The sequence below is a fragment of the Virgibacillus kimchii genome (assembly GCF_055379185.1).
Genome location: NZ_AP043951.1, coordinates 4,146,200 through 4,203,870, shown reverse-complemented (window position 1 = coordinate 4,203,870; position 57,671 = coordinate 4,146,200). Strand labels below are relative to the sequence as shown.

Below are 57,671 nucleotides of genomic sequence, written 5' to 3'. Positions count from 1 at the left end.
CTGTTGCTTCAATATTATATGTTTTTAAATCAGAAGTGAATGCAAACATTATTTACCGCCTCCCTATAGACGTTTATATAATATACATACCCTCTGATTTTCGGGTGTAAACGACCACCCTTCAGATTCATTCCCGGGCATAATAATAATCAATCGGAACGAACAGCCCCACTCTGCCTTCCACATCATGCGTCAAAGTAGCAAAAATAACGCCAATCACTTTACCTTCATGATTGATTACCGGGCTCCCACTGTTCCCCCTGTAAACCGGGGCCTGGAGCATCACCACAGATTCATCCCAACTGCTTAAACCAGTATAGCCGGCAATCGTCCCTTCATTAGCGATCCCATTAAACATTAACGGATTTCCAATAAAGTAAATATGTTCACCTTCCTGAAATTCAGCTTCTTCTGCCAGTGTTAAATAAGGAAAAGCTTCTTCGCCCTCCACTTCTAAAACGGCCAGATCAATATCCGGGTATTTTTCAATTACTTCCGCTTGAAATAAACCAATCTCCGGAAAAGCAACAGTGACTTCCTCTTCTCCTTCAATAACATGATGGTTTGTCATAATCGTTCCATCCTCTGAAATAGAAAACCCTGTACCCCTGGAATCCATCGTTTCCACTACTACGACTGATTCTTTATACGTTTGGATATCATCCTGCGTGGAGAGTCTTGCAGAAGTCTGCAAAAAGTCAATAGCAGGGATGGAAAATGTCTGTGGAATTAATGCAAAAATATTAAACACCATGGCAATGGCGATGAGCCAAAATATCCATTTTGGAAATCGTCGTTTTGGCATCGGCTCTTCTTTTTCCCGTCTTGCCCTTTCAAGTGCTTTTTGTTTCTCCTCCTGGACCAGCTCATAAAGTTCTTCATCATCAAATTCCTCATACAAATCTTCATCTATAATATCATGGTCTTTCTGATCATCTTTATTTTGCATATGTCACCCCAGCTTCAGGCATTTAAACAGCAGACGCAGCCTCCCCTGCTGCAGACAATAATCCGTTTTGTTTGGTATTACCTTTCTCCCTGTATCATACCACGTATCAGTGCAAAAATAATACCAGCCTGCTGTCCTGCATATAGTCGTGAGCTTACGTGCAAATCACATACAATATAGAGACAAGTTTTATTTTTATAGAACTGGTATATAGAGAACCTCTGGCCTGCCTAATATAAAAAAGAATGACCTGTCACTAATGGTCATTCCTATCTATAATACGATCAGTCCTATAGTTTTCTTTAACATATTTTAAGTATATTTCTTATATCAGTTCTTTAATTCAACACCCAAATCAATCATCTTTTCCACTTTTCCAATAGGCACGTTTGTTGAATGGGATATATCTTCCATAGAAACGAGTGGATTTTTTCTGGTAAAAGTCTTGACTTTCTCAAAATCTGCAAGGCAAGTCATACACAACATAAACGGGCTGCGCTCCATTGGTTGTTTACACAAACGGCAATTGCGGATTAATTCTACCATATCTCCACTCCTCACCTATATTGTATAGCTATTATACAATATTCAACAAATACAAACAATGATTTTTTATGAATTTTTTGATAATAGTACTTTTGTCACAAAAAATGAGATTGCAATATGATAGTACAAGTTCACAATACATCAACCTGTATATAATTTATCCATTTACAAGCTGTTTCCTCGTCATATTGACAATTAAACAGCCAAGACTGAACAGAGCCAGGAGAATAAATCCGAGAAAATAGGCTCCGGTCATATCTCTCACAACCCCTAACACAATTGGTGGGAAGAATCCCCCCAAACCACCTGCTGCACCTACTATACCCGTAACCGCCCCAGTATTCGCGGGTGATACAAGTGGAACCAGCTTGAAAATAACACCGTTCCCCATTCCTGCAAAAGCTGCAAGAAGCAGACAAAATATAGTAAATAAGAGAATACTATTCGAGAAAAAAGCAATGAAGGTTGCACAAACAGCAATAACGGTAAAGACAATACTGATGAGCATTTTTGGATTGAGCCTGTCTGCAATCATACCGCCAAGCGGGCGTATGAACGTCGCCAGAACGATAAATCCTGCCGTCCGCTGTCCGGCATCAACTGCTGTCAGACCATATAAATCCTGGAGAAGTGTAGGCAAATAAATTCCCATAGCCACGAACACGCCGAAGGTTAAAAAATAGAATACGGATAACAGCCAAGTCTGCCCAAATTTCAGCACCTCCATAGAATCCTTAAAGGTTTTATTCCCTGCCTGCTCCCTTTCTTTTGTACCAAAATAAAATACAATGGCCATCACTGCTACACCGATAGCAACAATGCGAAATGCCCAGGGAACACTATATGTAGCCACGAGAACCGGCACGAGAAAGCTGGCCACAGCTGTACCTATATTACCGACCCCGGCTATCCCCAATACAAGCCCTTGTTTTTCTTTCGGATACCATCCTGAAACATACGTGATCGCTATGGCGAAAGTAGTACCACCCATACCAATAAAGAATGCAAAAAATATTAACATGGCATATGTTTCAGCAAAACTTGCTCCGATTAACGGTAAAACGGTAAACAGCATCGTAAGTGTGTAAACTTTACGCCCACTGTATTTATCGGATAAAATACCGAGCGGAATCCGCATAATCGAACCGAGAATCACCGGGACGGCCAGGAGTATACTAGTTTGCGTTGCACTTAGCCCAAACTGCGCTTCCACTTCCTGTGCCATTGGATTTAGTATCCCCCAGGCCGTGAATGCGAAAATCATTGCCAGTGTCGAAAATACAAGTGCTGCGGTTTGTCCTTGTCTCTTTTCCGTCATGTTTTTCGCCTCCTTATAAATCTGGACCTTTACTTTTCATTTCATATTCAATTATTATTCTTAGAAGAATGCTGTTTTATACGTATATAAATTTAGTTACCCCATATATTAAGTAAATATGCTACTTATTACCAGTTTTATTTATATTCAAATATTTCCGTGTAACTTTCTATTAACAAACCTGCTACCAATAGACTTAAGCAATCCTTACAATTTGATGTTAAACACATCTAAAAGTATAATCATGGAAAAGGATTAGAAAATATGTGCATGCTAAACACTAAACAGGAGTGTACATACTAACATGATTTGAATTTTCTGAAGAAAGGGTTGTAAAATAATGCACCTGGAAGAAATGCTTGCCTTTAATAAAAAATTTGTAGCAGAGAAAGGATATGAAGCCTACAAAACGGATAGCATACCGAACAAAAGAATGGTAATTTTCACCTGTATGGAATCAAGACTGATTGAATTGCTGCACCGAGCGTTAAATCTACAAAATGGTGATGCGAAAATAGTAAAGAATGCCGGGGCCATTATCCGAAAGCCTTTTGACAGTGTAATGAAGAGTATCCTGGTTGCTATTTATAAATTAAAGGCTGAAGAAGTAATTGTGATTGGTCATCATGACTGCGGTATGTCCCAAGTGGATGTTAATGCATTAACCGAAGAGATGGCCAGTCGAGGAATTTCGGATGACACCATAAAAACTCTCACACGCGCAGGAATTGATTTTGAAGATGAATTTCATGGATTTGAAACTGTGGAAAAATCTGTAGAGCAAAGTGTTGATATCATCCGAAACCATCCACTATTGCCATCCGAAGTAAAAGTACACGGGCTGGTAATTGACCCGGGTACAGGTAAAGTGGACGTGGTGACAAAGGATGAAAATAACGAAACCCATTAAGATTACCAGTATTCATAAACATTCTATGATGTACATTTTAGCAGATGTTTTCCGGTTGGTTTGGCCGTGAGAACACTTGTCAAGGACATTTCTGCACGATTTTACGACTGGTTTGGTCGCGAGATTGCTTCTCAGGGACATTTCTGCACGATTTTACGGCTGGTTTGTCCCTGAAACCACTTCTCAAGGACATTTCTGCACGATTTTACGGCTGGTTTGGCCGTGAGATCACTTGTCAAGGACATTTCTGCACGATTTTACGGCTGGTTTGGCCATGAGACCGCTTCTCACGGACACTTCACCCGAAAACGCCAGCTGGTTTGGCCGCGAGACCGCTTCTCAGAGACATTTCACGCTCGGTCTCCAGCCACTTGGCCCAGAAAAACTTAATAAAAAAATAAGACTGTTCCCCCTGATAGGAACAGTCTCAATAAATTATCCGTTATATTCTTCCGTCTCTTCTACTTCCTCGGAAACTAAGCCCGATAGTACGTGTACGCGCAGAATAATTCCCAGTAATTTTCTGTTATCATCAACGACTACTAATGGTAAACTGGATTCCAATGCTTTTGGGATCAAATCATTCACATATTCATCCGATTTTACTGAGGTAATCTCCTGGTGCATAGTTTCTTCCAATGTCTGTTTTTCTTTTATTCCTTTCACCGCATCATCTATCGTTGCAATCCCTTTCAGACGCCGGCCCCGATCAACAACGAACACACTGGACAAACCGTTTTCTTTCATTTCTTTGACAGCCACATTTAAACCGTCCTTTATGGAAACCAGGGCGTTTGGCTTAATCATAATGTGCTCGGCCTGAAAAACTTTTGATCTGTCAATGTCTTTAATAAACTCGGATATATAGTCATTTGCCGGTGCTTCGATAATCTCCTCCGGTGTTCCCACCTGCACTACCCGACCATCCTTCATCACTGCTACACGATCGCCAAGTTTAAAAGCCTCATTTACATCATGGGTAATAAAAATAATCGTTTTCTGCAAACGTTCCTGCAGGTCAAGAAGCTCCAATTGCATTTCACGGCGGATCAGCGGATCCAGAGCACTGAAAGGTTCATCCATTAACAAAATATCCGGGTCATTGGCAAGCGCCCTTGCCAAGCCAACACGTTGCTGCATTCCCCCTGATAATTCATCGGGAAATTTATCCTCATACCCCATTAACCCGACACTCTCAATATTTTTCCTGGCAATTTTCCGTCTTTCTTCCTTGGACACACCACGTATTTCAAGTCCATATTCCACATTTGCCAAAATCGTCCGATGGTTGAATAAACCAAAATGCTGGAAAACCATCGCTACTTTTTTCTGCCTGAATTCTTTTAGCTGAGTGGAGGAATATTTCACAATATCCTCGTCATCCACAAAAATAGAACCGTCTGTAGGCTTATTCAGCATATTAAAACAGCGGATTAATGTGGATTTCCCACTCCCGGAGAGACCCATAATGACAAATACTTCGCCCTTTTTTATTTCAAATGAGGCATCATACACGCCAACGGTATGGTTTGTCTCCTCTAAAATTTCAGCCTTGGTTTTACCTTCTTGAATCATTGGTATGACGGACTTTGGCCTTGGACCGAAAATTTTAGATACATGCTGTAACTTTACCTTTGTGGTCATGCATTAACCCCCTCTCTTCTTTTGCAGTTTCTCTACAATTCCGTTCGTAATCCTGTCAATAATTATCGCCAAAAATACGATACTGATTCCTGCTTCAAATCCCAGGGCAATATCAATTCGATTAATGGATACCAATACCTGCTCTCCCAGCCCTGAAGCACCTACCATGGATGCAATAACCACCATCGCCAGTGCCATCATGGTTGTCTGGTTTACACCCGCCATGATGGTCGGGACTGCCTGGGGAAGCTGAACTTTTTGAAGTATTTGCCATCTGGATGAACCAAATGATTGTGCTGATTCCACCACTTCTTTGTCAACACCCCGTATGGCCAATTCCGTCAGTCGTATCACGGGGGGCACTGCATAGATTAATGTTGCAAATATAGCAGATACATTACCTAAACCAAAGAAAAAGATAGCGGGTATCAAATATACAAAACTCGGCATCGTCTGCATCGCATCCAAAAGTGGCCGCATCACCGTGGAAAATCCTTTGCTCATAGCCATCCATACACCAAGAGGGATACCGATAATTAAACAAATAATCACTGCTGTGATAATAATCGCAATGGTAGTCATCATATCCAGCCACAGGCCAAATGTACCAATTAGAAAGATAAAAAAGCTGTAAAGCAATCCTGCAAACACCGATTTAAAGTACCATCCCAGTAAAAAGATAAAGACAATGAATAACCACCATGGGAGCCATACAAGGAAATCGTCAATCATGTTGATGGTACGTGAAGCAATAAAATAAATAAAGTCAAAAAACCGTGCAAATGTGGTATCAAGAAAACTGACAAAATCATCTACATAATTTCCTATTTGTGTCTGTATATCGGGAAATGTATTCATATACCGACCACATTTTTATATGGTCTTTTCACCTCCAAATTCAGAAAGCAGCTGGACTGCCAGCTGCTTTCTCGTTACTGTATAGCCTCTTTTACATCTTCAGCTACTTCTTCAGAAACCCAACCAGTCCAAATATCTTCATGTTCGTTCATCCACCAGATCGCTGCTTCTTCAGCGGAAGCATCATTTTCGTCCATATAGATGAGCGCTTCTTCCGTCAATTCAGTACTTGTTTCATAATTGCTGAGAAATTCCACCACATCCGGTGCTTGATCAGGCATATCTTTGTGAACTGCAACTACTACATCATTCGGTGGGAATTCAGTAGCTCTTGTTTCATTCCATACTTCTTCATCATACGGGTCTTCTTCCAGCAGTGTTAAGTCAAATTCCGCCGTCACCCAGGTTGGGGACCAATAGTAGCCAACCCATGCCTCACCATTGTCATAGGCTGATGCCAAGTCCGCAACAATGGCAGCATCAGAACCGGGCATAAAGTTATTTAATGTTTCATCAAGCCCGTATACGTCAAATTTATCATCTATATGATCGGCAACTGCCCAGCCGCTTGGCGCGTTGATTACTCTGCCGCGGTCTGGATCTTCCGGATCTTCAAATACTTCCGGATAATCTTTTAAATCCTCCACTGTTCTTAAATCCGGCGCCATTGGTTCAATACCTCGCTCAGGATCGCCTTCAATTACATATGTCGGAACATACAGCCCCTGATCATTATCATCAAAGTTGGTGGAAAGAACCTCAATATCCCCTGCTTCAACGGCTTCCTCATAAGCTTCTCTTATGTTATCAGTCCAGATTTCCGTATAAGCATTTATGTCACCATCCCGCAACCCTTGAATTGTAGCTGGTGTTGAACCGGCAGTTACATCTGTATCATATCCAAACCCTTCCTCAATAATGGTTTGCGCAATACTGTTATGGACTCTGATACTGTCCCATCCGGCATCAGCAAACACGATGGTATCTATGTCTCCTTCTGTTCCGGAATCACCACCGCATGCAGCTAGTACCATTAGAAGTACTGCAGAAAATGATAATAATATCTTTTTCATTTTTTTACTACTCCTTTTCCTTGAAATATCTACGTATTCATAAAATTACTGCCCTGTATAAAAATTTACATGATTGAAAATGTAACACGAGCGGAAGCAAAATTATAGAAGGCATGGGGAGAAAAACTTGTAATTTTTCTGTAACAAATTAATTCTAATAAAAAAATCCTATATAATCAATTTGGTTAAAGAGCAAAATAATCTTGTAACTATGCTAATACAACAGTCAATTCAATATAATCCCCGGTTATTAGCAATATAGTCTAAATAACTTCCGAATACGCCAAATGAATCGATAATCCCATAAAATTTAAATTTATTTTCATGACTTTATTCTCAAAAAAAATAACCCTCTGCATTTATACAGAAGGCTGATCTTCTATTTTCTCACTTCCCGAATGATTTCCATCACCCGTTCACGTGCCTTTTCACTTTTATATTCTTTCATTTTATCAATCATGACAGGCGCACGTTTTTGCAGTTGGTCCAACTCTGTCAAAAGTGTTTCTTCCGACAAATCCTCTTCCTGCAGAACGCGTGCATACTGTTTTTCTTTAAAAGATCTTGCATTCACAATCTGGTCGCCCCGGCTTGCTTTTAAGGATAAAGGAATAAGCAGCATGGGAATACGCAAAGCAAGAAACTCAAAGATAGCATTCGCACCTGCTCTGGAAACGACTAAATCTGTTGCAGCAAAAATGTGCTTAAGTTCCTCATTTATATATTCAAATTGGGAATACCCCTTTGTACGAATTGACTCATCCACGTTATCTTTACCGCAAATATGAATGATTTGAAATTTATTAAGTAATTCCTGCAGATTCTCTCTTATGATACTGTTCAGCTTTTGAGAGCCGGCGCTGCCGCCCATAATTAACAGAATCGGTTTATCTTTTGAAAGTCCGGCGAGCTCCAGGCCTATTTCCCTGCTTCCCTGAAAAAGCTCCTCCCGCATGACAGCACCGACATATTCTCTTTTCTTCTCAGGCAAATATTCCATCGTTTCAGAAAATGTCGCCAAAACTTTCCGGGCAAAAGGAATTGCAATTTTATTTGCCAATCCCGGTGTATAATCGGACTCATGAATGACAGCAGGTACCCTTTGCATCTTTGCTGCAAGCACTACCGGCACCGAAACAAAACCACCTTTTGAGAATACAATGGAAGGTTTTTTCTTTTTTAATATTTTTCTTGCCTGCATCGTCCCCTTTAGTACTTTAAAAGGATCCTTTAAGTTTTCTCTGGAAATATACCTTCGAAGCTTTCCCGTTGAAATGGGATGATACGTCACTCCCTCCAACTGCTCAATAAGATTTCTTTCAATACCATCTATAGAGCCAATATAATCAATTTCCCATCCTTTATCCAAATACTCAGGTATTAAAGCAAGATTAACCACGACGTGTCCGGCGGTTCCCCCACCTGTAAATATCATACTTTTTTTCTTCATCTAATACTTCCTTTCTTTCCTATACCGAACAAAACTGTTCCATCTCTATCCTATTAGAAAATAATAAAAAAAGGAAGTGCAGATGTAAAGCAAATTTGTTTATTATTGACTCCCATCTGCTTACATAAACGTATCCAGGAGAAATGAACTATGGACAAACTCCTTTATTCCTGTTTCGGTACACACCCACCTGGCTTTGTATCAGGTTGTCGTTACAAAGCCTGGTAGTGTAAGCAGTCAATTAATCATTTTCCCTTACAGAAAAAGTCCAACTATCGTCGCAGATAATATGGAAGCCAACGTAGCACCGACCAGCAACTTCATCCCAAACCCTGATACGCTGATTGCTTTTTCACTGTCAATCCCTTTTACGGTACCTGCAATGATCCCGATAGAGGAAAAGTTAGCAAAGCTTGTAAGAAAGACAGTAACGATACCTACCGTCTTTTCTGATACCTCATTCATCATAGGTTGGAAGTCCAGCATCGCGACAAACTCATTTGTAACTATTTTCGTTCCCATCACAGAACCTGCCCGGATGACTTCATCCGGAGCAATCCCCATTAATATACCAATCGGCGCCAGAATATAGCCCAATATCTCCTGAAGCGTAACGCCTGCAAAGATCAACTGAATTAAACCATTTACCAGTTCCAGAGAAGCAATAAACGCTATTAACATCGCAGCAACGATTAATGCAATTTTACCGCCTTCCAATGCGCCATTACCCATCGCTTCAAATACACTTCTGTCATTGGTTACATTTTTTATATCCACGACATCTTTCTCTTTTGGTACGCTTACCGGTGCAATGATGGAAGCGATAATAAGTGCACTGAACATGTTGAGTGGTAATGCCAGCAAAACATAGGATGCTGGCAGCATTTGAATATAAGCACCCACGATGGAAGCTGAGACGGAACTCATCGCAGACGCACTGACAATATATAGCCGGTTTCTGTTTAAGTGATGGAATTGGGTTCTAATGGCAATCAAAGCTTCAGATTGTCCAAAAAAGATACTATTTACAGCATTGAATGATTCAACCCTTGGCAGGCCGGTAATTTTCGAAATAATACCCCCGATATATTTAATGATTGTCGGAAGTATTCTTAAATAAGTAAGTACAGAAAGAATGGTAGCAAAAAAGATAATTAAGAGCAGCACATTAAAGAAAAACACGCCACCCTCATCGATGACAAAACCCCCAACTACAAATTCTATACCGACCGTGCCGTACTCAATCAATTGATTAAAACCTGCAGCTATACCATTGATAATATTTTGACCAATCTGGGTGGAGAACATAAACCACGTAATCAACAACTGCAAAATAATCATAATTCCAATACCTTTATAGTTTATGTTTTTTCTGTCATTGGAAAGTAAAAAAGCGATTCCTAACACAACAAGCACAGCTAAAATCCCGAGGAGGATTCCCATAACACAACGCTCCTTTACGTTTTTTCAGTAATTTTAAATAACCATGCATTTTTTATATACCCTAATTAGTTGTTCCCTTATAACGGATTTACTAACATAAAAAAAAGAAAGTCCCGTCATTTTTACAGGACTTTCTTTTTTCATATTAATGTGCAGGAAAGAAGATCATTTGCAGCACAAAGACTACACCAAAGAAGTAAATAATCCAATGAACATCTTTTCCTTTGCCACTTACCAGTTTAAGCAGCGGGTATGTGATAAACCCGATCGCTATACCAGTGGCAATACTGGATGTTAATGGCATGGTCAGAATGATGGCAAAGGCCGGAAATGCTTCATCAAAGGTTTTCCAATCAATCCTTGCCAGCCCCTCCATCATAAAACAACCGACAATAATCAGAACAGGAGCAGTGATGGCAGGCAAATCTGCAATCTTTCCAATAATCGGCGTAAAGAAAATGGATAAAGTAAATAATACGGCAACAATAAGCGATGTCAGCCCTGTTCTTCCACCTGCAGCCACCCCAGAGGATGATTCCACATAAGCTGAAGAAGGGCTTGTCCCGAACATCGCACCTACCGTGGTGGAGGTGGCATCTGCCATCAATGCTGATTTTGAGCGGGGCATGGTTCCATTTCTCATCAAACCAGCCTGCTCCGCAACTCCGATCATGGTTCCTGTTGTATCAAATATTGTAACGAGTAAAAAGGCCAGTACAACAGTATACAGACCGTGTGTAAAAACACCGGAAATATCCATATCAAAAAATACCGGAGCAGGCGGAGCAGAAACATAACCTTCATCAAAATACAGATATCCCGTCAGCATAGCTATCAGACCTGTGGCAATCATTCCTAAAAATAGCGCACCTTTTACTTTCCATGCAAATAATATGAGTGTAATGAACAGGCCGGCGATGGTAAGCTGTGTCATCGGATCATGCAAGTCACCAAAACCGACAATATTTTCCTCATTCGGCACCACGATCCCTGCCATCCTCAATCCAATAAAAGCTATAAAAAGGCCAATACCTGAAGTAATGCCAAACTTTATAGAAGAAGGGATAGCAGTAATTAAAGTCTCCCGCAAATTCGTTAAACTCAGTAAGATAAATATAACACCTGCCAAGAAAACTGTCCCCAGAACTACTTGATAAGAGACTCCATGAGCAGCAACTACTGTGGCAAAGTAAGCATTCATCCCCATCCCGGGGGCAATGGCAATTGGATAATTGGCAAATAACGCCATATATAATGTTCCCACTACAGCTGCAATAATTGTAGCCATAAACACTTGGTCAAATGGAACCCCTGCTGAAGACAATATGGCCGGGTTTACAATAATTATGTACACCATGGTGAGAAATGTGGTCATCCCTGCAACTACTTCTGTTCGGATATCCGTATTTTTTTCTTTAAGTTTAAAGAAGTCTCGCATGTTTACACCTTGCTTTCCGAATAAATTGAACAACATACAATATAGTATTTGTTTTCCATTCGTATTGCAATAGGTAAACAACATTTAACTAATTTTGTGGCAGCTAAAAATTAAAGACCTCGTATGGGAATTTACTCCCAAACGAGGTCTCTGCCATTTTCTATTCCTGTTTATCCTTCCAGCAGCAGATCATATGGATCTTCCAGCATTTCCTTGATGCGTACAAGGAACTGTACTGCTTCTTTTCCATCAACGATACGGTGGTCGTATGATAATGCAATATACATCATTGGGCGTACCTCAATCGTATCATCAGGCATCACCATCGCCCTTTTTTGGATATTATGCATTCCCAATATACCTACTTGCGGTGCATTCAGAATTGGCGTTGATAGCATGGATCCAAAGATACCTCCATTTGTAATAGAGAAAGACCCGCCTTTCAAGTCATCCAATTTCAGCTTATTATCACGTGCTTTTTTACCTAATTCGCTAATTTCACGTTCAACACCGGCGAAATCAAGGCGATCCGCATCCCGTACTACTGGAACAACTAAGCCATCATCTGTAGATACAGCGATACCGATATCGTAAAATTTCTTTTTGACGATTTCATTCCCCTGAATTTCCGCGTTTAACAGCGGGAATTCTTTAAGCGCACCAACTACTGCTTTTGTAAAGAAAGACATGAAACCGAGCTTTACACCATGTTTTTCCGCAAATTTTTCTTTGCGTTCACTGCGAAGTTTCATGATATTCGTTAAATCCACTTCATTAAAGGTAGTTAACATGGCCGCTTCCTGCTGTACACCAACAAGATTCTTGGCAATAGTTTGGCGGCGTCGTGTCATTTTAACACGTTCTACCGGTTTATCAAATTCGGTCTTCTCCGCTTCTTTCGTTTCTTTTTTACCAGAAGACTTCGCACTTGCTTTTTCTCCGGATCCTTTGGCAGCAGCATCGACATCTTCAGGGCGTACACGTCCCAGCGGATCACGCGGACTTACTTCTGATAAATCAATATTCAGCTCTCTTGCCCGTTTTCTTGCAGCTGGAGAAGCAATGACATCCGTTTTTGAATCACCAACAGGTTCTTCTGTTTTGTCCTCTTTTTTCGGAGATTCAGTCTTTGTCTGCTCCTTCTTTGGTTCCTCTTTTGCTTCTTCTTTTGGTTTTTCTTCCGGTTCAGCTGGAGTGCTTCCGGCTTCAGCAGTTTCATCCACTTTACCAATTACATCTCCTACTTCTACATCTTCCCCTTCACCTGCTGTAATTTCAGCAAGCACACCGGAAACTTCAGCGTTTACTTCCACATTTACTTTGTCTGTTTCCAGTTCTACAACCGGATCCCCTTTTTCGATTTTTTCTCCTTCTTTAACAAGCCATTCCGCAATAGTGCCTTCTGTAATTGATTCTGCCAGCTCTGGTATTTTAATTTCCTGCACCAGAATCTCCTCCTTTTGATGGATTGATTGCTCTCTCTACTAGTTGTGCCTGTTCTGTTTTATGCACGTTCGGAACTCCTACCGCAGGGGATGAACGATCCGGTCTGCCTACATATCTCAGTTTCTGACCTTCTTTGAGCATATCCCTTAAATAGTTATCCACAAAGTCCCAGCTCCCCATGTTTTTCGGTTCTTCCTGTACCCAGACAACTTCTTCCAGGTTAGGGAGCTCATCTAATTTCTCTGCTAATGCTTTTTTAGGGAATGGATAAATCTGTTCCAACCTTAAGATTTGCAAATGATCGTAGTTTTTCTCCGAATTATCAATGGCTTCTTCAATATCCACCATCACTTTTCCGCTGCCGATCAGCAGACTTTTCGCTTTTTTCTTATTTACTTCAAAGTTCGGCTGGTTGCGCAATGGTTCAAACTTTCCGTTTGTAAATTCTTCAGCCGCCGATGCTACTCGCTGATTCCGGATCAAGCTGCTTTTTGGCGTCATTACAACCAACGGTCTGGATTCTTCCCTGTCACGTAAAGCAGCCTGCCTTCTGAGCAAATGGAAGAACTGCGCTGATGATGTTGGGTAGGCAACAATCCAGTTATTTTCTGCTGCCATCTGCAGGAACCGCTCCAGACGCGCACTGGAATGCTCCGGCCCCTGTCCTTCATACCCGTGCGGCAATAATAGAACCATGTTCGACTTTTCGCCCCATTTTGCCCGGGCAGCCGAAATAAATTGATCAAACACCACCTGTGCGGCATTGGCAAAGTCACCAAACTGCGCCTCCCATATTACCAATGTCTCTGGAGACTGCACGCTATATCCGTACTCAAATCCCAATACACCCGCTTCCGATAACGGGCTGTTGCGTATATCAAATGCTGCATTTACCCCGTCAAAACCATGCAGTGGACTGAATTTTTCATTTGTTTCCACATCATGCAAAACGCTGTGGCGATGTGCGAATGTACCTCTTTCCGTATCCTGGCCGGTTAATCTGATAGGGATACCATCCTCTAAGATCGAAGCATAAGCCAATGCTTCCGCTGTACCCCAATCCGCTTTATTTCCTTCTTCCAGTGCATCTGCCCGGCGTTTTAAAATCCGTTCTACTTTCTTAAAGCCGTTAAAGCCTTCCGGACGCTTCAGTAAACTTTCATTTAAAGCTTTTAATCTGTCGAGATCCACAGCTGTGTCAAATTGACCAAGACCGTTTGTGAGCGCAACCGGCATATTTTCCGCTTCTGCGTCCACCGTTTCATTTTCTTTCATACTGTTATAAATAGAGCGCAAGTGGCTTTCCACATCACTCTTGATCTTGGTAAAGGCTTCCTGATCCAATGTTCCCTTATCTTCCAGTGTTTTTGCAAAAACATTTGCTGCAGAAGGATGATTGTCAATTTCTTTATACAATAAAGGCTGGGTACTTCTCGGTTCATCCATCTCATTATGTCCGTAACGACGGTACCCTACCAGATCTATTAAAATATCTTTATGAAATTTCTGCCTGTAATCATAAGCGATTTTCATTGCAGATATACAGGAGATCGGATCATCCGCGTTGACATGGATAATCGGAATTTCAAAACCTTTGGCCAAATCACTGGCATATCTTGTCGATCTTCCATCTTCCTGATTTGTCGTATATCCGACAAGGTTATTTGCAATGATATGAAGTGTTCCGCCTGTACGATATCCAGGCAATCCGCTCATGTTCAGTGTTTCCGCTACTACACCTTCCCCGATAAATGCTGCATCTCCATGAATTAAAACTGGAATAGCTTTATTTACGTCCTGTTCAGGGTAGCCGGCTTCCGAACGATTATCCTGTGCCGCCCGGGCAAACCCTTCAACAACCGGGTTGACAAACTCAAGGTGGGAAGGATTATGCGCCAATGTGATACGTGTTTGGATTTCATCGTCTTCTTTCACTAATTTTTTCGCACCATAGTGATATTTAACATCACCTGTCCATCCATAGTTAATCCCCATGGAACCTTCTGATGGCATTAGCTCTTTATCCGGTGAATGGTGGAACTCGGAAAAGATTTTATCATATGGTTTCCCAAGGACATGAGCAAGGACAGCAAGTCTCCCCCGGTGTGCCATCCCCATCATGATATTATCCACTTTGTCTTCAAGTGCAGATTCAACAACCTGATCAAGCATCGGAACCATTGCTTCCAGCCCTTCAATGGAAAAACGCTTTTGACCAACAAATGTCTTTGCCAAAAATGCTTCGAATCCTTCCACATGGGCCAGACGTTCCAATAACTGTTTCTTTTCTTCATCGGATAAATCCATGCGGGCATTGCCTGATTCTATTAAATCAAGCAGCCACTGGCGTTCTTCGTCATTATTTACATGATCATATTCAAAAGTAATGGTGCCTGAATAATATTTTTTGAGCGTGTTAATAACATCCCAGCCGTTCTCCACATTACCGGAAGATTTTTCCCATAGCCAGGAGGCCGGAATATTCTTTAAGTCTTCCTCCGTTAATCCGTACGTTTCCGGTGCCACGAGTTCAGATACCCGCTTTTTTTCCAATCCTACAGGATAGATGTCTGCTTCCAAATGACCGAAACGACGAATAGCCTCAACAAGTTTCATTGCTGAGGTAAGTTTCTTTACATTGTCAATGGATGTCTCTTTTGTACCTGATGGCTGTGGATGCTGTTGTCCTGTAAGCCATTCCGGTGCTCCATGCCGGTCGAACATTTCTTTGATTGTCGGGTCAACCGCTTCCCGATCCCCTTTGTACAATTCATATTGCTCTTCAATATACCCCATGTTCGGACCATGAAAATCCGACCAGAATCTTTGGTGAGATTCTTCACTTTGTGCCACCTTTTATACCCCCATTAGAAGTTAACTATTTCCGTATATGTAACGGCGTCTTACACTCTTTTTTCATTATAAGACTGTGGATGTACTACTTCAACTAATATACCTTATTTTACGTCAGTATACAATACAATGTGACATGTGTTTTTATTGATGAAATTTTCATATGATTTCGTTCATAAAATATACTTATATCATTAGTTCACATAACAGGCATTATTAGGTATAATAGGGGCATATTAAAGAAATCTTGTCTAGGAGGATGACCGTATGAAATTGTTAATGATATTAGGAGTAATTGTGATATTCTTTATATCATTTTTTACTTCAGGCTACGAATCAAAACCTGGTGTCCCGAAAAAAGATCAAATGCTTTCCTAATTCAGTGGGGGGATACTCTACCTTTACATCGTTATTCATTAAATCACATATACATTGTGATATATGACAAAGCACGGAATAAATGATTCCTCTCATCAGCAAATAGAGCCGCCATGATTCAATTCATGACGGCTTTGCTTATTCCATCCCGGGAAAACCCTGTTGCCGCAGCACTTCATAAATAATAACAGCCGCTGTGTTGGATAAATTCAGAGAACGTACTTTCTCATTCATGTGAATGCGCAGACACCTGTCTTCCTTCCCTTCCAGCAAGTGATGTGGAATACCATTTGTTTCCCGGCCAAAGACAAAGAACAAATCTTCCTCTGTATGACTAAAATCAATATCCGTATATTTTTTATTGCCAAAGTTCTCTATATAATAAAAAGCTCCCTTTGGATACTTTGCATAAAGGGCTTCAATAGAATCGTATTCTTGGATATCCACATTTTTCCAGTAATCAAGCCCTGCTCTTCTCAACATTTTATCATCCGTGGAAAAACCAAGCGGATGAATTAAATGGAGCGTAGTATCCGTAGCCAGACAAGTTCTGGCGATATTACCGGTATTTGCCGGAATCTCCGGCTGATATAAGACGACATGTAAACTCACTTTCTCATTCTCCTTCTTTTTAACTCCACTTTCACAGACAAAATAAAGGGAAATTCGTGCATAAATGTCCTTGACAAGCAGTTTCATGGACAATACAGACGGAATTCTTGCTGATTTGTCCTTGACAAGCGGTCTCACGGACAATACAGACGGAATTCCTCCCTGAAATGTCCTTGACAAGCGGTCTCACGGACAATACAGACGGAATTCCTCCCTGAAATGTCCTCCTGATTAGTATACCATTAACCATTTCCTATCCTGAAAAATTTGTATTCAATATTTGGTGTCCATGCTGTTGAATCTTCATATGACCAGTAGCGATTCCGGCTATTCACTGTATGTGCATTAACGAGAGGCATGCCATTTGCATCCTTGGCCACTACGATGGTGTTGTGGTCATATCTTCCATCTCCTTCAAAATCATAACAAATAACATCGCCAGGTGATAAATCAGAAGCTCTTTCCACTTCAATTCCCTGCAGCCCTTGCTCAGATCCACTTAAATACCAGCGGAGTGAATGAGCAACAGCCCAGCTGAAACTCCAATTATCATCTCCATACCACCAGCCCCGCTCCCTATTCGGAGCTCCCCACATTGGTGCTCCACCTGCATATAAACATTGGGAAACATAATTCGTACAATCCACATCAAACTTTCGAAATTCCGGATTGTAACTATTCCACCAACGTTCCGCATATTGTACGGCAGTATGTCTGTCATAGGCAAAACGATTTTGGGAAGCCTCCCCCATCATATCTTCCGGTTGAATGGCTGCTTTTTCATTTTCAGCTTGAATATCCATTTTTCGATGTTCTGCCACTTCCCCATTTTTTAGCCTGAACTGGTAAGGTATCACTGTTTCCTCCAAATAAAAATGATCCCTCTGTTTGATTAAAAAAGCAAGATGAAGAAAATAATGATGTAATGTTTTATGATCATAGCGTAATGTTCGGTGAATATGTCCATTTCCTTGAATACTGACAATATCAGCTCCCCGGTCCTGACATAACTTTTTCTTTCTTCCCCACCAGTCATCGGAAAAATGTTCATCCTGAAAAAATTCAAGCCACTGTTTTTTTAGTTTTTCCATAAAAAATCCCTCCAATGCTATTACTATATGGAGGGATAGCTTGATTCAGTTTAAAATTATGGTTTTCACAACTAATTATCATAATCAGGACAGAACCTTGTCAAAATAAAGGCGGCCAAACAAGGAACCACCTATTACCGAACCGGGACATGGTGATGCCTGAATTCCAGACCTTTTTCCATTTCCGCCACTACTTGTTCATCCTCTTCTTTTTCCATTGCTTTTTCAATGGCGGCGAAAGCTTCTTCCGTTCCAATTTTACCGAGCGTCCATGCTGCTGTTCCACGGATCATCGGACGTGGATCATGACGAAGTACAGCAGTGATTTCCTCCACAGCTGTCTTATCCTTAAAATGGCCGAGTGCAATTAAAGCATTGCGCTGCAACGGTTTTTTTCCTCTCCAGGCGCCGGCAAGATGTCCGAACGTTTCCTTGAACTCCCGATTGGAAATACGGAGCATCGGCTTTAGTTTCGGCTTTTCCGTTTCGTTATCCGGCTCAAATTCCGGGTGGATATGAAAATCAATCCCCTTATTCCTTGGACAAACCACTTGACATGTATCACATCCATATATCCGATTGCCTATCTTTGAACGGAATTCATCCGGCAGGAAATCCTTCGTTTGGGTTAAAAAAGAGATACAACGCTGTGCATTTAACTGTCCGCCCTGCACGAGCGCTCCAGTCGGGCAGGCATCAAGGCACTTCCGGCAATCACCGCAGCTGTCTTCCACCGGTTCATCCGGCACAAAGGGGATATTGGTCATCAGCTCCCCCAAATAGACAAAGGAACCAAACTCTTTTGTAATGATTGCTGCATTTTTACCGCTGAAGCCTATGCCGGCACGTTCTGCCACTGCCCGGTCGGACAATTCTCCTGTGTCTACCATGAGTTTGGTGCTGGCATCCGGTACTTTTTCTTTTATAAAGTTTGCCAGTTTCTCCAATCTGTCACGTAAAACAACATGATAATCCGTGCCCCAGGAAGCACGGGCAAAAATCCCGCGCCTTTCTTCTTTTGTCCCTTTCGGCGGATTGACCATTCTGGATGGATAGGCCAGCGCAATGGAAAGAATCGACTGGGCTTCCGGCATGAGACGTTGCGGCTCTGTACGTTCTTCAATGCTTCCTTTTTCCAAACCTGATTGATAGTTCAATTCCTGTTGGCGACGAAGCCTTTCCTTCAATTCGCCAAATACATCTGCAGAGGCAAAGCCAATTTTATCAATGCCGATTTCTTTGCTGTAATCGATAATTTCCTGTTTAAGCCTGGCAGTATTCATTGGCTGCCCCTCCTTTCTATTTTTGTGTTACTTTCGCTGTTCTCATGCGGTTTAATACAGCTGCGATCTCATACCTTCGCGGCCTTGCAATATCCCCCGGATGCTGATCTTTGAAGCCGGTAAAAGAGGCGAGACCTTTTTGGTCCATCCGATTTTCCACTTCATCCAGCAATTCATGTAAGGTTTTATCTTTCAGGCCTTCCGAATTATCGAGGAACTGTATAATCTCTGCAATCATTCGTGTTTGCGACGGATCGACAAGCTGCTCGGTCGCATCAAAAGCAATCTCTGTTTTTCCCATGAGGATCTTTGTTAATCCCTTTGCCTGGGTTTTGTTCCGTTTTCCTTTTTTCGTTTGCAGTGAATTTTGCTGGAAACGGCGATCGGCAATTTTTCCAAAACCCACTTCAGCTAGTGGCTCCCGCTTAACCGGGTCATTTTGCATAATTTTATTTGCTTCTTCCGTAACATTATATGGAATATAATTTTTCATCATAATTACTGTATCTGCAACTGCAAAATAATCGCCGGATCCCCCCATGACAAGTACGGTGGATACTTGATGCTGATCATCCAGCTGTTTTACTTTATCAATAAAAGGAGTGATTGGTTCCTTATCTTTGGTCACAAGCTGCTGCATCCGGTGATCACGAATCATGAAATTTGTCGCACTCGTGTCTTCATCAATAAGCAGTGTAGTCGCACCTGCTTCCAGTGCTTCCATCACATTTGCAGCCTGGGATGTGCTGCCGCTGGCATTCTCCGTGGAGAAAAAATTCGTATCTTTTCCATGGGGCAGATTGGATATAAATGGAGATATATTCACCCCTGTTATCTGTCTCCCATCCTCAGAACGGATTTTCACAGCATCACGGTCTGTAAGAACAAACTCACGTCCGTCTCCCTTCGTATGGGAATAAACACCCCTTTCCATCGCCTGCAGCAGTGTACTTTTTCCGTGGTAACCACCACCGACAATTAGCGTAATGCCTTTTTTCACGGCCATACCGCTGATTGGCTCTTCCTGATGCGGAATCTTCAGCTCTGTTTCATTTTCTTTCGGACTTTGGAAAGCCACAGCATTTTTCAGCGGCCGATTGCTGACCCCGCTCTCCCTCGGCAAAACAGCACCATTGGCTATAAAAGCAATCCAATCATTTTCTTTCATTTGCTTTCTGATTTCGTCCTGCTGATCGGCTAATTTTATTGCATCATTTATTTCTTCATCTTTTATGGTAAGAACGGAACTTTGAATAATCGATGGCACCGCATCAATTAATAACTTCTCCGCTTCTCTTCCGTTAATTTTCCTGCCATTGGCCGGCAATCCGACAGACAGGCATACAGTGATGGCGGCAGCATTCAGCTGTACAGCACTCCGCTCCATTACTTCCTGCCCCGGAGCATCAAAAAGAATCAATCCGCTTTTGCCCGATCCTTTAATGGCAAAACGCTGACGCTGAACAGACTTGCCGACACTTCGCGCAAAAGCATCTGCTGCGGCAATTTTTCTGCTTTTCGTTTCCAACCAATCATTTTTGACGGCACGGGTTTTTTCAGGTATGACAATGCGAATTTTGGAAGGCGCAGCAAATGGATCTCCCTGCACATAATCTATATATAAATCAAATTCCTGAAATTTGTAGTGACCCTGAACACTTTTATATGCTTTATACCCTTTATTATTCAATTGTTTGAGTTGTCTAATTAACGTATCCATGAAATCCCCTTAAAAATAAAACTTTTGATTCAAGAATACAATGACAAAACATCTCTTTCAAGTGAAGCGCCGAAGAACAAATGACGCACAGGCATTTTTGTTACTGTTTTTTGCTTATTTGGACATTGGATGGCTTGCCATTGGAGGGCGCTATCGTAAGTCATTTGGAAATTTAAACTAATGAGGCACCATAGATAGGCTCTATATGTCGTCATCTTATATTTCACACTAGATGACGGACCTTTGGTGAGCGCTATCGTACGTCATTTGGTCAATTTAAACTAATGACGTACTTTAGAACAGCTCTATGTGTCGTCATTTTATATTTCACACTAGATGACGGACCTTTGGTGAGCGCTATGATACATCATTTGGTCAATTTAAACTAATGAGGCACCATAGAACGACTCTATGTGTCGTCATCTTATATTTCACACTAGATGACGGACCTTAGGTGAGCGCTATCGTACGTCATTTGGTCATTTTAAACTAATGAGGCACCATAGAACGGCTCTATGTGTCGTCATTTTATGTTTCTCACTAAATGACGGACCTTTGGAGGCCGCTATGATACATCATTTGGTCAATTTAAACTAATGACGGACCATAGAACAGCTCTATGTGTCGTCATTTTATATTTCACACTAAATGACGTACCATTGGAGGGCGCTATCGTACGTCATTTGGAAATTTAAACTAATGACGTACCTTAGAACAGCTCTATGTGTCGTCATTTTATATTTCATACTAAATGACGTACCATTGGAGGGCGCTATTGTAGCATAGATATCTCTCTATTATATTTCTGAATGAAAAACACTGTCTGCTCGTATCTTCATTCAACTAGCCGTAAATATTAAAAACGCAATACTTCGTAGCCGATCTACGAAATACTGCGTTAAGACATGTATGTATGGAGCGGGTGAAGGGAATCGAACCCTCGTCATCAGCTTGGAAGGCTGAGGTTTTACCACTAAACTACACCCGCATGGTATTATGATATATTCAATTAGATTTACTTCCGCCCAACATGCCCCTGCATCTGCAAGAGTAGTCAAAGATGTTTCGTGCTTCGGGGCAACTCGAAGCTTATTCGGTGGATGCATTGCTCGTGGCTGAGGTTTTACCACTAAACTACACCCGCATGGTATTATATTATATTCAGTTAGAGTCACTTATGACTAAGTTCCGGTCGATACCTGTACGATCATTAGCTATGCAGCAAGTGGTTAACTCGTGCTTTTCTGAAATAACAGTTTCAATTATAGCAAGTCATTTAACTGAAATCAATAGGTTTTTTCACTTTTTTCGACAAAAATGAAAAGAACGGCTTCCTGAACCCGAAAAAGATAGAACTTTACACTTGGGACTTAACATGAAAACTCAGGTACAAATGAAAAATTTCCAGCAAAAACAGGAAGCAAACAATTAAAGCTTCCTGGTTATTTTCAAACATTCTATATTACACAGTTTTCCACACCACAGTACTCACAGGCCAAGAGCTTTTTAAAATAATCCATGTCTTTAATAATATAAAATTTATTATTGTTGGAGATAACACCTTGTTCTTTCCATTTGCTGACGACCCGGCTTACTGTTTCTCTCGAAATTCCGATATGCATGCTGATGTCTCTGATCATGATCGGCTCGGTTAGACGTACTCCTTCTGTTGTCACAATCCCATTCATATTGGAATATCGTACAAATACGGATGCCACTGCTCCTTCTGATCCAAAGGAAATATAGTCTCTTATTTTAGCTTTGCTGATTTCAAGGGATTCTGCTACCCACTTCGTAAAATGCAAGCCCAGTTTTCCGTTGGCTTCAATTAAGTTCTCCACTTCCCCTTTTTTAATCACAGATACCATGCTTTTCTTCAGAGCCTGTGCCGTATTGGAGTAATTTCCCCCGCCGAAAACACCAATTTCCCCAAAAGCATCATTTTCTTTTCTGATAAAAATAGTGAGTTCTTTATCTCGACCCATTTTTTTAAATATGCGAATTTCTCCAGTATGTATGAAATATAAATAATCTGATGGACTTTTTTCTTTATAGATAATATCACCTTTATTTACTTCCATGGGCCGGGAGTTATCCAGTAGATTCCGGTAATCTGTTTCATTCAGTCTGGTAAGCAGTGGTTCCACCTTTCATCACCCCATTTTATTTCTATATACCATTATAAAAGTACTTCCAAACCTAAATCTGTGACATTAATCACTTCATACAACAAAAATTTCAATAGGGAATGTATAGGTTTACACACAATCTCAGACGGTATAAAATAGCTTTAGATAACAGGGAGGGCAAACCAATGTCAGTTTATCCAATCATTATGAACCAAACGAAGTTCACGCACCGGGACAGTTTAAAGTATCCATACGAGGAAAGAGCACTGCAATTCGGAGACGGTGTGTATGAAGTTATCCGAATTTATCAGGGAGAATACCATTTACTGAAGGAGCATGTCGACCGATTATTCCGCTCAGCAGAAGCGGTAAAGATTAAGCTTGATGTAAGTCATGAGAAACTTACGGATTTGTTATTGAAATTGCTCCAAAAAAATGAGATGACAACGGACGGTAAAATGTATTTACAGGTCTCCCGCGGGTCCGCACCGAGAGATCATGTTTTTCCGGGTGAGGACGTAACGGCAAACATGTATGCCTATATTGAAGATTTTCCGCGTAACGTGGAACTCTTAAGAAATGGGGTCAGTACGATTACCCACCGGGATGTTCGCTGGGAATACTGTTATATCAAAAGCCTGAACCTTTTGCCGAATGTTTTGGCAAAACAGGAAGCAAAAGAACAAGGTGGATATGAAGCGATCCTTCACAAGGACGGACTGGTAACCGAATGCAGTTCTTCCAATGTATATATGGTAAAGGATGGCGAGATTTATACTCATCCTGCAACAAACAATATCCTTCATGGCTGTGTTCGTATGCGTGTAGAGGATTTTTCAAAAGAGCTGAACATCCCATTTAAAGAGGAAGCTTTTCAAGTGGAGGATATTCAACTGGCAGATGAGCTGTTTTTAACGAGCAGCACGTCGGAAATTATGCCGATTGTTAAAGTGGACAACACAGAAATAAAAGACGGGAAGCCCGGCACCATTACGAGACAACTTCAGGAAGCCTTTGAAAAGGATGCCAATATAACCGAAAATAAAATTCATGCTTAAACACGAAAAACACCTGGATGAAATCCCCCGGGTGTTTCTTTTTTACCGGCTTTCACCAATCTGCAACATAAATTTATGCTATCATCCTTTCACAATTATATAAGGGGGGCAGAACATGAAAAAGATTGCTATCATTGGCAGCAGCGGTGCGGGAAAGTCAACCCTGGCCCGGCAACTCAGCACTCTATTGAATATCCCTGCCTATCATCTGGATGCTGTTTTTTGGAAACCGGGCTGGAAAAACATAAGCAGAGAGGAGTTAATAAATGAAACTACGAAGATATTAGAGAAAAATGACAGTTGGATTATCGATGGAAATTACGGTGAAACAATGGATTTACGATTACAACAGGCAGACACTATTATCTTTTTAAACTACAAAACAATCACTTGTTTGTATGGTATTATAAAGCGCAGAATCCAATACCACAAACAAACAAGACCCGATATGGGAAAAGATTGTCCGGAAAAACTGGACTGGGAATTTTTTCAATATGTTAAGCAATTTAACAGAAAAAAAGTACCTCTTATCTACGAAAGACTTTCCAAGCTGGAAAATAAAAATATCCTTATTTTTAAAAGACGAAAAGAATTGAATAATTACTTAACCAAGCTAAACCTCAATTGATTCGTAATCCGAATTAGTTTAAAATCAAACTAATAGATGAAAAGGAGGGTTTATATGGATAACAATAAACGGGCTTTAACGGCAGAAGACCTGACGAACATTGAAGTTTTCAGCGATCCGCAATATGCACCTGATGGAAATAGCTATACATATGTTTCGACAACGATTAATAAAGACAAAGAATATGAATCTCATTTATTTTATCAAAACCTGGAGGAAAGTCATGCTAAACAATGGACGTTTGGCAATCATAAAAACAGCCAGCTGCGCATTTCCCCGGACGGGAAAAAAGGATTGTTTGTTTCTTCCCGCAGTGGTACACCCCAGCTTTGGATGCTTTCCATGGATGGCGGGGAGGCAAGACAGCTGACAACCTTTAAAAATGGCGTTTCAACTCCTGCCTGGTCCAGGAACGGGAAATCCATTATATTCAGCGCACCACTTGATTCAGATGATGATGTCAAAAATCAGAAAGAACTTACCAAAGAGGAAAAGCAAAAAGAGCAGGAAAGTAAAAAGAAAAAGCCACTTGTCGTTAATCGCCTGAAATATAAATCAGATGCAAAAGGATTTCATGATAGTAAACGTACACAACTCATTTTATTCGACGTGGACAGCGAAACTTTTACACAGCTGACCGATCATGATGCAGACCATCTATATCAGGACATTTCGCCGAATGGGCAACTTGTCCTATTTTCCGCTAACTTGAGTGAGAATGCCGATTATGAACTAAAGAATGATTTGTTTACGGTAAATGTAAAAACAAAAGAAATTACACAACTGACCAGTGGTAATGGAAGCTACCACAGCGCTTCCTTTTCACCAGGAGGAGATAAAATTGCCTGTCTCGGTCATGAATTTGAGCACAAAGGGGCAACATTAAACAAGCTTTATTTATTTGACATGGCAACAAAGAAACGTACTGATTTAGGTACTGACTGGGATATGCAGCTGGGTGATGTCATGATTGGCGATACACGGCTTGGCCAGTCGGAAACCGGCCCTGTCTGGTCCAGTGATGAGCAGCGATTATTTTTTATTGCCACAGACTTTGGCGCCACCGGCCTGTATCAAGTACAGTTAGACGGCAAACTGGATGTAATCTATAATAATGATAATCATGTATTCGGTTTCTCTTATCATGCTGAATCGGAAACTTTCATTCTCGGCATCAGCACACCAACAGATCCATGTAATTTCTATCAGTTAAATAGTTCCGGAGAATTAAGGCAGCTGACAGATAGCAATAAAAACCTTATGAATGAAGTTGCTTTATCAGAACCGGAAACAATATCCATTACTGCTGAAGATGGTTGGAAAATCCAGGGATGGCTGCTCCGGCCATACGGGTTTACGGAAGGGAAAAAATATCCGTTCGTACTGGAGATCCATGGCGGGCCGCACGCTATGTACGGGCAAACCTACTTCCATGAATTGCAGCTTTTGGCAGCTAAAGGTTACGTTGTGCTGTACACAAACCCGCGCGGAAGCCACGGCTATGGCCAGGAGTTTGTCGATGCCTGCCGGACGGATTATGGCGGCGGTGATTATACTGATTTAATGAGCGCTGTCGATTATGTACTGGAAAACTACAGTTTTATTGACGAAAATCGCCTTGGTGTTACCGGCGGAAGCTATGGCGGCTTTATGACGAACTGGATTGTCAGTCATACGAATCGTTTTAAAGCGGCTGTCACCCAGCGTTCCATTTCCAATTGGCTCAGTTTTTACGGTGTAAGTGATATCGGATTCTTTTTCACCAAATGGGAGCATGGATTAAATTTACTCGATGACCCGGCAAAACTTTGGGACTTTTCCCCGCTGAAATATGCGGAAAATGTGGAAACCCCGCTGTTAATTTTACATGGCGAGCTGGATTTCCGCTGTCCTGTTGAGCAGGGGGAACAGCTATTTATTACATTGAAGCATTTGCGTAAAGATGTGGAATTTGTCCGCTTTCCGGAAGCCAATCATGAACTCAGCCGAAGCGGCCAACCGGAAATGCGTCTGGAACGGCTGAACCATATTTGCCGATGGTTTGACACATATTTATAATGATAAAACATAGGGACGGTTCTCGTGGCATTTGCTACAGGAGAACCGTCTCCTTGTTTATGCCCGGGCCAAACGCAGACCTATGGTATAGGAATTCAGTGAGGCGGGCGGTTCTTCCGTTTTATCTTCTTTTAGCCATTGCGCCATTGTCATTAATGTTTCAAGACTGGTAAAGTATGGGGTCTGATGCCGGACAGCGAGTTCCCGGATGAAATAGCCCATTTTTTCTTTTTCTCGTCCCTGGCTGGCAATATTTAATACAACATCAGGCGGTGTTTCCTTCCAGTAATCCAGTAATGCTTCTTTTGTTTCAACAACCTTTTCCGGCTTCACACCTGACCTTGTCAAATATTCCCCAGTCCCTTTTGTGACATTTACCACCAGCCCCATATCATTCAGCAGACGTATCAGCGGCATACTTTCCTCTTTCATCCGATCGGATACAGAAACAAATAATCTGTTCCCTTCCTTTAAAAAGGATTTTGCATCATAGGAAAAAGTAACTGCTTTTTTCAAAGCTTCCTGTCTGGAGGAAGAAATACCAATAATTTCACCGGTGGATTTCATTTCCGGACCCAATACATGGTCAACACCTTTTAATTTATTCGCTGAAAACACTGGTGCTTTCACGGTAAAATAATCAGGCTCCCCCCCTTCATTCACTTGACCGGCTTCTTTCCCGAGCCCGGCTCCAAGTTGGGCTTTAACCGCCCACTCTGTCATTGGAGTCTTCGTCACCTTGCTCATAATCGGCACGGTACGTGATGCGCGTGGATTGACTTCAAGCACATACACATGTTCATCTTTAATAACAAATTGGATATTCATCATGCCGATGATCGGCAGCTTCCTGCTGATCAGCTGTGCAATATGAATGATTTTCTTCTTTACATTTTCAGTCAGCGAAACCGGCGGGTGGATGGCTATGCTGTCCCCGGAGTGCACCCCGGCCTTTTCAATATGCTCAAATATTCCTGGAATGATCGTTTCATACCCATCACTGATGACATCCACTTCACACTCTTTCCCGGGTATATACTGATCAATGAGCAGCGGCCAGCATTGGTCATTCGTATCCTTTTGTATGCGATGGACATATTTTTCCAACTCATTTTTATCATAACAAATGAACATGGATTGCCCGCCGATAACAAAGGATGGTCTAATAAGTACCGGAAAGCCAAGTTCCTGGACAGAGCCTGTCAAATCTTCCGGACGGTGAACAATATGACCTGTTATATGGGAGATATTCAACCTGTTTAAAAAGTGATAAAACTGCTCCCTGTCCTCCATCTGATCAATATGTTCAGGAAGTGTGCCAAAAATATGGACTCCCTCTTTCCGCAAATGGTCTGCCAGGTTAATAGCAGTCTGTCCGCCAAATTGAATAAGCACGCCTTCCACATTTTCTTTTTCAATGACCCTTAGAACATCCTCCTCAGCCAATGGTTCAAAGTACAATCGATCCGCAACACTGTAATCCGTGCTCACTGTTTCAGGATTATTATTGATCACAATTGCTTTATATCCCATTTTCTTTACCGCCAGCGCAGCATGCACAGAGCAATAATCAAACTCCACTCCCTGTCCGATCCGGATGGGACCGGAACCCAAAACGAGGATTTTCTTTTCCATCCCACTCCCGGGTTCATCTTCCTGACCATCATTCCAGGTAGAGTAGTAATAGGAATGTGCGGCACCCTTTTCTCCTGTTGTCTGTACAGCTTTATAAACAGGGTGCAGCGATTTTTGTCTGTAGTTCTCTCTGAGCTCTGTTTCTGTAACCCCGATTAATTGTGCTATCCGGTAGTCGCTGATGTTCATCTTTTTCGCTTCAAGTAACAACGCTTCAGGCAGATCTGCCAACGTCCACCCTGCTATTGATTTTTCCAAATCTATGACACTTTCAATTTCTTCGAGAAACCACGGATCAATCTCCGTTAACTGCTGAATCTCCTCCTTATTCATCCCCCTTGAAAAAGCTTCAGCAATCGCATACAGTCGCAGATCATTCGGCTCCTGGAGCAAATGCTTAATTTCAGCTGAACACAAATCAGAAAATCCGGGCCAATGAAGACTATAATTATTCAACTCCAGTGAGCGGACCGCCTTATTCAAAGCCCCTGCAAAAGTGACATCAATCGCCATGACTTCTCCGGTTGCCTTCATTTGTGTACCAAGCGTCCGATCTGCTTCGGTAAACTTATCAAACGGAAAGCGCGGAATTTTTACTGCAGTATAATCGAGCAGTGGCTCTTCCAATGCAGTGGATATACCTGTCATTGGATTTTGAATATGATCCAGGGCAAAACCGAGTGCACACATGGTTGAAATATGTGCGATTGGATAGCCTGTGGCCTTGGATGCCAATGCTGAAGATCGGCTGACCCTTGGGTTCACTTCAATGATAAAATATTCATTTGTATTCGGATGAAGGGCAAATTGAATGTTACAGCCGCCAACAACATCCAATGCTCTAATCACCTTTTTGGAAGATTCCCGCAGCATATTTTCCTGTGATACTGAAAGTGTTTGTGTCGGTGCTGCCACAATGGAGTCGCCTGTATGAACGCCGACAGGGTCGATATTTTCCATCCCGCAGACGATCACACATTGGTCAAAGGAATCCCGCATCACCTCATACTCAATTTCCTTCCACCCTTTAATGCTTTTTTCCACAAGCACCTGATTAATCGGACTCAGTTTTAAGCCTTTCTGCAGCAGATCTATATACTCCCTCTCATTATTGGCAAAACCTCCGCCTTCTCCACCCAATGTATAGGCCGGACGTAGAATAACCGGATAACCGATTTCACGGATAAATTCCATTCCCTGTTCCAGCGTTGAAATTATTTTTGACTCAGATACAGGTTCTCCTATATCAATCATTAACTGACGGAACTTTTCCCGGTCCTCTCCCTTTTGAATGGATGACACACTCGTTCCCAGCAGTTCTACACCGTAACGGTCCAGCACACCCTTTTCATATAATTCCACGGTTAAGTTGAGGCCGGTCTGTCCGCCGAGCGTGCCAATCATCCCTGATGGACGTTCCTTGGCAATTATTTTTTCCAGAGTTTCTATATTTAAAGGTTCCATGTACACCGTATCGGCAATCTGTTCATCAGTCATAATGGTTGCCGGATTGTTATTCACCAGTACTACTTCAACACCTTCTTCTTTCAGTGCGAGACAAGCCTGTGTGCCTGCATAGTCAAATTCAGCTGCCTGCCCGATCACAATTGGACCTGATCCTATAACCAGCACTTTTTCCGGCATTTTTTTATTCCACATGAAAATCTCTCCTCTGATTGTCTGACTGCATTTTTTCTTCAAGTTTCATATCAACTTATTTTGCTGATAATTATTCATTATTATAGATTTTCATACATAAATATGCAAGTATTTTTATATTTATACAACAATAATTATTTTCTTTTCTTCAAACAGCAAAGAGGCTGGGACATAACTTTAACGTCCTAGAAGAAAATCCGAACAAATCATGGTGATAGAGTATCACCGGCCGCTCCGGGAATACACTTCGCTTTCACCACGGGCACAAGTGCGACATCTGGGACTGCGCTAAATGCTCGTCCCACCGAAAAGCATTGGGACTGCGCGTAAATGCTCGTCCCACCGAAAAGCATTAATCAAACTCCCGTTGTTCGTTTTCTTAGTGTCTTCTTTGCCGCAGGCGGCTGATGAGCCTCCTTGCCCCGACAAGGGGTATGCCGACGTTGCCCGCAAAGGGCGTTTTTAGTCGGCCTTCATTAATGTTGCCCTGCGGGGTCTCATCGATGCCTTTTATCCTGCTGGACAAGTAACGCTTCGGCAGCATTACATCTTCGTGAGAAAATGCATAGCATTTTCAAGGAGTCTCGTATATTCCCGGAGCTGGGCAAGTGGTTTGTTTGGTTTTTTCTCCAATAAAATTAGTTATGTCCCAGCCTCTTCCTAATCCATATATTTCTCAATAAAAGCATTCAAAATTTCTGTATACTTGTCTTCCTGTGTTACAAACGCTTCTCCGTGCCCTGCGTTATCGAACAGATGAATTTCCGTTTCACTTTTCGTATTTTCATATAATTCCTCTGCCATAAATGTTGGCACAAAGGTGTCTTCATTCCCGTGAATATAAAGGATGGGAACTTCTGCATTTTTCACCTGATTCATCGCCGATGCCTCTGTCAGTGAGTATCCGGCACGCATTTGTGTCACCAAACTTGTCGTCGGAAGGATCGGGAAGGACGGCAGATGAAACATGCGGCCAAGCTGATAATCAAACAAATCATACACGCTTCCATAAGGACTGTCGGCAACTACTGCTTTCACATTTTCGGGAAGGTTTTCCCCGCTCACCATTAACACTGCAGCAGCACCCATGGACAAGCCATGTAATACAATGTCTGTATCTGCTCCCTGTTTTTCCAGCAGGAGATCAATCCAACCTATATAATCCAGCCGGTCATGCCAGCCAAAACCAATATACTCCCCTTCACTCTGTCCATGTCCACGCATATCCGCCGTAAAAATATTGTATCCGAGCTCTTCATAATAATATTGCCCATATAAGGCCATATCCCTTGCACGCCCGAGGTATCCATGAGCAAAGACAGCCGTCTTATTGGTCGGTTCCTCTGCCTCCAGGAAGTAACCCTGCAGTTTGATATCATCATATGCATTCAATTCCCATTGCTCGAAATCCTGTTGATCCGCCCAATCACGCCATCCACCATCTATAAAAACATCCATGGCCTCTGCGGAAACCTCCAGGTCCGAGTTACCAGATAGAAAATCCTTTACATTCCGTTCAATAGCTAAATTATAAAAATAAAAACTTGCAGCAATATCTATTATTAGCAGGATGGAAAGTAAACCAATCCCGATTTTTAACCATCTCTTTTTCTTCACATCGCTGTACCCCCTCGTATAGTATATTTAGGCCCATAATTTTGAGCCTATAAGATTCTTACTTTTATAAAAATATAGTCAAATCTCTTGGATGTCCTGAGATATTTCTAGATAATGGTCTTAGGATCATTTGGGACAATTCTTTTCCCCCTTGTGGCTCGACCACATTAGAAAGACTGTTTCCCAGTGTACGTGCGGACCTTCCTACTCGCAGGCTGTGCACCCTGATTATCGAACCTGGATGGTAGTAGCTCTAGGGCGGCTTTCGAATCAGGGATAGTACTTATACACGAGGTTGTTGATCGACGTTCACACTAGGGATATCTCAGGGCGTCCAAGAAATAAGTACCAATGATTCTAAATCGAAAGGAGGAATTCCCCCCATGAAATTATTTGTTGGTCTAGATGTTAGTTCTTTTGATATTAAGGTTTGTTTTCTAAATGGTGAAGGAGAGAAACTTCGTTCCTTCACAGTATCCAATGATTTGCCTGGTGCCACTGTTTTACGTGATTCTATTTTAGAGAGTATACAAAGCCAAAAAAGCCATTTGATTAAAATTGGTCTTGAATCTACTTCAGTTTATAGCTTTCATCCATCCATGTTTTTACATAATGATGAAACGCTTAAGGCACTTGGTACAGAAGTATTCGTTATGAATCCCAAACAGATTGCGAACTTTAAAAAGAGTTACAGTGATATGGACAAAACGGATGAAATTGATGCGTTTGTCATTGCCGATTATTTACGCTTTGGGCGTTTGCCAATGTCTGTTGTTAAAGAGCAGCAGTATGTTGCGCTTCAACAACTTACTCGCTCTCGTTACCAACTCATCCGTCAAGTAACTAAAGAAAAACAACACTTTCTTCAGCACTTAAGTTTTAAATGCAACACCTTCACAGAGGAAGTGGAGTCTTCTGTCTTCGGCAATGCCATGATGGAGCTGTTTTATGAGAAATACAGCCTTGATGAACTGGCGCAAATGCCAATAGAAGATTTAGCAGCATTTCTTCAAGAGAAAGGCAGGAACCGCTTTGATGATCCAGAGTGTGTAGCTAAATCAATCCATAAAGCTGTTCGTTCTTCCTATCGCCTAGATAAGGTTGTAGAGGACTCTATAGACATCATTCTTGGCACTACTATTGAGGTCATAAGGACTCTTCAAAAGCAAGTAAAAGAGATTGATAAAGCGATCAAGCGAATTATGGCTGGATTACCTCAAACACTTCAAACGGTACCTGGTATAGGTCCAGTATTTACAGCAGGCATTATCGCTGAGATTGGGCAGATAGACCGTTTTGAAGGTGAAACAAAAATCGCAAAGTATGCGGGCCTTTATTGGCGTAAACACCAATCAGGGCGCTTTACGGCTGATGATACTTCGCTATCACGTAATGGTAATCAGTATCTCCGATATTACTTAGTTGAAGCCGCCAACCGGGTAAGAAGAGAGATTCCTGAATACCAAGTGTATTATGAAAAGAAGTATCGAGAAGTACCGAAACATCAACACAAAAGAGCCCTCGTTCTAACCGCAAGAAAATTAGTGCGTTTGGTGGATGCGCTACTACGTAATCACCAAATCTACACGCCGAAAAGGAGCGTGAATATATGAAGCTAAATTGCTTCTAATATCCTTTGTGTTATTTCCAGTAATTTACATTATTTTACTGGTCTAGTTTCTTGATGCCTTTTTTAAGCAAATTGAACCTTGACAATTAAATAATTTAACATTTTTCTCTTGACATACTACCGCAGGTCTCTATCAGCCTTTAACTCTATTATAAGAAAACAGGCACAAATTCTCTATGGTACATGTTGACAAATTCAAGCTCTGTAAAAAAAGCTTCCTTTTCCGGAGATGAAAAAGAAAGCCGCAAAAAAATGAAGTTATTTTTCAAGTCGTTCTTTAAAAGACAAAAGCAGCAAAGTAATACCAAAAATAATCATTTGTCCGCCCAGTAAGTACCATCCGCCAATTTTCTGTTCATGAACTGGCTCAAATGGAAGCAGGGCAGCAAAAAATCCATCTGGCACTGTGTTTACATCCGGAAAACAGGCTTCCAGTGAAGTAACGAATAAATCAACGTCTGTGTAAATAATATACAGTGCATCCTTGGCAAGAATTAAAACAAGGCTGTAAGGAACAAGCAGCAAACCATTGATCAGAATATAGATAACTTTGTTCCTTTTGGATAATATATTTTGTGAAATAATTGGAATCCACAATAATATGGCGGATATAAAAATGACCAGCAGGAAAAAATAGTTCAAATAAAGATCCATACGTGCAAAGTTAAAAATTACTGGTACGTGGTAACCATAAAAGAATACCTGAAACAAAACCGCAGCTGTTACCGGTCTCGTTAAAAAGCGAAATGTTTTATCCAAAAAAGCGTACGATTTCACCTTTTCAAAGATTTTATTTTTAAACCCCAGAATGAGCAGAGGCGGTGAAACGAGCAGCAATAATATAAGTTGAATAATATGAGTGCTGAATTGAATTCGGCCGATAACATTTAACGGGCTGCCAAGGGCGGCAAATAAAGCAATCGTTCCTGCCACAAAAAGAATTGCTTTTTTTAGTGAAAACTTATCCTCGGGCAAAAGAAAAAAATAAATAATTAATCCAAACATCAAAAATAAGAAAATCCCGCCATTCCACATAGTAGAGAAGTGAAATTCATCCAAGATAATATCCAGCATTCTGTACACCTTCTTTTTAATACTTATCTATATTACCAGTATACTTGATGATGGAAGGGCATGAATGCTGGAAGTATAACAATATAATGACAATGGGAATGATTAGTTAATATTGGCCGTTCGACAAGGTTTTTCTGTCACGCACCCTCCACCACATATACGTTTTCTATACTTTTCTATCCGGCTTGGAAATGCTTATTTTCCAATTACTTCCGGTTCGAATATGGTAGGCATTTGCAAAAGAACCCTGATTCAGTGCAACTCCAATCTTATCCAGTGAATTCACATATAAAAGCGGCTCCCCAAGCCGACTGGCTGCAAAAGAACGGACATATTTAATATGATTTTTATACACCTGCTGAGCATTATGAGTGATAGTCACTTCCAGTGTATCCCCATAAGCAATGGAAGCCTTTAAAAACAACTCTCTGTTAATGTTTGTCCATAAGTTGCCAAAGCGAATATCCAGAATATCTATATGGCCGGAGATCTCTTCACCCTCCAGAACAGCATCCGGTTTTGGCAATGCAATGATTTTATTTGCCTCTACCGGGGGACCTATCTCTTCAAAAGAAATAACACCTGCAGCCAATCTTGCTCCCGTATAAGCATACACGTCTCTCCCGTGAAAAGTATATGATTCTCCGGAATTCGGCAGCCGGTTCCTCTGCTCATCTATGATACGCGCTTCTGCAATGCCAATATGACCTTTAATATGGGACAATGTGCCATTATCAGGCGTGACAATATATTGATTATCCGTTGTTTTTACCACGACACTTAAACGCTCGGTCCCAACACCGGGATCCACAACAGAAATAAATACTGTCTCTTCCGGCCAGTACGTTATCGTCTGAAAGAGACGATAAGAAGCTTCCCATATATTATAATTTGGTATATCATGCGTCAGATCGAATATGCGTAAGTCAGGATCTACGGAAATAGCAACCCCATACATGGCGCTTACCGCACCATCACTAAGCCCGAAGTCAGTTTGCAGCACAAGATTTCTCTTCATGTTACGTCCTCCTTGTTAAATATATTGGTTTTTAAACTTTCGTTTTTCGGGGAAATAGAAAAACCACGCCATTACCCCCTATAACGGTAAGGACGTGGTTGAATTTACGCGGTTCCACCTTACTTCACTGCATGTTCACACATACAGTCTCTGCAAGTACGAAAAACGTTTTATCGTTTTTGATACTGTGGCAAGCGTAACGTGTGCCAAACCCGCCGGAGCCTACTGATATATACATACGTTCAGCACGGAGCTCGGAGGCCATTGTTCAGATCCGCATTAATGCTTCTTTTCACCGATCGAAGCTCTCTGTGAGAAATAACTGAATCCTACTTTTCCTCGTCATCACTTTATTTGCATTTGTGATAAATATTAGAAATCATTATACGAAAAAAACAAATAAGAAGCAAGAGTTTTATAATATTTAAGCTAATTGCGCATGGGTTGCGTTATAATATAATCAATTAAAAATACTAAGGAGGCAATTTAATGAAAACCCTATTTTTCACAAGTTATCCAGGCTTTCTTGCAGACAATCTATTAAAACAGGTTCTACTGGATGAAAAAGACATTGATCACGTGTACTTACTCGTTTTGCCGGAACAAAAGCATATCGCAGCTGAAAAAATAACATATACAGCAAAACAGAGCGAAAAAAGTACGGATACTTTCTCAATTATAACCGGGGATATTACGAAAGAAAATTTAAATTTGGATCCGGAAATAAATGAAAAATTAACTGTCACCGTGACACATGTTTTTCATTTAGCCGCTATTTATGATTTAGCAGTGGAAAAAGAACTTGCAATTAATGTTAATCTGCACGGAACAGAACAGGTAAATAACTGGGTTGGAAAATTAAAGAATCTGGAAAGATACATTTATTTCAGCACAGCCTATGTATCTGGTACAAGAGAAGGAAGGATTTACGAACATGAGTTAAAAAAAGGACAGTCATTCAGAAATCACTATGAATACACAAAATATGAAGCAGAAATTCTTGTGGAGAGCGTCAAACAGGAGCTGCCAACTACCATTATCCGGCCGGGTGTTGTAAGAGGTCATTCCGTCACAGGGGAAACGAGTAAATTTGACGGAATTTACTTCATGCTAAACTTACTGGACCGCCTGAGGTATCTGCCGACTGTTCCCTATTTTAGCAAAGGAACGGCTGAAGGCAATTTCGTTCCCTACGATTACGTGTTAAAAGCAGCAAGTTTTCTGTCATTCACCCCAACTGGTGAAGGGAAAACCTACCATCTGACAGACCCAAACCCATATACCATGAAACAGCTTTATCAAATGCTTGCAGAAGCTTATTTGGATAAAACACCAAGCATAACGATACCATCCCAAACAGCCAAAACCTTGCTTTCCGCTCCTGCATTACGTCAATGGCTTCGGGTGGAAAAGGAAGCTTTGGATTATTTTACTATTCATTCTTCTTACGATACATCACAAGCGTCCAAAGATTTAGCCGGATCAGGGATTGTCTGTCCTGATTTTAAACAATCGATCGGTGCAATGGTGGCATTTTACAGGAAGTATAAAGATGATTCCATGAGGCATATTTACATATCTTAAATGATCAGAAGAAGAGGCAGGTTGGGTTCACAAGTGTGATTGCAGATAACACGGATCACATACTTCACACAATAACACTATATATTGCCTTAAGTGCAGTGTTTACTGTAGTCTGGTTACCTGCTTTAGGCCCAGGCCCTGAGTTAAAAAGCGTAATACTATATTCATATTTCTTACAGTAAATTAGTTTCATTCCTAAATCAGAAAGCTGTGAACAATGTACTATTTTCTAAAAATTACCACATTTGAGCTTGTTTTTATAGTATACTGTATATGACAGGCTACCCTGGATGAGCTTCGGTCAAAGCTGTAAAGCACTCTTTTTATCGGCGGCTGAAAAACCCTGATGAAAGGGTGAAATATGTGATTCCAATTGACACGACGATGCACCTCATGTTTATGTTTGCTACGCTGGTTCTGTTGATTGTCGATACCCGTGGAAAAAAGTAACTCACCCTGCTGATTGGCGGAATGGGAAAATTACTTTTTTCAAAAGAAAAGCCGCCGCATCCGGCAGGTAGCTCTGTGGAGTCGCAAGTGGCAGCTTGCGGCTCATCAAGATCATTTTGAGAAGTCTTTCACAAAATTTACAGACTAAATTTTATAACTTTCTCACTATACTGCCAATGTCATTCTACTCATTACTTTATAAAAATATTCATCAAAGTGCAAGGGATATTTTAAAAATTTTTTTAAAACTTTCTCTCGCTCGTCTATAAATGAGTGCTTCAGGCGCTCTTATTCTTAAAATTTCACTTGAATTCACTTCTCAGCTAAATATTTTTCTCTTAACATCTGTAAGAAAAACAGTCATACATGATGGTTACTTATCCCCTGTTTCCTGTTTTTTATTTACGGTATTTTGCCTTCCTGATTCTTTTGTTTTATCCAAAACAGCCATCCATAATTCTTTCCCTTTTTCCACCACATAATTGTAAAGTTTTCTGAAACTATTTTCATACGTTCCATAAATAAATAAAATAATCCAACCGGCGAGGTAGATATACATAGAAACAATGAGCACCGCCCATATATTACCGGATAAAAATTCCTGAAAAAGGTATGAAGTTCCGGTGAGTTCTGCAGGTTTTCCGGCAATGAAAACAATATTGATCAAAGGCACTGCAAGTGATATTATTATTGCCGTATAAGCATATGGAACAAGCCTGTGCCTGAAATTGCTCACAATCGCTGTAAGCAAAGCCAGAAACAGAAAGCCGGAAAAGAATATAAGCCATGCTGCCATTGCCATCACCTCCACATCTCTAGTTACCTGTTATATGATCTGTTTTCACTTGCAGAACAAACAATTCCAATGCCTGTTTATTGATCCAGTTTCTGCCCCAGACATCATCATTTTCAAGCATGTTGCCAAGCACCCTGATTCTTCTGGCCGTGGTCAAATAAGGCAACACGTTATAATCATCTTTCTGTAGTTTCCTTTGAGTCAGATATCCTTCCATGAATGCATCCCAGCATTCTTTTTCATCATTTTTATAATTGGTAATCAGATTCCACCAGGAGACGGCAATATCATAAGCCCGATAACCAACAGCACAGTCATCAAAATCGAATAGTTCCAGTTTGTCTTGGTGAATATGCATATTTCGATTATGAAAATCCCCGTGGCAGAAACCAATTTCCAACTCTCTTTTCATTAATTCCGTTTTCATATTTTCTATTGTTTCATGAAAAGAGTTTACTACACTTTTATCAAAATATGTTTGTAGTACAGGTGTTATGAATGAAACAGGCTGATCGAGCAAATAATCTGCATCAATTTGAAACTCCCGGGAATATTTTGTGTGGAATGAATCCATAAGTTCATGCATTTTTCCCAGTGCCCTCCCCATGAGAAGGGCATTTTCCGCATTTACTTTGGGACGTTCCCCTTTTGTATAAGAAAATAACACACCATACCGCACCCCTTCCGGCGCTAGTATTTCACAAAGATAAGTACCATCCTTCTTATTAATGGGATAGGAAACCGGAAAGTGATTTTCTTTTAAATGATTTAATGCATCCAGCTCAAATAAAATCGCTGATTCATTGCGCCGGTTATTTCGATACACCCGGAAGATATAAGCATTATTTTTGTCTTTTATAAAATAGGTATCGTTTAAACCACTTGTTAGAAACCGGCACTGCTCGATGGGGATTTCCAGCTCATAATGCTGCAGCAGCTCTGTAATGGATACTTCATCGATTAATGTGTGCTTTGCTTTTATGTATTCAGTCATCGTAACCCCTCGCATTGTATTTTCCCTTATTATAGCAATTCGGTGTTTAATTAAAAACTCCAACACACGCTGTAAATCCAGCTGGAATTTCCATGAACACTTTTATAGAGCAGGCTTCATTAGAGGTAATAAGGGGATAAGCAAGGATATCCTTCCACCCTTTACCCCGAAATCAAATTTAACAAACTGGATAATTATACCATTAGAAAACTCGCATTCTATGCATTCGTTTCTTATCTTTATCAGCTACCTCGTATCGACTTCTCAACTCTATATTTTCTTAACGTGTAAAAAAGAGTGTTCCACAATTTTTGGAACACCCTGCAAATTAATTTTTATTCCCTGCCTCAGCCTGCGCTGACGGTTTAGTCCCTTTAATAAAAAAGGCTAGAATCAAACCTGCCAATGAAAGGCCTGTTGAAACATAAAAAGATATATTTACACCATGAATTAAATCAGCCGGTGTCGCATCAGGCCCGGTATTTAATGAAGCTGCTGTCATTACGGTGATCAAAATAGCTGTCCCAATGGAAGCTGCTACCTGCCGCATTGTATTCGTCATGGCAGACCCGTGCGGGATTAATTTTCTCGGGAGCTGATTCAACCCGGCAGTAGTCGCCGGCATCATAATCATGGAAATTCCGAACATACGAATGGCAAAAACAATCGTAATGTAAGTAAGTGTAGTCTCCGGTGTCAGATTTGCATATAAAAAAGAAGTAATGGTTAACAGAGTTAATCCGGTAATGACCAGGTAACGCGCACCAAATTTATCAAATATCCTGCCGTTGATCGGAGACATAAAGCCCATAATCAACGCCCCCGGAAGAATCATCATTCCCGATTCCAGTGCTGTATACCCCGCCATCGTCTGCATGTAAATCGGCAAAATGGTTTCCGCACCAATGAGGCCGATGAAGGCAATCATGCCAATGACCGTGCTAATCGTGAAAATTTTATTTTTCAGCACACGAAACTCTAAAATAGGCTGTTTAAGCTTCAGTTGGCGAAGGATGAAGGCAGTAAGCGAGATGGCTCCTACAACCAATGCAAGAACAACTGTTATATTTGCCCAGCCGTAATTTCCTGCCGAACTGAAACCGTATAATAATCCGCCAAACCCAAAGGTTGATAGAATAATAGATAGTACGTCCACTTTTGGATAAGTTTGCTCTGTCACATTTTTCATAACAAAGTAAGCAATAATGATATTTAAAACAGCAAATGGCAATACAACATAAAATAATGACCGCCATGGGTATTGTTCCACCAGCCATCCGGAAATCACCGGCCCCAAAGCCGGTGCAAATCCTATGACAAGTCCTACTGTTCCCATTGCAGTCCCTCTTTTTTCAACAGGGAAAATCAACAGGAAAATCGTCATCATTAAAGGCATCATAATTCCGGCCCCTGCCGCCTGAATAACCCGACCAATCATTAACACTATAAAACCGGGTGAAAATGCACATATGAGCGTACCAAAAGCAAATATACTCATTGCCGTGAGAAATAACTTTCTCGCTGTGAATGTTTCAATCAAAAAAGCAGTTATTGGAATCATAATACCGTTGACCAGCATAAAAACAGTAGTGACCCATTGCGCCGTATTCTCCGTCAAATTTAGATCTTCCATAATCGGTGGAATTGCTGTGGCAAGCAAAGTCTGATTTAAAATTGCCAAAAAAGCTCCTGTAATCAGCACAGCAACGATAGGAAACTTATTTATTTGTTCCGGGCGTTCAATTCCTGCATTACTCATGACCGCATCTCCCCCGTTGGACTTAGTGCCTTGGACATATTGCCTGGATCTGCGCTAAATGCTCATCCCATTGAAAGGATTTTCACTCCCGCAATATGCCGAATTATGTAGATAATTAGATCATGTGCGTGACCACTCTGTCTATTACATCATTCATACTCTGTAAACGTTGTAAAAACAATATCCATTTTACCATACTTATCGGGAAACAAAACCTTTATAATGGAATAAGAGGTGAGAAAGATGAAATTACTTAGGGAACAAGATGTGGTTGAGCTAATTTGTAAAGATCGGTGGATGATGGATATTTTAAAAACAGTACAAACACTCCGTTTACCAGATTGCTGGATTTGTGCAGGATTTATACGGTCCAAAGTATGGGATGTTTTACATCATTTTCAAGAGAGAACACCTCTTGCAGACGTGGATGTCGTATATTGCGATAAAAACATGCCGGACATATCAGAGGAAAAACGATTTGAGGAACAATTGCTGGCTTTGCGTCCAGATGTCCCCTGGTCAGTCAAAAACGAGGCAAGAATGCACAGAAGGAATAACATTGAGCCATATACCAGTACGCTGGATGCTGTAGCAAAGTTTCCTGAAACGGCGACTGCCATTGCCGTTCGTTTGGATAATAAAGGAAAACTGATTTTATGTGCACCGCATGGTGTTCATGATTTATTGAATATGGAGATAAAACCCACGCCATATTTTAAGATCTCCAGTGAGCGGATGAAAATCTATTACGAAAGATTGGAGACGAAAAAGTGGAAACAGTATTGGTATAAACTGAGTTGATGAAACAGCCCTGTCACTTCCCGAAATAGTTGAGTCGAACAGGGCGTGCTACGTATTTGTGTTTCTTAGTGGAAATCATTTCCATTCCAAAAATTCTATTCTATTTCCGAATGGGTCAGAAACATAAAACCGTTTCGCTCCAGGCAGACGATCATCGACCAGAAAACCAACCTCGACTGTCCGCAAATGACCCTGTAATGCATCTAAGTTCCGCACCCGAATTGCCGGATGTGCTTTCTTTGCCGGTGTAAATGGTTCTTCCACGCCAATGTGGATATGAACCCCGCCGGCCTGAAACCATACGCCGCCGTTATTCTTTAGTGTGTCCGGCTTTTCTATTTCAGTAAACCCAAGCTTGTCATGGTAAAAACCCCGTGCCTCATCCTCGCTTCCTGCAGGTGCTGCCACCTGAACATGATCCAATGTTTCATATGTAAAATTCATGTCCGTCCCCTCCTCTTGATTAAACGATAACATGCCTAGCAGACACAAGATAATACCATATTCAAATCAGAAGAGACAAATTTTACTTATATAGCAACGTCCAGAACGCATTATTTCTAGACACAGGTTTGATAAAACTGAATTTTTCGCATTTTAATCGGATGTATTGACAATTAAATTCCGATTTCGAGCTTGTGAGGTGAAAGCAAAGAAGATAAATGGGGGATGCAACTGTAATTCAAACCGTGATTCTATTCAAGTGCATGAGGACGATCCTTTAGGTACTAATCATTAGCGGGAAAAGGGGGCGGCACAGACTTAAACGTCATGTCTTAAAGCTGCGCTTACTGCCCCACTAAAAATCTGTGTTTCAATGTTTGCATAACCTTCTACCTTGAAAAATACTTTCTTTTGTCTGATGTATTACTTACGAACCTTTTTTCCTACTGATTACAGTTTCACTATATTTATCTTTGCTTACTTTTCGGATCAAATGCATCGCGCAGACCATCACCAATAAAGTTAATGGCCAGAACAGTAACAAATATAGCTATCCCAGGTGGAATCCATGCTTCCGGATGGTTACGTAAAATACGAACATTCATTGCTTCAGATAACATATTCCCCCATGTAGGTGTCGGTTCCGGAATACCGAATCCAATAAAACTCAAGCCTGATTCAACAATAATATAGACTGCCATCATTAAGGTGGCATTAACGATAATCGGTCCGATCGCATTTGGGATAAAATGTCTGAAAATAATGCGAAAATCACTTGCACCAATGGCTCTTGCACCTTGGATAAATTCCTGCTCACGCAGCGATAAATAGGATCCACGAATAATTCTTGTTAAATTAGGCCAGGACGTCACCGCGATAATGGTTATAAAAATTGGTATCGTCATCTCTGGAATAATTGCAATAATCGTCAATGCCAATACTAAAAATGGAAGCATGAGAACAATATCCGTTGCTCGCATAATAATATTATCCACTTTTCCTCCATAATAACCTGCAAGTGATCCTAATACGATGCCGATCGTTAAAGTAAAAAACATTGCACTGAAGCCAACTAACAGGGACATGCGCCCGCCATATAATAAACGTGCGAAATTATCCTGGCCCGTCCCATTCGTTCCTAGAATATGCTCTTCACTTGGACCTTTTTCGATTTGAAACAGGTTTGTCGCTTCTGGATCCTGATCTGTCAAAACCGGCGCAAGCAGACAAATGATAATAATGAATACTAATAAAATCACACTGATGACAGCAATCTTGTTTTTTAAAAATCTGCTCAATGCCAATTGAAATGGACTTCTGCTACTATTTTTCTTACCATTTGGACGCTGTTCCGGCTGTGTTGACAACGTCTCTTGTGGATTGGGTTGCATAGGATGAATTCACCTCAATCATATCGGATTCTTGGATCGATAATACTGTACAGAATATCGGCGATTAAGTTACCGATGAGTATCAGAACACCAAGTATCAATGCTATCGCCATAACTACAGGGAAGTCACGATTCGTAACTGAGTTGATAAACAGCGTTCCAATGCCTGGATACTGAAATACCTGCTCGGTTATGACCGCGCCACTCAAAAGTACACCAATCTCAAAACCCATTAACGTAATAATAGGGATAAGCGCATTTCGAAGTGTATGTTTATACAGTACATTGCTATCTGACATTCCTTTTGCCTTTGCTGTTCGTATATAGTCACTTCCAAGCACATCAAGCACTTCGGAACGCATATACCGCATATAAGTTGCTGTACCTGCCAACCCAAGTGTAATACCAGGTAAAATCATGTGGTGTATCCGGTCATAAAACGCCTCAAAGCCGGATCCACCAGGTCCGGATAAGGTACCTTGTGCAGGAAACAACCCTAAATTAATAGATAAAACATAAATCGCAAGTAATCCGAAAAAGAAATTTGGTATAGCCAGTCCGAGAAATCCGAACCCTGTAGCTGCGTAATCAAGCAGGGAATATGGTTTTCTTGCGGAATAAATCCCGATTGGTATTGCTACAACAATGGTAATGGCTAGTGAAAATAACCCTAAGTACACCGTATTTGCAAGGCGCGCTTCAATTAATTCTGCAACCGAACGGCCATTATATACTAAAGATTCTCCGAAATCTCCCTGTGCTACATTGGTTAACCAATTCCAATATTGAACAGGAATCGGATCATTTAATCCCAATGCTTCCCGCTGTTGTTCATAAACTTCGGGATCTACGGTGGGATCTGCAAGCATCTGTCCAGTTAACGCATCACCGGGTGCTGCCAGGGCTAGCCCAAATACAATAATTGTCAGGGCAAATAGCATTGGAATGAAAACAAGTATGCGCCGGATGATATATTTGTACATTTAACTCCCCCCTGGTTTTTGGACATTAAATCGGGTTTTATCAGCAGATTGATAAGCGTAAACCTTCTTATCCTCTTTAAGTGTATGCGCCTTAGGAAGCCGCTTTTTGTAAGTCCTAAGGTCTAAAACATTGTCGTGATGTTCGGTACTCCGGAGTATGAGGATTCATTAATCACGAAGACGCTGGTAAGGAATCTCTTTCATGCCTGCCATATTTTATAAAGCGTATGTATTGAAAAGGAAAAAGAGCATGAGGTGGCTCCCCACGCTCTTCACCCTTAAATACTCATTACTCAGATACCCACCATAAATGCGGATCATTATTGAAAGAGTATGGTCTTGGTTCTACACCATTTAAACGTTCATTAATACCATAGATACTGTTTTGAGCGTAAAGCAGTAATGCAGGCAGATCTTCTGAAAACATACCTTGCCATTCACTGTAAACTTCTTCACGGTAAGACTGTTCAAATGCATCAGGTGGTGTGATTGCATCTACAATTAATTGATCCGAGTCCGGGTTATTCCAGCGTCCAAAGTTATATGCATCTTCTGTTCTCCATAATCCGGACGGGTCCGGGTCCCCACTGCCAAGACTCCAGCCAAGCAGGTATAAATCCCAATCTTCTGTGTTATTTGTTAAATCTTCCTGGTAAGCAGACATTTCTCTTGGCTGTCTTACATCAACCTGAATACCAGCTTCTTCGATCATTGCAGCGAGGATTGGTGCAGAATTTTCACGAAGTTGGTTTCCGGTCGGGTAATTTAAGTTAACTACCCATTCTTCTCCATCCGGCGTCTCTCTGTATCCATCTCCATTTGCATCAACATAGCCCGCCTCATCCAGTAATTCTGCTGCTTTGTCATAATCCTGATGATAATCTATTCCTGCACTTTCATCATATGCCCAGAATTGTTGTGCAATCGGTGCATTGATAACGGTTCCATGACCATGCAATAATTCATCAACAATCGCCTGCCGATCAATGGTATAAGCAATTGCCTGTCGGACAAGTGGATCATTCATGTCCTCATTTGGAATCCAGTTATCCGGATCAATTACTCCACTGTCGGCATCCTCAACTGGACGTTGATTGTGGATGAAGCCCATTAACTGATAACCAAAGTCCGGCTGCTCAATAATTTCAATATGATCTTCAGAAGCAATGGACTCATAATCCCCTGGAGGAACGCCACTTGGATCCCCGATGAAATCAATTTCACCACTTTCAAGTAAACCCAAAATGACAGATTGATCAACGATTCTCCATGTTACGGAATCTAAATAGGGTTCTCCTTGCCAGTAATCTGCATTCTTTTCCAGCACATATTGTTCACGTTCAAGCATTTCAGTGAACACAAAAGGTCCCGTACCTATGACTTCTCCCGCATCTAATGTTGCAGGATGTGAAGGTATATCCTCGATTGGTATATCTCCAAAAACATGCTCAGGAATAATCGAGAATGAAACATCCATTAATATGGTTACGTTTGGTTGCTCAAACCTGAATGTTACGGTGTAATCGTCTTCAGCAACAACACCTTCGAATTCATCCGTTTCCCCGTTGACAAATTCCTCATAGCCAAGTAATTTGTCAACGTAACTCGTCCGAACGCCGCCTGCTTCTATATAGCCGGGGCTTGCAATGGCCTGATAAGTAAATACAACATCATGGGCTGTGAAATCCTCACCATCATGCCATGTAACGTCTTCTTCAATGAATAAAGTAATTTCTGTTTGATCGTCGTTGATTTCCCAGTCATAAGCCAGATTAGGCTGAAATTGCAGTTCATCATCCTGGCTCAATAAAGATTCATGTGTGAAGTTTAAAATATTTGCTTCATACGATTCTTCATAAAAAATCGGGTTAAAAACACCGGCCGGAGCAGTATCCATGGCACCAACGATATCACCGCCCATTTGAGGCTCCCCGGTTTGAACTTCCTCTTCTTCTTCATCAGCTTCACCGTCATCTGTTTCCGGTTCCTGTTCTTCTGTTTCATCATCTGCATCATCGTCTGGTTCCTCAGAAGCCGCATCATCACTACACGCTGCCAGAATAATTCCAAGCACGAAAAGCAAAATGAGAAAAGCTAACTTAACATTAAACTTTTTTACCAACTGTATTTCCCCCTTTAATCATGAAAATTATTAATCCGTGTCACGAATATCAACGACTAACCATCACCTCCTTAAGCTGTATTTCTATTTAAAAACTTAATGAAGAGCCCAAGTACCAACGGCTTAAACGATGTATTTTTACGTATATAGATGGCATGCAACGAAATGGCCATTCTCTTTTTCCTCTAATTCCGGACGCTCTTCCATACATCGATCATAGGCAAACGGACACCTGGTTCTAAATGTACAACCTGATGGTGGATTAGCCGGGCTTGGAAGATCACCGGTTAGTTTTATTCGTTCCCGTTCCCTGCCGGAAGACTCCGCACTAACTGTCGGTATCGATGACAGTAAGCCTTGTGTATATGGATGAAGCGGGTTGTCATACAACATTCGCTTTGGTGCTATTTCCACAATTCTTCCTAAATACATCACTGCTACACGGTCACTTATATGCTTTACAACACTTAAATCATGCGCAATAAATAAATACGTCAGTCCCAGGTCATCCTGAAGGTCATTCATCAAATTTAGAACTTGAGCTTGAATAGAGACATCCAAAGCAGAAACTGGCTCATCGCATATAACAAATTTGGGCTCCAGCACTAAAGCTCTTGCTATGCTTATTCGCTGCCGTTGCCCTCCTGAAAATTCATGTGGATATTTCTCCAGATCAGTTTGACGAAGTCCTACTTTTTCAATCATTTCCTTCGCTTTCTCTTTTCTTTCCTGTTTGGATAGTGATGTTTGAACGAGGAGTGGTTCTTCAACCAGTTCTCCAACACTCATTTTTGAGTTTAACGAAGCAAAAGGATCCTGAAAGACGATTTGCATGTCTTTTCTGTATTTATTCATTTTTCTTTTCGATAAATCGGAGATATCAATATTCTCAAAGTTAATACTTCCATCAGTTGGATCAAGCAGTCGTAATATGACACGTCCCAAAGTTGATTTTCCGGATCCTGATTCACCGACAATCCCCAGTGTTTCTCCTTTATGTACTTGAAAGGTAACATCGTCCACGGCTTTTAAGTGGCCAATCGTTCGTTTTAGGATGCCGCCTTTAATCGGAAAGTATTTCTTCACATTTTGAATATCAACAAGGACTTCTTTTGTTTCTTTTTCTTGAGGTTTTTCTAAAATATTACTTTTTGTATCAGTCAAGAGAATCCCTCCCATCTTCATAGAGGTGACAGCGAACGAAGTGATCCGTATCTATTTCTTCTAATTCCGGATTCGTATGCAAACATTTTTCCATCACAAATGGGCAACGCGTTGAGAATCGACATCCCTGTGGAAAGTCTGATGCAGCAGGAACGGTTCCCTTTATTGCCCCAAGACGGTCTACCTCTTCTTCCAGTTTGGGTATGCTTTCCAGCAAACCTTTGGTATAAGGGTGTTTTGTGTTCCCTATTATTTTTTTCGTATTGGCCTGCTCAATGATTTGTCCGCCATACATGACCATAACTCGATCAGCATATTCAGATACAACCCCTAAATCATGGGTAATCAGCAAAAGAGCCGTTTGAAATTTTTCTTTCATTTCAACCATCAAATCGAGTATCTGAGCTTGGATGGTGACATCAAGTGCTGTTGTGGGTTCATCAGCAATGAGTAAACTTGGTTCACAGGAAATCGCCATAGCTATCATGACACGCTGTCTCATCCCACCGGAAAGTTGATGGGGATATTCTTCGATTATTTCTTCCGCCCTTGGAATACCAACCGTTTTTAATAATTCAACCGCTCTTTTATGTGCCTCGTTTTTGCTTAGCTTTTTATGTTTTTTAAGCATTTCCATTAATTGATTTCCAATAGAATATACCGGATTTAAGGCTGTCATTGGTTCCTGGAAAATCATTGCAATTTCATTGCCGCGAATTTTTGTCATTTGCTTGGGAGATTTCTTGAGTAATTCTTCCCCGTCCATATGTATAGTTCCATTAATAATTCTGCCCGGCTTACTAATTAATTGCATAATGGATAATGCTGTAATACTTTTACCGCTGCCTGATTCTCCTACCAAAGCCACTGTTTCTCCTGGATGAATAGAAAATGAAATATCGTCGACAGCTTTTGCTACTTGGTCCTGATCCAAATAAAAATAGGTCTGAAGCCGATCAACTTGCAATAGTGGTTGTTTCGTCACCTGAGTTCCCCCATTCCAAAGATTCCGAAATGAATACCGATCAAGTATTTTTATTTAAACACCGGCATTTTATTAATTTAAAATTAGGAATTCTTAAATTAAAATGTTTTTCCAAAGTAATGGCATATATTGCTAAACACTACAACGTTTAATCAAAAATAATTCGTGTTGTTGGAATTGAAATGTACGTATAAAGAAAAAGAGAGATTCAAACTTTCGATGGTAGTATATACTAAGCTGAATTCAGTCATATACTAGGTGTGGGTAAGTGATATGTAAGACTGTAGTAGTAATTTGTATGAAAACATAGTAATAATTATTTATATAAAGATTAAATAATTTAGAAAGATTTGTCAAGGTCAAATTTTCCGAAGAACAGCTAAATAGAGACATGGGGGACAGGTATCATGTCCCAAAACAACAAAAACCAGCTTCATTTAAGAAACTGGTTTCTTTTAAAGTTATGTATATACAGGCCACAATTGCCGTATTTAAGATAACAAGTTTTTAACCACCATATCACCAGGTGGGTGTCTGCAGAAACTTTCCTGTCTTCCGCTACACAATGACGGCGCGACATTTCAGTTCCAATGTAAAACTCCCTATTATCTCGTTAGAGGTTAAAACTTAAGTGAAATACGAACATTGCAGCTTGTATTTATACATATATACTAAACCTTTTGCTGTTTTTTTGCAATGGGAATAATATCCTAATTTTATGTCTAATTTTAGAACAATAACTCGTATACTTCCGTCAGCTCTTTAACTCTCTCGTCATATTGCACCCTTTTTGCATAGGCCAGTTCATTTTCCAGCACATCGTTTAAATAAGTGGATTCTTCCTCATTCAGCTCTTTGACAAATGATTCTTCACTGGTGTAAATGTTTGTTTTCAGTTTTGCAAAGATGCTTTGGCACAGTTCATTTTCGCTGTAATTGGACAAGGCTTCCATTAGATATTTTAAAGTAGGATCGATCATGTTCACCTTCTTAGATCTTCGTATTTTTCTTTTTGGCCCGCTGCTCCAACTGTGATTTAGGCTGATGGTCTGCGGCGTCTTCAGATAAACCTTGCGGGTTTACACTCGTGTCATCTCTGTGTTTTCTATACTGATTATTCTTTTTGCTCATGAAAAACACCTCCATTTTTAGTGTTGCAAATAGTCTCCTTTCTATTCCTGTTTGTTAAAAAAAACAAAGCACTGCGCTTAAAAACACAGTGCTTTGGTCTTTTTTTATTTCCAATATGCTTCATATTTATCTCTTAACGACCGTTTCAATACTTTTCCGCTTGGGTTTTTTGGCAATTCATCTGTAATATCCACATACTTGGGAACTTTAAATTTGGACATTCTTTCTTTGCAAAATTCCACCACTTTTTCTTCTGTCAAATTGGCTCCCTTTTTTGGAACAATGATGGCAGATACCGCTTCGATCCAATAAGCATCCGGTATACTGATTACGGCCACTTCCGAGACGCCTTCCAATTGATAAAGTATTTCTTCTACCTCTCTGCTCGATACATTAACCCCGCCGGTATTAATCATATCTTTCTTCCGGTCTACAATGGTAATATAGCCCTCTTCATCCATCACGCCCAAGTCACCGCTGTGGAACCAGCCGTTTTTAAAGGATTCGGCCGTCTTATCGGGATCATGCAGATAGCCTTTCATTGCATGGGGGGTCCTGTGTACAATTTCACCCATTTCTCCACGGCTTACCTCATTTCCTACTTCATCAACTATCTTTGTTTGCACATTTAGTGTCGGAACACCTGCGGAACCAAGCTTGCGTAATTGATCCTCCGGCTGCAGCGCTGTAGCAAGAGGAGCTACTTCCGTCTGCCCGTAAAAATTCCAAAACTTCGCATTTGGCAACCGCTCGGAAAGCTCCTTTAGTATCTCTCTTGGCATAATTGCCGCCCCATAATAACATTTTTCGAGCGTGGATAAGTCACGCTTATCAAAATCCTCATGCCTGAGAAGTGCAATCCATACGGTAGGCGGTGCAAACAGCTGTGTAGCTCCTTCCTCTTCAATGGTTTTCAGTATAACTTCCGGACTCGCAGCACCGAGCACAATTCCGCTTGCTCCTACATAGATGCTTGGCCCCAGGAAAACATGCAGCTGTGCACTATGATATAACGGCAGCGCATGAATCGCAATATCACGGGATTCCATTTTACCATCTACGATACTGCTGACATATTCACTGATCAGACTCTTATGGGACAGCATAACACCTTTGGGACGGGATTCTGTTCCGCTTGTATATAAAACATGCGCAAGATCATCATCATGAAGATCAGCATCGACAAAATCTGCAGGCTGGTCTTCCCTTGCTACAGTTAAAGGTGTCCATTCCACCAGCCCCCCATGTTTCTTCTCGGCTGTGTCCATCAAATAACGGAACTTAATATCCAACCTCCCTGCTGACTGATCCAATATTGGTGCATATTCTTCCGCAGCAATGAACCCACTTGCTTCTGCATGCTCCAAAATATACTGGATATCTTCTGTGGATAGCATATAGTTAATAGGAATCATTACCGCGCCAATTCTGGCCAGAGCAAAGTAAGCTATAATAAAATCAAGACTGTTTTTGGACATTACCGTAATCATGTCCCCTTTTTTCATCCCATCCGCCACAAATCCATGAGCAGTTTGGTTAACCAGGTTATCCAGTTCCGCATATGTTAACCTTTTGGAGCCATAAACGATGGCTTCTTTTTCCGGCATTCTTTCTCTCGTTCTGACAAGTAAATCCCCCAACGTGTTTCTTCTTGTACGAACTAACAACTTTTCCAATTCATTATGTACATTTGTTTCCGCTTTCATTTTTTCCTCCACTCCCTCATTGTTTTTTTACAAATTGGATATTTCTTTCTTTTTAGTTTAATTTAGTTCTTCCTATTATTCAAGCTGTATTACAACTCACAACAACATAAAAAAAGAGGATTATAATATTAATATTCAGAATATACAGAATTGAGGGGTCAGACCCCCTATTTAGTCGTCGAATACTACTCTGGTGTTTCCGATGATGTCATGCAAACCTTGTTTTTGGTTGGTGAAGCCGACGATAATATAAAGTAAAAAAGTGAAGGAAAATACACGGTGAAAAAATCTGCCGACAACTTCCCTGAACAGAAGGTCTCTCCATGTTAGGGCCGATAGATCTTCCCGTACCACTTTCAACCCAAATATCATCTTCCCGACTGTTTGGGAATAAAATCGGGTCATCAGCAGAAAATATAGATAGGAAATAATAGAGCCGGCAATCCCCGCCACCGTCCAAAAGCCAATTTCTACAGGAAAGCCATCATTCATAAACCCAAGCGGGCTGAGCAGGATGCCATTTATACTGAAAACAACAAGCAAATCAGCCAAATAGGCCCAAAATCTCATCCAAAATCCGGCATATCTCGGCTTCCTCCCCGGTTCATCACTAGTAATATATGCTTCTTGCTCTTCACTCATCTGAACCATCTCCTACTCTGTATATAAATACATGGCACTCGGCGCATTGGATTGCCGCAATATTTCCTTTATCCCCATAATATCGCTTTCACCACTAAATGTATTTTGCATGGCTCCTGCCAGAAATTGTCTGAAACCAACGTTTGCTTCATATTCAATGACGGAAGCCTGCTGCAGGCCATAGTCTTCACGAAGCATGGTAATCGTATCATTCATGGACCCTAAATCATCCACAAGTCCATTTTCAAATGCCTGCTTCCCGGTGTAAATCCGTCCATCTCCCAACCGGCGGACTTCATTGTCATCCATTCCGCGGCCTTCTGCAATGACTTGAACAAAGTCATCATACATTTCATCAATGATTGTCTGTAAAATTTCAAATTCCGCTTCAGTCATATCACGGGTTGAGGACATAATATCCTTATATTCCCCGCTTGTAATCGTATTAAAATCGATTCCAAGATCTTCCGCCAGTTCGCCAAAGTTGATACTTTCCATAATCACACCAATTGACCCGGTAACAGTGGCGGGATGGGCGATAATTTTATCCGCAGGTGCAGAAATATAATAGCCTCCGGATGCTGCTGTATTGCCCATGGATATATATACAGGCTTATCATATTCCTCCTGTATTTCTACAATTTGATCATGTATTTCGGCACTTTCCACCACACCTCCACCAGGCGTATTCACCCGCAGAATGATGCCTTCCACCGTATCATCCATCGCTGCCTGCTCAAGCATCTCAAGGAAGCCTTTGTGGTTATAAACTGACGACGATAAAAGATCGTTTGTGGAAATATCCTGAATCACACCTTCCACATGGAGCACCGCAATTTTTTCGTTAAAATCCCCTTCCTCAATCACATTTTCATCAAACGGTCTGTCCCAAAAACCGAATACTTCTTCGATGTCAGTAGCAGCCATATTTGCAGTAAATTGAAATCCGATAGAAACAAAGAACAACCCCACCGCTACAGCAAGGGCCAACCATCTTTTGTTGTTCATTACGTAACCTCCCTGATCTATTGGTCACTTCCGAAAATGCAGATCAATTAGTATCCAAAATATCCCACGCAGTGATGATACCGACTAATTGTTCCTGCGGCATACCGGTTTTCGTGATTAATAATGCTTCCAATCGCTTCCCCCTGCCAATTTGTTCCCTGAAAAGCTCTACCGCCCGGTATATGGAAGCTTTACCTGTAATAAATTTATAATTTTCTTCGCCCTCAAAAGGCAATACTTCCTTTATACTTGTTTCACGGGCCAGGCGTTGGTCCCCATCATTATTTGCCAGCCATTTGGCAATCCCTTTTTGGGTGAGCAGCCCTTTAAACGTATCATTGTCATAAATGGGAAATTTGGACAAATCTTTTTCCCTGATCAGCATAAGCATATCAGCCAGCGGATCACTTTCCTGGAAGGTATACACTTTTTTGGAGAATGTGGAACCGACCAATATGGGATGTGTCAATTCTTTTTCGATCCGCTCTATTCTTTCCACAATGGAATCATGTGGTTCTGCGATCGCATAGGCCATATCGATTTTATTATGTACAATTGCATTCCGCAGCTCAGCGAATGATAACAAATCATCACTGTAACGCCTCACAATGGCATTTGAACTTCGTAATATTTTTACCGATCTGGCAAAGCCAATATCCTTTCGATTGTTCAAGCGTGATTTTAACTGCTTCTCTATTTTTGTAAAAGCCGTTAAAAATTTTTCCGAGTTTTTATACATACTCTTCTCCCCATCTATTGTTTTTACTGCATTACCATTATTCCAGTAGAATGTTATATCTAAACTTTACCAAGACAACTGCATATTTGTCTAATTGAGAACCTTCCATTTACTCGTTTATCACGATAAATGAACGGGAAAAAAACAAATAAATACTTCTATATAAAAGGAGGAAGCTCCAATGAGCAATGAAATTTTTGGACCGTATGAAACTACAGACGAAGTAATTAATATGGTAACCTCCTTGGAATTAAAAGGCTATAAATCGAGCAATATTTCCCTCTTGGCAAATGAAGACCACACAGAAAATTTAATTAAACATACGGATGTGAATGTCGAAAGTGAGGTTTCAGGAGAACCTGAAAAGCATAAATTTACGAAGAAGGTACAAAACTTATTTTCGAATAGCAAAAATGTGCATACGAGCCTGCATGAAAGATTGAAAAAAGAAAATATATCGGATAAACAGGCTGACAAGCTTTTGGAAGCAGTGGAAAACGGTAAAATCGTTATACTTGCGGATAATGAATTAAAAATGGGGAATGATAGCACTCCAAATGCAGTTTCCATGAAGGAAGATACAATTCAGAGAGACTGACTGATGGGTTGTTAAAGCAGAATAAAATAAAGGTTGGAACATAAGTCAACTCACTTAAGAAGCCAATGTTTTACACAGTGGCTCCGGAAACATACGGAGACGCTTGCGGGATGTAGGCATCGCCGCGACGGGCAATGTCTACTAAATCCGAACTTGCTTTGAGTTATAAACTTTTGTTCCAGCCTTTTTTTGTGTTATAATTTTATTTATTTAAATTGTACGAAATCCGTTGACATTTGCGCAAATTCTGCTATGCTGATTAATATTAAAACCAATTAACAAACATTAAAGACATTTCATTGCCGAACGTTCGGTTTTTAAAAATGGAAGGAGCAATCAAAGTGCTGAAAGAACAACAATTATTGAGGATTCCCGGTCCCACCCCTATACCGCCAAGTGTACAGCGTGCCATGTCACAGCAAATGATTGGCCACAGGGATCAGGAGACAAAAGAATTAATTCAGCGTATTAAACCACAGCTTAAACCGGTATTCGGAACAGAAGAAGAAGTGATGATCATTGCCGGAAGCGGAACAGCAGCATTGGAAACTGCTGTTGTGAATACCGTAAAACCAGGGGACGAAGTATTGGTTATCATAACCGGATCATTTGGAGACAGATTTGCCAAGATTTGTGACGCCTATGAAATAACCGTACATCGGTTGGAAACACCGTGGGGAGATGCTGCAGATCCGAAATCTGTCACATCCTTTCTTGAAGAACACGATAACATAAAAGCAGTATTTGCCACATATTGTGAAACCTCTACCGGTGTGTTAAATCCGGTTGATAAGCTGGCCGAAACCGTACATAACCATTCTGACGCCCTGTTTATAGTTGACGGTGTCTCATGCCTGGGGGCAGTGAAGTCGAAAATGGACACATGGGGTATTGATCTGTTGGTCACAGGATCACAAAAGGCGATGATGCTTCCGCCCGGTCTTGCGTTTATTGCTGCAAGCAAACGAGCCTGGAAAGTAATAGAAGAGAATCCGCATCCCCGTTTTTATCTGGATTTAAAAAAGTACCGGGACAATCTGGCCAATGATTCCACACCTTTCACTCCGGCCATTTCCCTTTTATTCGGCCTGGAAAAAGCATTGGAACAGATGCATGATGAGGGTTTACAGGAGATTTATACACGCCATCAGCTCATGATGAATATGACAAGAACCGCTTTCCGCGAACTGGGGATTCCCCTTTTAACAGCAGATGAAGCAGGTTCGCCAACAGTTACTGCAATGCAACCGGAAGATTTTAAAGCAGATGAGCTTCGAAAAATATTGAAAAAAGAATTTGGACTTTCCATTGCCGGTGGGCAGAATCATTTAAAAGGAAAAATATTTCGTATTGGTCATATGGGCTATTGTTCCCCAGCCGATATACTGCAGGCGATCAGCCTGATTGAAATTGGCTTACGTAAAATCGGAAAGCAAATTGAACTGGGCAAAGGTGTACAAGCAGCCCAAAAAATGTATATAAACAATTCACCAATGGAGGTGCAGTAATGGCTTTTCGCGTATTAATTACCGATCCACTCAGCGAAGAAGGAATCAAACCGTTGCGAAATGAGCCATCCGTCGAAATTGACATGGCCACAGACCTGTCACCGGAAGAGGTGAAACATAAGATTGCAGATGCAGATGCCTTACTTGTCAGAAGCCAGACAAAAGTAACCCGCGAGATTATTGACCATGCAAATAAGCTGAAAATCATTGGAAGAGCCGGGGTGGGGATAGATAATATTGATCTTGATGCAGCCACAGAACGGGGTATTATCGTAGTGAACGCGCCCCACGGCAATACGAACTCTGCAGCCGAACATACCATGGCCATGCTGATGTCTTTATCCAGAAGGATCCCCCAGGCTTTTCAATCGTTGAAAAAGCAACAATGGGAACGGAAAAAATATGTCGGTATTGAACTAAAAAATAAAACGCTCGGCATCGTCGGACTCGGAAGAATCGGTGCGGAAGTGGCCCACAGAGCAAAAGGACAGCGCATGAAGGTAATTGCATATGATCCTTTCCTCACAGAAGAAAAAGCGGAAAATATGGGAATCGGTTACGGAACTTTTGAAGAAGTGATCCAACAAGCAGACTTTATCACTGTCCATACACCGTTACTTAAAGAAACGAAGCATTTGATCAATGCAGATGCTTTTCAGTTGATGAAACAAGGCGTACATATCGTCAATTGTGCACGAGGCGGCATCATTGAAGAGAATGCGTTATATGACGCGATCACTTCAGGAAAGGTTGCCGGCGCTGCCTTGGATGTGTTTGAGGAAGAACCTTTTTATGATCATAAGCTGCTTGATCTGCCGGAGGTTATTGCTACGCCGCATCTTGGTGCAAGCACAGTGGAAGCCCAGGAAAATGTGGCCGTCGATGTTTCTGAAGATGTTATTCGTTTCCTCACTGAAGGGACGGTTGCAAACCCGGTCAATTTGCCGTCTGTCTCCAGTGAAGCACTCGGAAAGATAGAACCGTACTTTAATTTATCTGAAAAACTCGGGGTCTTTTTAAGCTATCTGTCCAATGATGTAGCAGAAAAAATCAATATTTACTATTCCGGAGACCTTTCCGGGGTGGAAATAGCGCCAATTACGAGGAACACGGTGAAAGGGCTGCTGAAACGTCATCTCGGCACCCACGTAAACGATGTAAATGCGCTTTACCTTGCAGATAAAAAGGGAATTACGATCCATGAAAACAAGACATCCAAAACGAAAGGATTTACAAATCTGCTAACGGTGGAGGTAGAAACGAAGTCAGGGACGCGCAGTGTTTCCGGCACGTTACTCAATGGACTTGGACCGCGCATTGTGAAGGTGGACCGTTACAGCGTGGATGT

Annotated in this window: 46 protein-coding genes, 1 tRNA gene, 1 other RNA gene, 1 pseudogene and 1 other annotated feature (2 of these 50 running past the window's edge); of the genes and pseudogenes, 10 read left to right on the top strand and 39 right to left on the bottom strand. The window is 41.1% G+C overall.

What is annotated here, in order from left to right; all coding sequences use genetic code 11:
* The 4 genes from ACZ42C_RS20495 to ACZ42C_RS20480 all read right to left on the bottom strand — a co-directional run.
* A protein-coding gene (locus tag ACZ42C_RS20495; RefSeq protein WP_461182106.1) for a PRC-barrel domain-containing protein crosses the window boundary here: on the bottom strand, positions 1–49 show its start. It extends 668 nt beyond the left edge of the window; the window shows 49 of its 717 coding nt (coding positions 1–49); the start codon lies at positions 47–49; its stop codon lies off the left edge, out of view.
* Between the two features lie 78 nt (positions 50–127).
* The gene (locus ACZ42C_RS20490) at positions 128–949 is read right to left on the bottom strand and encodes a S1 family peptidase (RefSeq protein WP_461182107.1); all 822 of its coding nucleotides are present in this window, start codon (positions 947–949) and stop codon (positions 128–130) included.
* A gap of 330 nt (positions 950–1,279) precedes the next feature.
* Positions 1,280–1,495 (bottom strand): hypothetical protein, encoded by a 216-nt coding sequence (locus ACZ42C_RS20485; RefSeq protein ID WP_461182108.1) that lies wholly within the window; start codon positions 1,493–1,495, stop codon positions 1,280–1,282.
* 157 nt (positions 1,496–1,652) lie between these two features.
* On the bottom strand, positions 1,653–2,813 hold the full coding sequence (locus ACZ42C_RS20480) for an MFS transporter (RefSeq protein ID WP_461182109.1): 1,161 nt from the start codon (positions 2,811–2,813) through the stop codon (positions 1,653–1,655).
* Positions 2,814–3,150: 337 nt separating this feature from the next.
* Between ACZ42C_RS20480 and ACZ42C_RS20475 the strand changes: the two genes are divergently transcribed.
* Positions 3,151–3,723: a beta-class carbonic anhydrase gene (locus ACZ42C_RS20475; protein WP_461182127.1), complete on the top strand. Its 573-nt coding sequence runs from the start codon at positions 3,151–3,153 to the stop codon at positions 3,721–3,723.
* A 435-nt stretch (positions 3,724–4,158) separates the two neighbouring features.
* Here the strand turns inward: ACZ42C_RS20475 and ACZ42C_RS20470 are convergent, their stop codons facing one another.
* The 14 genes from ACZ42C_RS20470 to ACZ42C_RS20405 all read right to left on the bottom strand — a co-directional run bounded on the left by ACZ42C_RS20470 (position 4,159) and on the right by ACZ42C_RS20405 (position 23,159).
* The gene (locus ACZ42C_RS20470; RefSeq protein ID WP_461182110.1) at positions 4,159–5,367 is read right to left on the bottom strand and encodes a quaternary amine ABC transporter ATP-binding protein; all 1,209 of its coding nucleotides are present in this window, start codon (positions 5,365–5,367) and stop codon (positions 4,159–4,161) included.
* A 3-nt stretch (positions 5,368–5,370) separates the two neighbouring features.
* A complete protein-coding gene (locus ACZ42C_RS20465; protein ID WP_461182111.1) occupies positions 5,371–6,225 on the bottom strand; it encodes an ABC transporter permease in 855 nt (284 codons plus the stop codon).
* Positions 6,226–6,299: 74 nt separating this feature from the next.
* Positions 6,300–7,298: an ABC transporter substrate-binding protein gene (locus ACZ42C_RS20460; RefSeq protein WP_461182112.1), complete on the bottom strand. Its 999-nt coding sequence runs from the start codon at positions 7,296–7,298 to the stop codon at positions 6,300–6,302.
* A gap of 379 nt (positions 7,299–7,677) precedes the next feature.
* Positions 7,678–8,748 carry an undecaprenyldiphospho-muramoylpentapeptide beta-N-acetylglucosaminyltransferase gene (locus ACZ42C_RS20455; RefSeq protein ID WP_461182113.1) on the bottom strand — a complete coding sequence of 357 codons (1,071 nt, stop codon included), beginning with the start codon at positions 8,746–8,748 and terminating at the stop codon, positions 7,678–7,680.
* A gap of 255 nt (positions 8,749–9,003) precedes the next feature.
* Entirely contained in the window at positions 9,004–10,191 is a 1,188-nt protein-coding gene (locus ACZ42C_RS20450) for a NupC/NupG family nucleoside CNT transporter (protein WP_461182114.1), read from the bottom strand.
* 145 nt (positions 10,192–10,336) lie between these two features.
* Positions 10,337–11,629 carry an NCS2 family permease gene (locus tag ACZ42C_RS20445; protein ID WP_461182115.1) on the bottom strand — a complete coding sequence of 431 codons (1,293 nt, stop codon included), beginning with the start codon at positions 11,627–11,629 and terminating at the stop codon, positions 10,337–10,339.
* Positions 11,630–11,799: 170 nt separating this feature from the next.
* On the bottom strand, positions 11,800–13,074 hold the full coding sequence (gene odhB / locus ACZ42C_RS20440; RefSeq protein ID WP_461182116.1) for a 2-oxoglutarate dehydrogenase complex dihydrolipoyllysine-residue succinyltransferase: 1,275 nt from the start codon (positions 13,072–13,074) through the stop codon (positions 11,800–11,802).
* Positions 13,061–15,928 carry a 2-oxoglutarate dehydrogenase E1 component gene (locus ACZ42C_RS20435; protein ID WP_461182117.1) on the bottom strand — a complete coding sequence of 956 codons (2,868 nt, stop codon included), beginning with the start codon at positions 15,926–15,928 and terminating at the stop codon, positions 13,061–13,063. Before ACZ42C_RS20435 ends, odhB begins: the two co-directional genes overlap by 14 nt.
* Positions 15,929–16,444: 516 nt before the next feature.
* Entirely contained in the window at positions 16,445–16,918 is a 474-nt protein-coding gene (gene trmL / locus ACZ42C_RS20430) for a tRNA (uridine(34)/cytosine(34)/5-carboxymethylaminomethyluridine(34)-2'-O)-methyltransferase TrmL (RefSeq protein WP_461182128.1), read from the bottom strand.
* Between the two features lie 242 nt (positions 16,919–17,160).
* The gene (locus ACZ42C_RS20425) at positions 17,161–18,009 is read right to left on the bottom strand and encodes an amidase domain-containing protein (protein ID WP_461182118.1); all 849 of its coding nucleotides are present in this window, start codon (positions 18,007–18,009) and stop codon (positions 17,161–17,163) included.
* Between the two features lie 134 nt (positions 18,010–18,143).
* Positions 18,144–19,292 (bottom strand): tRNA epoxyqueuosine(34) reductase QueG, encoded by a 1,149-nt coding sequence (queG, locus tag ACZ42C_RS20420; RefSeq protein ID WP_461182119.1) that lies wholly within the window; start codon positions 19,290–19,292, stop codon positions 18,144–18,146.
* A gap of 16 nt (positions 19,293–19,308) precedes the next feature.
* Positions 19,309–21,012, bottom strand: a complete 1,704-nt coding sequence (locus ACZ42C_RS20415; RefSeq protein ID WP_461182120.1) for an ABC-ATPase domain-containing protein — start codon at positions 21,010–21,012, stop codon at positions 19,309–19,311.
* 914 nt (positions 21,013–21,926) lie between these two features.
* A tRNA-Gly gene (locus tag ACZ42C_RS20410) sits at positions 21,927–22,000 on the bottom strand.
* Between the two features lie 469 nt (positions 22,001–22,469).
* Entirely contained in the window at positions 22,470–23,159 is a 690-nt protein-coding gene (locus tag ACZ42C_RS20405) for a Crp/Fnr family transcriptional regulator (RefSeq protein WP_461182121.1), read from the bottom strand.
* Positions 23,160–23,326: 167 nt separating this feature from the next.
* Between ACZ42C_RS20405 and dat the strand changes: the two genes are divergently transcribed.
* The 3 genes from dat (at position 23,327) to ACZ42C_RS20390 (ending at position 26,885) form a co-directional block, all read left to right on the top strand.
* Positions 23,327–24,199, top strand: coding sequence for a D-amino-acid transaminase (gene dat, locus ACZ42C_RS20400; RefSeq protein WP_461182122.1), 873 nt, complete (start codon positions 23,327–23,329; stop codon positions 24,197–24,199).
* Positions 24,200–24,314: 115 nt separating this feature from the next.
* Positions 24,315–24,827, top strand: a complete 513-nt coding sequence (locus ACZ42C_RS20395; protein WP_461182123.1) for a DNA topology modulation protein — start codon at positions 24,315–24,317, stop codon at positions 24,825–24,827.
* A 54-nt stretch (positions 24,828–24,881) separates the two neighbouring features.
* Positions 24,882–26,885, top strand: coding sequence for a S9 family peptidase (locus tag ACZ42C_RS20390; protein ID WP_461182124.1), 2,004 nt, complete (start codon positions 24,882–24,884; stop codon positions 26,883–26,885).
* Positions 26,886–26,942: 57 nt separating this feature from the next.
* Here ACZ42C_RS20390 and carB read toward each other — a convergent pair whose 3' ends face one another.
* Both carB and ACZ42C_RS20380 read right to left on the bottom strand, forming a co-directional pair.
* The gene (carB, locus tag ACZ42C_RS20385; RefSeq protein WP_461182125.1) at positions 26,943–30,179 is read right to left on the bottom strand and encodes a carbamoyl-phosphate synthase (glutamine-hydrolyzing) large subunit; all 3,237 of its coding nucleotides are present in this window, start codon (positions 30,177–30,179) and stop codon (positions 26,943–26,945) included.
* A 660-nt stretch (positions 30,180–30,839) separates the two neighbouring features.
* Positions 30,840–31,796, bottom strand: coding sequence for an alpha/beta hydrolase (locus ACZ42C_RS20380; RefSeq protein WP_461182126.1), 957 nt, complete (start codon positions 31,794–31,796; stop codon positions 30,840–30,842).
* A gap of 383 nt (positions 31,797–32,179) precedes the next feature.
* Between ACZ42C_RS20380 and ACZ42C_RS20375 the strand changes: the two genes are divergently transcribed.
* Complete coding sequence (locus ACZ42C_RS20375) at positions 32,180–33,409, top strand: IS110 family RNA-guided transposase (RefSeq protein ID WP_464891275.1); 1,230 nt, start codon at positions 32,180–32,182, stop codon at positions 33,407–33,409.
* 275 nt (positions 33,410–33,684) lie between these two features.
* Here the strand turns inward: ACZ42C_RS20375 and ACZ42C_RS20370 are convergent, their stop codons facing one another.
* The gene (locus tag ACZ42C_RS20370; protein WP_461182928.1) at positions 33,685–34,500 is read right to left on the bottom strand and encodes a cytochrome c oxidase assembly protein; all 816 of its coding nucleotides are present in this window, start codon (positions 34,498–34,500) and stop codon (positions 33,685–33,687) included.
* A gap of 166 nt (positions 34,501–34,666) precedes the next feature.
* Complete coding sequence (locus tag ACZ42C_RS20365; protein ID WP_461182929.1) at positions 34,667–35,518, bottom strand: SAM hydrolase/SAM-dependent halogenase family protein; 852 nt, start codon at positions 35,516–35,518, stop codon at positions 34,667–34,669.
* 85 nt (positions 35,519–35,603) lie between these two features.
* Positions 35,604–35,873, bottom strand: a binding site (T-box leader).
* 134 nt (positions 35,874–36,007) lie between these two features.
* Between ACZ42C_RS20365 and ACZ42C_RS20360 the strand changes: the two genes are divergently transcribed.
* Positions 36,008–37,102, top strand: coding sequence for an SDR family oxidoreductase (locus ACZ42C_RS20360; RefSeq protein ID WP_461182930.1), 1,095 nt, complete (start codon positions 36,008–36,010; stop codon positions 37,100–37,102).
* 823 nt (positions 37,103–37,925) lie between these two features.
* On the opposite strand, the gene ACZ42C_RS20355 is transcribed toward ACZ42C_RS20360, so the two are convergent.
* The 3 genes from ACZ42C_RS20355 to ACZ42C_RS20345 form a co-directional block, all read right to left on the bottom strand.
* Positions 37,926–38,348, bottom strand: a complete 423-nt coding sequence (locus tag ACZ42C_RS20355) for a hypothetical protein (protein WP_461182931.1) — start codon at positions 38,346–38,348, stop codon at positions 37,926–37,928.
* Between the two features lie 19 nt (positions 38,349–38,367).
* A complete protein-coding gene (locus ACZ42C_RS20350) occupies positions 38,368–39,342 on the bottom strand; it encodes a phosphotransferase enzyme family protein (protein WP_461182932.1) in 975 nt (324 codons plus the stop codon).
* A gap of 328 nt (positions 39,343–39,670) precedes the next feature.
* Positions 39,671–41,101: a DHA2 family efflux MFS transporter permease subunit gene (locus tag ACZ42C_RS20345; protein ID WP_461182933.1), complete on the bottom strand. Its 1,431-nt coding sequence runs from the start codon at positions 41,099–41,101 to the stop codon at positions 39,671–39,673.
* Positions 41,102–41,344: 243 nt separating this feature from the next.
* On the opposite strand from ACZ42C_RS20345, the gene ACZ42C_RS20340 reads away from it, so the two are divergent.
* Complete coding sequence (locus ACZ42C_RS20340; RefSeq protein WP_461182934.1) at positions 41,345–41,902, top strand: nucleotidyltransferase family protein; 558 nt, start codon at positions 41,345–41,347, stop codon at positions 41,900–41,902.
* A 75-nt stretch (positions 41,903–41,977) separates the two neighbouring features.
* Here ACZ42C_RS20340 and ACZ42C_RS20335 read toward each other — a convergent pair whose 3' ends face one another.
* From ACZ42C_RS20335 to ACZ42C_RS20270, 14 genes and pseudogenes are all read right to left on the bottom strand, one after another.
* Positions 41,978–42,346: a VOC family protein gene (locus tag ACZ42C_RS20335; RefSeq protein ID WP_461182935.1), complete on the bottom strand. Its 369-nt coding sequence runs from the start codon at positions 42,344–42,346 to the stop codon at positions 41,978–41,980.
* 467 nt (positions 42,347–42,813) lie between these two features.
* A complete protein-coding gene (gene opp4C / locus ACZ42C_RS20330) occupies positions 42,814–43,737 on the bottom strand; it encodes an oligopeptide ABC transporter permease (RefSeq protein ID WP_461182936.1) in 924 nt (307 codons plus the stop codon).
* 14 nt (positions 43,738–43,751) lie between these two features.
* Positions 43,752–44,720: an ABC transporter permease gene (locus ACZ42C_RS20325; RefSeq protein WP_461182937.1), complete on the bottom strand. Its 969-nt coding sequence runs from the start codon at positions 44,718–44,720 to the stop codon at positions 43,752–43,754.
* Positions 44,721–45,009: 289 nt separating this feature from the next.
* Positions 45,010–46,842 (bottom strand): peptide-binding protein, encoded by a 1,833-nt coding sequence (locus tag ACZ42C_RS20320; RefSeq protein ID WP_461182938.1) that lies wholly within the window; start codon positions 46,840–46,842, stop codon positions 45,010–45,012.
* A gap of 138 nt (positions 46,843–46,980) precedes the next feature.
* Positions 46,981–48,006, bottom strand: coding sequence for an ABC transporter ATP-binding protein (locus tag ACZ42C_RS20315; protein ID WP_461182939.1), 1,026 nt, complete (start codon positions 48,004–48,006; stop codon positions 46,981–46,983).
* Positions 47,999–48,301 carry an oligopeptide/dipeptide ABC transporter ATP-binding protein gene (locus ACZ42C_RS20310; protein WP_464891370.1) on the bottom strand — a complete coding sequence of 101 codons (303 nt, stop codon included), beginning with the start codon at positions 48,299–48,301 and terminating at the stop codon, positions 47,999–48,001. Before ACZ42C_RS20310 ends, ACZ42C_RS20315 begins: the two co-directional genes overlap by 8 nt.
* Positions 48,302–48,493: 192 nt before the next feature.
* Positions 48,494–48,907: pseudogene (locus tag ACZ42C_RS20305) on the bottom strand (ATP-binding cassette domain-containing protein); the annotation flags it as partial.
* A gap of 553 nt (positions 48,908–49,460) precedes the next feature.
* A non-coding RNA gene (ssrS, locus tag ACZ42C_RS20300) (6S RNA) lies at positions 49,461–49,648 on the bottom strand.
* Between the two features lie 71 nt (positions 49,649–49,719).
* Positions 49,720–49,971 (bottom strand): sporulation protein, encoded by a 252-nt coding sequence (locus ACZ42C_RS20295; protein WP_461182940.1) that lies wholly within the window; start codon positions 49,969–49,971, stop codon positions 49,720–49,722.
* A gap of 10 nt (positions 49,972–49,981) precedes the next feature.
* Positions 49,982–50,122 carry a small, acid-soluble spore protein L gene (gene sspL, locus ACZ42C_RS20290; RefSeq protein WP_461182941.1) on the bottom strand — a complete coding sequence of 47 codons (141 nt, stop codon included), beginning with the start codon at positions 50,120–50,122 and terminating at the stop codon, positions 49,982–49,984.
* Between the two features lie 104 nt (positions 50,123–50,226).
* The gene (locus tag ACZ42C_RS20285) at positions 50,227–51,828 is read right to left on the bottom strand and encodes a fatty acyl-CoA synthetase (RefSeq protein ID WP_461182942.1); all 1,602 of its coding nucleotides are present in this window, start codon (positions 51,826–51,828) and stop codon (positions 50,227–50,229) included.
* 171 nt (positions 51,829–51,999) lie between these two features.
* A complete protein-coding gene (locus ACZ42C_RS20280; protein WP_461182943.1) occupies positions 52,000–52,470 on the bottom strand; it encodes an RDD family protein in 471 nt (156 codons plus the stop codon).
* A gap of 12 nt (positions 52,471–52,482) precedes the next feature.
* Positions 52,483–53,478: a signal peptide peptidase SppA gene (sppA, locus tag ACZ42C_RS20275; RefSeq protein ID WP_461182944.1), complete on the bottom strand. Its 996-nt coding sequence runs from the start codon at positions 53,476–53,478 to the stop codon at positions 52,483–52,485.
* A gap of 43 nt (positions 53,479–53,521) precedes the next feature.
* On the bottom strand, positions 53,522–54,217 hold the full coding sequence (locus ACZ42C_RS20270; RefSeq protein WP_461182945.1) for a CBS domain-containing protein: 696 nt from the start codon (positions 54,215–54,217) through the stop codon (positions 53,522–53,524).
* A 181-nt stretch (positions 54,218–54,398) separates the two neighbouring features.
* Between ACZ42C_RS20270 and ACZ42C_RS20265 the strand changes: the two genes are divergently transcribed.
* The 3 genes from ACZ42C_RS20265 to serA all read left to right on the top strand — a co-directional run.
* Positions 54,399–54,815 (top strand): general stress protein, encoded by a 417-nt coding sequence (locus ACZ42C_RS20265; RefSeq protein WP_461182946.1) that lies wholly within the window; start codon positions 54,399–54,401, stop codon positions 54,813–54,815.
* A 341-nt stretch (positions 54,816–55,156) separates the two neighbouring features.
* Complete coding sequence (locus ACZ42C_RS20260) at positions 55,157–56,323, top strand: pyridoxal-phosphate-dependent aminotransferase family protein (protein ID WP_461182947.1); 1,167 nt, start codon at positions 55,157–55,159, stop codon at positions 56,321–56,323.
* Positions 56,323–57,671: the 5' portion of a phosphoglycerate dehydrogenase gene (gene serA / locus ACZ42C_RS20255; protein ID WP_461182948.1), read on the top strand. It continues 238 nt past the right edge of the window; only the first 1,349 of its 1,587 coding nucleotides appear in the window; its start codon is at positions 56,323–56,325; the stop codon falls past the right edge of the window. Before ACZ42C_RS20260 ends, serA begins: the two co-directional genes overlap by 1 nt.

What these genes read in the sequence shown, in the direction of transcription:
- ACZ42C_RS20490 (WP_461182107.1), bottom strand. Translation starts at nt 949, where the DNA reads ATGCAAAATAAAGATGATCAGAAAGACCATGATATTATAGATGAAGAT.
- ACZ42C_RS20485 (WP_461182108.1), bottom strand. Translation starts at nt 1,495, where the DNA reads ATGGTAGAATTAATCCGCAATTGCCGTTTGTGTAAACAACCAATGGAG.
- ACZ42C_RS20480 (WP_461182109.1), bottom strand. Translation starts at nt 2,813, where the DNA reads ATGACGGAAAAGAGACAAGGACAAACCGCAGCACTTGTATTTTCGACA.
- ACZ42C_RS20470 (WP_461182110.1), bottom strand. Translation starts at nt 5,367, where the DNA reads ATGACCACAAAGGTAAAGTTACAGCATGTATCTAAAATTTTCGGTCCA.
- ACZ42C_RS20465 (WP_461182111.1), bottom strand. Translation starts at nt 6,225, where the DNA reads ATGAATACATTTCCCGATATACAGACACAAATAGGAAATTATGTAGAT.
- ACZ42C_RS20460 (WP_461182112.1), bottom strand. Translation starts at nt 7,298, where the DNA reads ATGAAAAAGATATTATTATCATTTTCTGCAGTACTTCTAATGGTACTA.
- ACZ42C_RS20455 (WP_461182113.1), bottom strand. Translation starts at nt 8,748, where the DNA reads ATGAAGAAAAAAAGTATGATATTTACAGGTGGGGGAACCGCCGGACAC.
- ACZ42C_RS20450 (WP_461182114.1), bottom strand. Translation starts at nt 10,191, where the DNA reads ATGGGAATCCTCCTCGGGATTTTAGCTGTGCTTGTTGTGTTAGGAATC.
- ACZ42C_RS20445 (WP_461182115.1), bottom strand. Translation starts at nt 11,629, where the DNA reads ATGCGAGACTTCTTTAAACTTAAAGAAAAAAATACGGATATCCGAACA.
- ACZ42C_RS20425 (WP_461182118.1), bottom strand. Translation starts at nt 18,009, where the DNA reads ATGGAAAAACTAAAAAAACAGTGGCTTGAATTTTTTCAGGATGAACAT.
- queG (WP_461182119.1), bottom strand. Translation starts at nt 19,292, where the DNA reads ATGAATACTGCCAGGCTTAAACAGGAAATTATCGATTACAGCAAAGAA.
- ACZ42C_RS20415 (WP_461182120.1), bottom strand. Translation starts at nt 21,012, where the DNA reads ATGGATACGTTAATTAGACAACTCAAACAATTGAATAATAAAGGGTAT.
- dat (WP_461182122.1), top strand. Translation starts at nt 23,327, where the DNA reads ATGTCAGTTTATCCAATCATTATGAACCAAACGAAGTTCACGCACCGG.
- ACZ42C_RS20395 (WP_461182123.1), top strand. Translation starts at nt 24,315, where the DNA reads ATGAAAAAGATTGCTATCATTGGCAGCAGCGGTGCGGGAAAGTCAACC.
- ACZ42C_RS20390 (WP_461182124.1), top strand. Translation starts at nt 24,882, where the DNA reads ATGGATAACAATAAACGGGCTTTAACGGCAGAAGACCTGACGAACATT.
- carB (WP_461182125.1), bottom strand. Translation starts at nt 30,179, where the DNA reads ATGTGGAATAAAAAAATGCCGGAAAAAGTGCTGGTTATAGGATCAGGT.
- ACZ42C_RS20375 (WP_464891275.1), top strand. Translation starts at nt 32,180, where the DNA reads ATGAAATTATTTGTTGGTCTAGATGTTAGTTCTTTTGATATTAAGGTT.
- ACZ42C_RS20370 (WP_461182928.1), bottom strand. Translation starts at nt 34,500, where the DNA reads ATGCTGGATATTATCTTGGATGAATTTCACTTCTCTACTATGTGGAAT.
- ACZ42C_RS20365 (WP_461182929.1), bottom strand. Translation starts at nt 35,518, where the DNA reads ATGAAGAGAAATCTTGTGCTGCAAACTGACTTCGGGCTTAGTGATGGT.
- ACZ42C_RS20360 (WP_461182930.1), top strand. Translation starts at nt 36,008, where the DNA reads ATGAAAACCCTATTTTTCACAAGTTATCCAGGCTTTCTTGCAGACAAT.
- ACZ42C_RS20355 (WP_461182931.1), bottom strand. Translation starts at nt 38,348, where the DNA reads ATGGCAGCATGGCTTATATTCTTTTCCGGCTTTCTGTTTCTGGCTTTG.
- ACZ42C_RS20350 (WP_461182932.1), bottom strand. Translation starts at nt 39,342, where the DNA reads ATGACTGAATACATAAAAGCAAAGCACACATTAATCGATGAAGTATCC.
- ACZ42C_RS20345 (WP_461182933.1), bottom strand. Translation starts at nt 41,101, where the DNA reads ATGAGTAATGCAGGAATTGAACGCCCGGAACAAATAAATAAGTTTCCT.
- ACZ42C_RS20340 (WP_461182934.1), top strand. Translation starts at nt 41,345, where the DNA reads ATGAAATTACTTAGGGAACAAGATGTGGTTGAGCTAATTTGTAAAGAT.
- ACZ42C_RS20335 (WP_461182935.1), bottom strand. Translation starts at nt 42,346, where the DNA reads ATGAATTTTACATATGAAACATTGGATCATGTTCAGGTGGCAGCACCT.
- opp4C (WP_461182936.1), bottom strand. Translation starts at nt 43,737, where the DNA reads ATGCAACCCAATCCACAAGAGACGTTGTCAACACAGCCGGAACAGCGT.
- ACZ42C_RS20325 (WP_461182937.1), bottom strand. Translation starts at nt 44,720, where the DNA reads ATGTACAAATATATCATCCGGCGCATACTTGTTTTCATTCCAATGCTA.
- ACZ42C_RS20310 (WP_464891370.1), bottom strand. Translation starts at nt 48,301, where the DNA reads ATGTATGGCGGACAAATCATTGAGCAGGCCAATACGAAAAAAATAATA.
- ACZ42C_RS20295 (WP_461182940.1), bottom strand. Translation starts at nt 49,971, where the DNA reads ATGATCGATCCTACTTTAAAATATCTAATGGAAGCCTTGTCCAATTAC.
- sspL (WP_461182941.1), bottom strand. Translation starts at nt 50,122, where the DNA reads ATGAGCAAAAAGAATAATCAGTATAGAAAACACAGAGATGACACGAGT.
- ACZ42C_RS20285 (WP_461182942.1), bottom strand. Translation starts at nt 51,828, where the DNA reads ATGAAAGCGGAAACAAATGTACATAATGAATTGGAAAAGTTGTTAGTT.
- ACZ42C_RS20280 (WP_461182943.1), bottom strand. Translation starts at nt 52,470, where the DNA reads ATGAGTGAAGAGCAAGAAGCATATATTACTAGTGATGAACCGGGGAGG.
- sppA (WP_461182944.1), bottom strand. Translation starts at nt 53,478, where the DNA reads ATGAACAACAAAAGATGGTTGGCCCTTGCTGTAGCGGTGGGGTTGTTC.
- ACZ42C_RS20270 (WP_461182945.1), bottom strand. Translation starts at nt 54,217, where the DNA reads ATGTATAAAAACTCGGAAAAATTTTTAACGGCTTTTACAAAAATAGAG.
- ACZ42C_RS20265 (WP_461182946.1), top strand. Translation starts at nt 54,399, where the DNA reads ATGAGCAATGAAATTTTTGGACCGTATGAAACTACAGACGAAGTAATT.